Origin of the sequence: Qipengyuania xiamenensis (genome assembly GCF_019711495.1) — a bacterium.
GTDB lineage: Bacteria > Pseudomonadota > Alphaproteobacteria > Sphingomonadales > Sphingomonadaceae > Qipengyuania > Qipengyuania xiamenensis.
In genome coordinates this window covers 1-57671 of the sequence record NZ_JAIGNM010000003.1, presented here as the reverse complement: position 1 = coordinate 57671, position 57671 = coordinate 1, and the positions used below count along the sequence as shown (strand labels likewise).

Below are 57671 nucleotides of genomic sequence, written 5' to 3'. Positions count from 1 at the left end.
CGTTACACCCTTCGTCGACGTCATGCTGGTGCTGCTGATCATCTTCATGGTCACCGCGCCGCTGCTGACCGCCGGCGTCCCGATCCAGCTGCCCGACAGCCGCGCCAATGCGCTGCCGCAGGACGCGCAGCAGGTCTCGATCAGCATCGATAGCGAAGGCTATGTCTATATCGACGATGCGCAGGTGCCCGTCGGCGGCCTGCCGCAAGCGCTCGAAGCGATCCCGCGCGCAGGCGAGGGCCCCGATGTGACGCTTCGCGCCGACCGTGCGCTCGACTACGGGCGCGTCATGGCAGTCATGGGCGAGTTGAACCGCGCCGGTCTCAACCGGATTTCGCTCGTTACCAACGGCGGTCAATCGAGCCCGCCGGTCAACGCGGGTTCACCTTCCGGGGAATAGCCAGACGTCATGGAGAGGACAGGCATCAGGACAGAGGAGCGCACCGGACTTATCGTCGCGGTGACCCTGCACCTGTTGCTGCTCGCCGCGATAGTAATCCAGGGCTTCTTCCCGGCTCCGCAGGTCGACCGGACCGAGCGCATGACGGTCAGCCTCGTCGATGAAATCGGCCTCGAGGCCACCGCGCCCGATCCGGTTCCGGAAAGCCGCGCCGCGATCGCTTCGGAGCTTTCCGATACCCCGAGAACGCCGGTCGCCGATGCGCCGCCGCAGCCGACCGAGAACCGCGCAGCGGTGCGAGACAGCACGCCGCGTCCGCGACCCGAACAACCGCGCCAGCAACCGCAGCCGCGTCCGACCGAGAAGGCCGGCGGTTCGCGTATCGGTGACAACTTCCTCGAGGGACGCGGTTCGAGCGCGAATACCAACGAGACCCGCGCTCCGGCTGCTACGTTCGGTCGCTCGGAGCGGGCGGCCTTGTCTTCGGCGATTACCCGCGCGCTGCGCCCGCACTGGAGCGTGCCTTCCGGCGTCGATAGCGAACTGCTGGTGAGCGTTGTCGCATGGCGCCTCAATCCCGACGGGACGCTCAATGGCCGTCCGCGGCTGGTCAGCCAGAGCGGCATCAATGATTCCAACCGTGCGCAGGCTGCCCTACACGCCGAACGCGCAATCCGGGCGATCCAGCTCGCCCAACCTTTCAAGCTTGACGAGAGGTTCTACGATCAGTGGGACGAACTCGAATGGCAATTCGACAGAAGGCTCTGAACGATGAAATTTCTTATAGCCCTGACCCCGTTGATCGCGCTCGTCGCTGCGCCGGTGGCCGCCCAGAACCAGGATCTCGGCGAACCGATGGGCGAGGGCCAGGAAGTCGAAGCGGTAGCTGTCGAGGGCGATGACGGCGACGGGCCGCTGCGCGGCACGGTGTCGGATGACAGCTCGCTCGATGACCTCGGCATCGCAATCCCCGCCTTCGCGACCGACCGCAATGTCTCGACGCCCGCCAACGCCAACGGCACTGCCGCGCTGGGCGAGGAGCTTGCCCGCGTCATCACCGCAAACCTTCGCAACAACGGCCTGTTCAAGCCGACCGGTCCGGATTCACTGCCCAAGCCGGAATTCGCCAACATTACCTCGCCCGTATGGTCGACCTGGGGTGTGCGCGGCGCGGAAATGCTGGTGCACGGCTATGTCCGTGCGCGCAGCGACGACCGTCTGACCGTCGGCTGTTATCTCTACGACATGGCGCTCCAGCAGCGCCTCGTGGCCGAGGGCTGGGTGGTCTCGCCCGCCGACTGGCGCCGTGCGGCGCACAAGTGTTCGGACCTCATCTATGCGCGCCTGACCGGCGAAAGCCCGTTCTTCGACAGCCGCATCGCCTATATCGCCGAAACCGGCCCGAAGGATAAACGCACCAAGCGCCTTGCGATCATGGATAGCGACGGGGCGAACCACCGCTTCATCACCACGGGCCGTTCGACCGCGCTTACGCCGCGCTACTCGCCCGACTACAAGCAGCTCGTCTACCTGAGCTATGTCGACGGCAATCCGCGTATCTATGTTTATGACATCGGTACCGGTCGCCAGACGCTGGTCACGCAGAGCGACAACCCGACCTTCGCCCCGCGCTGGAGCCCGGATGGTCGCTGGATCCTCTATTCGATGGCAGTCGGCGGCAATACCGATATCTACCGCGTCTCGGCTCAGGGTGGCCGCAGCGAGCGACTCACCGACACACCGGGCATCGACATCGGTGGGTCCTATTCGCCCGACGGCAGCCGGATCGTGTTCGAGAGCGACCGTTCGGGCAGCCAGCAGATCTACATCATGGATGCCGACGGTTCGAACCAGCGCCGCCTGACCTTCTTCGGCGGGCGTTCGGCAACGCCCGAGTGGAGCCCGCGCGGCGACCAGATCGCCTTCACGCACATCGCCGGCGACTTCAACATCGCCGTCATGAACCCGAACGGGCGCGGATTGCGCAAGCTGACGAATGGCTGGCAGGACGAGGCACCCACGTGGGCGCCCAACGGCCGGATCATCCAGTTCTTCCGCACGGCACGCAACACCGGCGCGACCTCGCTGTGGCAGGTCGACCTGACGGGCGAGAACGAGCGCCGACTGCCTACGCCGGTCGATGCATCGGACCCGGCCTGGGGACCGATCCTGCCCTAAGATCATTGAAGAATTCGTGGGGACGAAGTTTGGTGCCGCCCGCATACCGGATGGGGGCGGGGCCAGAAATCGGGGGCAAACCGATTTTCACCGCTGTTTAAAAGGGGACAGCAAAATGAATACCCGTATTGCAACTGCTGTAATGCTCACCTCGGCCCTCGCACTGGCAGCCTGCCAGAAGAAGGCACCCGAAGAGCTTCCGCCCGCGCCCGAAGCCACTGCGGCTCCGGCGCCCACGCCCACGCCTACCGGCCCCGCCGTCGGCAGCATGGAGCATTTCATCGAGGCCGTCGGCCGCGCCAACACGGTCGTCTACTTCGACACCGACCGTTACAATATCGATGCCGAAGACAGCGCCAAGCTGCAGACGCAGGCGCAGTACTTCAGCCAGTACTCGAACGTCACCTTCACCATCGAAGGCCACACCGACGAGCGTGGCACGCGTGAATACAACCTCGCCCTGGGCGAGCGTCGTGCGAACGCGGCGAAGAACTACCTCGTCTCGCTCGGTATCCCGGCGAGCCGGATCCGCACTGTCAGCTACGGCAAGGAACGCCCCGTGGCGCTCGGCTCGAACGAGGCTGCATGGGCACAGAACCGCCGCGCAGCGACGGTCACGATCAACTGATTTTCGAAACGGGCAGGGGCGCTCCGGCGCGCCTGCCCTGAACGCCGCTTAGCCGGCGGCGTTTTCTACGACCTGAGGGGCCGAGGCGGCGTGCACGCCGTGCTCGGCCTTTTCATTGCCACCGATGCTGGTCGAAAGCGCGAAAGCTGCCATGCTCAGCACGGCGACGGTGGCGGAAAGGGTAAGCTGCTTGCTCATGTCGTGGCCTGTAGATCAAAATTCGTTAAACAATGTTCGCAATGCAACATTTCGAATTGAAACTGGTTCCACCATCCTTGCGCAAACCGCCAGCGTCCCTAGATTGACCGCCATGCCAGCTCGACCAACAACTTGTGATGCCTAAGGCGCGCCGGTCCAACGACTGGGGCTTTCCCCGCTGGCGTGGCTATGACGAAAGCCGCGAGGCGGCGACCGTGCGCCTGTGCGATCGCCATGGCTGCGAGGAAAAGGGCGATTGCCCGGCTCCCAAGGCGCCCAACAGCCCCGATCGCTGGTACTTCTGCCAGAAGCATGCGGCCGAATACAATTCTGGCTGGGACTATTTCGAAGGTCTCGACAAGGCGGAGAAAGAGGCAAGGGCCAAGTCCGAGAGGGCCGAGAATGCCGGCTATGCAGAGGCGCAGCACTATGGCTGGAGCGGTTCTGGTGACGGTTCGCGCAGCGCCGACGAAATGCGTGCACTCGAGGTGCTCGAGCTCGAGGCCGATGCCGACTTTGCCGCAGTCAAGAAAGCCTGGCGGGTAAAGGCCAAGGCGGTCCATCCCGATGTGAAGCCGGGCGACAAGGAAGCTGCCGACGCCTTCCAGAAGTACCAGCTCGCCTACGAAGTTCTCAAGGCGGCGGAAGAGCGCCGCGAATGGAAGGGCTGAGGGCCCCGGACTAGCGCCGCTTGTATGGAAGCGACAACGCCGCGTTAACCACTTCTTGCCGATTTCCGGGTAACGTTCCCAGGCGACTTGGAGTTTTCATGCAGACACGTACGACCAATCGACAGGGGACGAATATCGTCCTGAATTGCCGTGTGCCGGTGCAGCGCGCGCAAGCCCTGTTGTGCGATATTTCGCTGACAGGTTGCCGGATCGAACTGTTCGATTCCTACGTCAACAAGGGCTCGACCGTATTCTTCGAAATCGACGAGAAGAACGAGTTTGCCGGCCAGATCGTCTGGGTCCGCGGCAACGAGGCGGGCGTGCGCTTCATGCACCGCCTCAGCCCGGCGGCAATGCAGGTGCTCGAACTCGCCTGACGATCAGATCCCGATCTTCGGATCGGGATTGTCGTTCCACCACGCCACATCGCTGAACGGCCTGACGTCGAGTTCGTGCGTCCAGCAGTTCTTCGGCTGGTGCGCGAGGTGCCAATAGGTCTCTGCCAGCGCGGCGGGGTCGATCACCCCGTCCTCGCCCTTCGATGCCTTGTAGGCCTCGAACCTGTCGCCGAGGAGCTTGCCCAGCGTATCGGGCGCATCGACAGACCCGTCGACCACCACATGCGCGACATGCACGCCCTGCGGTCCGAATTCGGCGTTCAATGTCTGGCATAGCATTCGCCGCCCGCCCATGGCGGCTGCATGGCTGTGCTGCCCCGCATTGCCCCTGACCGCAGCAGTGGCCGATGTGACGAGGATCGTCCCGCTCCCGCGCTCGACCATCCGCGGAGTGACCGTATGGGCCAGACGGAAGAGGCCGTAGCACCCGAGCCTCCAGCCCAGTTCGAAGGTGCGATGCGGCGTGTTGGCCAAGTCGCGGTTCCCGATCTGCGCGCCAAGGTTGTAAAGCACCGTATCGATTGGCCCGATGTCGCTTTCGGTCCGCTCGACCAATTCCTCGATCGTGCCGTCTGCTGCTGCATCGAGCAACGTCCCCGAAGCCTTGCCGCCCGCATCCTCGATCTGGGCGACCAGCCTCGCCAGCCCCTCTTCGTCGGAGCGCCGGGCAAGGACCGCATGATAGCCACCTTGCGCAAAGCGGGCCGCGGCATGACCGCCGATCCCTGCGCCCGCGCCGATCACCAGGAATACCTTCTCCGCCATTTCCGTCTCCTCACAGTCGGGCGAGGATAGCCTTTGCCAGCCGTGCACCCAGGCCGGGGCCCTGTTCCGGATAGAGATAGGGCTCGATCGCCTCTGCTTCCATTACGGCGAGTTTGCCCGAAGGCAGCCGCGCCATGTCGATGCGGCAGTAGAGCAGATCGTCGAAGGGCAGGGCAGCCACGATTGCCTCTGCACCGGCAAGGTCCGCTTGCGAGGGCGTGAAATCGGTTTCGTATCCGCCGTAGAGCGACTGGATGCGGTACTCGCCTTGCGCGGCGCGTTTGAGGACGCCGTGGCTGAATTCCCCGTCGATGAAGAGGAAGGTGTATTCGCCTTCCTCGACCACGCTGGGGAGGAAGGGCTGCACCATGCAGGGGCGGCCCATGCGCCAGTCCTGCGCAGGCATATCGTCTCGTGAGAAGCTGTGCTGTCCGAGGCCGCCTGCGCCGACCTGACGCTTCACCACCACCCTGTCGGTACCGAATTGCTCCATGGCCGCCGCCACGTCACCATGGCCGGCATCGTCGAGCCAAAGCGTCGGCACGATGGCGGCGCCGCGCCGTTCCAGCTCGCGCAGGTATCGCTTTTCTGCATTCCACCGCACGACCGTCGGCGGGTTGCAGGCCAAGATTCCGCGCTCCTCCAGCGCCTCGAGCTTGCTCACGAACTCGCGCGGATGGTCTTGGTAATCCCAAGCGGTGCCGAGCAGAACCAGCGACAGCCCCTCGAAGTCTTCGATCGGCGCGCGCCAGTCGATCTCGACCAGCTCGAGACCGGCCTCTTCGAAGGCCGGACGCAGCGCGCCAACCTCGATATCATGCTCGAACGCATCGCCCCGCCGGGGACCGTCCCCCGGCAGGGTGTCTGCGCAGGCAAGGAAGCCTATCTTGCTCAGACTGCCTCCAGCGCCTGTTCGAAGTCGGCGATGAGGTCGTCCGGGTCCTCGATGCCGATCGAGATGCGCACGAGGTTGTCCGAAATGCCCAGTTCCGCGCGGCGGCCTTCGGCGACCGAAAGGTGGGTCATCGATGCCGGGTGGCTCGCCAGCGTTTCGGTTCCGCCGAGGCTGACGGCAAGTTTGGCGATCTTGAGCGCGTCGAGGAAGCGGAAGCATTCGGCCTCGCCTCCCTTGAGCAGCAGCGAGAAGGTGCTGCCTGCACCCTTGCAGTGACGGTCATAGATGTCCTGCTGGCGCGCGTCCTTGATCATGCCGAGATAGCCGAGGCCTTCGACCTTGGGATGCTGGGCGAGGTATTCGCAGACCTTCTCCGCGTTCTCGCCCGCGCGCTGCATGCGCAGTTCGACGGTTTCGAGGCTGCGGCAGAGCATCCATGCGGTGTTCGGATCGCAGATGCCGCCCATGGTGTTGCGCAGCATGCGGATGGCGTCGATGAAGCGCTTCTTGCCGGAGACGCTGCCCGCCACGAGGTCGGAGTGGCCGCCGACATATTTGGTCAGCGAGTAGACGACGAGGTCCGCGCCATGGTCGAGCGGGCGCTGCCAGAGGGGGCCGAGGAAGGTATTGTCGATCGCGATCGAGCACTTGTCGGGGTCGAAATGCGCGTCGCGGGCCGCCTTGACCGCCTCGATATCGACCAGCGCATTGGTCGGGTTGCCCGGGCTTTCGAGGTAGATCATCGGCACTTCGCCGCCCTTTTCCTCGGCCAGCGCCTTGGCCTTCACCATCACTTCGTCGAGCTGTTCGCGCGTGGCGCCGGCGGGGAAGTCGATGAAGCTGACGCCGTATTTCGCCATGGTCTTGGCGATGAAGCCTTCGGAAGCCGCATAGAGCGGGCCCGAGTGGACGATGACGTCGCCCGCCTTGCAGGCCGCCAGCAGCAGCACGGCAATCGCGGTCATGCCGCTGGAGAAGGAGAGCGCCTCTTCCGCGCCGTCCCACACGGCAAGGCGATCTTCGAGGATCTCCTGGTTCGGCGCATTGAAGCGCGAATAGACGAGGCCGTCCGCACCGCCCGGACGCTTGCCGGTGATGCCTTCGAAGTGGCGCTTGCCGTCGGCGGCGCTGGGGAAGGCGAAGGTGGAGGTGAGGAAGATCGGAGCCTTCAGGCTGCCTTCCGAAAGCACGGGATCGAAGCCGTGACCCATCATCAGCGTGCTGGGCTTGAGTTCGCGTCCCTTGATCTTCGGGATCTCGCGCTTGGGAGCCATGCGGGGGCTGGTGGGGTCGATTTCCTTGTCGCTCATCGTGAAGAGCATCCTTCCTGCTTATCGCCCCGAGGAAGGCCGGGGCCGTTGTTGCCTGTCCGCTGGCACCCGTTCCTAACCTCCGCAGGAACGCCTCTCCACCGGCTGGATGTGGCACGTCTGTTATGTTGGAAGCGAGTTGGATTCAACCGCGCGTTCAGACCAGCGCCGCCATTCCCCACACGACTGCGACGATCATGAAAATACCGACGAGGTCGAGCAGGATGCCGGCCTTCACCATGCGCTCGATCCGGATGCGGCCGGTCGACCACGCAATGGCGTTGGGACCGGTGCCTGCAGGCAGCATGAAGCCCCAGCTCGCGGCGAGCGCGGCCGGCATGGCGAGCAACACCGGATCGACGCCCAAGGCGACCACCAGTGCAGCAACCACCGGGATGATCGCGCTGGCAGTGGCGACGTTGCTGGCGAATTCGGTGATGAGCACCACCATCGCTACCACCGCGATCGCCACGAAGAAGAGCGGCCATGCCTCCAGCGGCAAAAGTGCATTGCCGAGCCATTCGGCAAGCCCGCTCGCGCCCATTCCGGCAGCCAGCGCAAGGCCGCCGCCGAACATCATGATGACGCCCCACGGAGCGCGGTCGGCCTCTTTCCAGACCAGCAGCGAGCGGCCCGTCCCGTCGGGGATCAGGAACAGCGCGAGGCTGGCGATGATCGCGATGGTCCCGTCGGTCCACGAGCCTTCGGGAAGATAGGGTGCGACCAGCAGGCGCGTCATCCATGCAAGGAAGGTGATCGCCACGACCACCATCAACCGGCGTTCAGGCGCACCCATCGGCGTGTCGTCGACGATCGCCTCGCGCGCGGCCTCGACATCGAAGGGATGGGCGGAAACATGCTGGACCTTCGAAATGAGGAAGGCGGCGAGCGGCACGCCGAGGAAGACGATGGGCAGGCCGTATAGCGTCCACTGAGCAAAGCTGATCTGCGCGCCGATCATTGTGTCGAGCAGGCCGACCGCGATGGCATTGGTCGGCGATCCCACCAACGTCCCGAGGCCGCCGATACTGGCGGCAAAGGCGATGCCCATCGGCAGAGCGCCCGCTAGGCCCTCGCGCTCCTCGGCGGCAAGGCCTGCACCTGCCAGCACGGCCATGGCCATCGGCATCATGATCAGCGCAGTCGAAGTGTTCGAAATCAGCATCGAGAGGATCGCGGCGGCGATCATGAAGGCAAGCAGCAATCCGGTCTGCCCGCCGCGTCCGTGCAGGGCATTGAGGATCGCCAGCGCGAGCCGCTTGTGAAGCCCCGTGCGCTCGATGGCGAGCGCAATGAAGGCGCCCCCCAGCAGCAGGAAAAGGATCGGCGAATAATAGGCTGCTGCCGTGTCGCGCGCATTCATCACGCCGGCAAAGGGCAGCACGAGGAACGGCATCAGCGCGGTGGCAGTAAGCGGCAGCGCTTCGGTCATCCACCAGGCCGCCATCAAGACGACCAGACCCGCAACGATCAGCGCCTCGCGGCTCATCCCGGCGGGAAGCGGCGCGAAGATGGCGAGGGCCAGCGCGACGACGCCTGCCAGAAACCCGATACGTTTTGCTGTCACCGAAAACCCCTCCCGCTCTCGCCGCCAAGCGCTAGCAAGTCGCGGGCCTCAGGCCAATCGTGCCGGCAGCACTAATCGGGGAAGCGTCAGTCGACCTCGCGGCCCAGTTCGGTCGCTTCGGGATTGCTCGGATCGATAACGATGACCCTGCCGCGCAATTCGCCGTTCTGGCGCATGCGCTCCATCTTCTCGATCTTCTCCTCGACCACGCGCGCGATGTGCGAAGCGACGCCAATCGGCTTCAGCGGCGCATCCATCGTGTCGGTGCCGTAATTGTACGGGTCGAGAATCAGGCCCCTCGGGTGGTATTCGGGCGAGCGTTCACCGCGGGCGAGGTCGGAAACGTCATATTCGTAGAGCGACGTGCGGATACGCTGCGTCCTCGCGATGTCCTCACGCAGGTCGTCGCGAGCGAACTTCTTCAGATGCGCGCGCAATGCTTCCTCTTCGCCGAAGAAGAACGGCATCGCTTCCTCGTAGAGGCGCGAGATATGGAGCGTGTTGCCCCGCTTCTCCACGCCGCGCATGGAATTGACGAAATCCGTCGCCGAGCTTTGCAGCAGCAGGTTCACATTCTCGGCGTTGAAGGCGTTGCGCTGGATGGTCGGGCCGCCGATCTCGCCGCGGAAGAAACCGTAGATGACGCGCGGATCGCGCCAATTGGGATAGACGATCTGCGTCCTGATATCCTTCAGGCTCAGCGCCACACCGTCGACATTGAGGAACTTGGCCTCGTCGAGCGGAAGCTGATCCGCTCCAATGCGTAGCTCGGACGGCCGGCTCACCGGATAGGCGAGTGCAATCTGTTCGATCACCGCGACATTGTGGAGGTTGAGCCAGTAAGCGAGCTGTTCGTTGCGCGGCAGGCTGGCGATGTCGAGCTGGCTGCCGAGTGCCTCCAGCTCTTCGCGATAGGCGGTCAGAGCCTCGCGCTGCGCATCTTCGAGAAATGAGAAGCCTACCCTGTTGCCTTCGAGACGGAGACCGGAATCGTGGCCGAAGACCATGCGGGTCCCCGTTTCCGGCGCGACCTTGGGCATGATCCGGCGTTCGGACGGGCCCATGTAAAACACGAAATAGGCGAGCGCCTCGTCCCAGGCCTTGTAGTCGATCCGGGTCTGCAACGTATCGCCGCGCGGCGCGAAGCGGGAGGATATGGCGCCCTCGCTTTTCGATGAAGCTGCCGGAACGGGGTCTCCGACCGGTACCGCCATGGAAGTCTCCGCTGCCGCCGGGATGGATACACCGGCAAGCAACACCGCAACCAGTCCGATACGCATGGTCTCTCTCCTCGCTATTGACGAGGAGACATTATCACCGTTCGACTAAGCCTCAAAGCTCAGGCGCTTTTTCGCGCTTATTCGACCTCGGGGGCGGGGGGAGGCGTTTCGGGAACGCTGCCCGGCGGAAGTATGATAACGCGGCCCTGGAGCAGGCCTTCCTTACGCAGCTTCTCCATCTTGTCGGCACGCTCGCGCAGCATGCGGGCGATCGACGGGGTAATCCGCGCCGACTGCATCATGCCGTCGCTTTCGACGTTGAAGAAGTTCATCTCGCGCTCGCCCCCGGCAAGGTCGGCCACGGTGTCGATGTACTGGTTGACCTTCACTTCGGGCTTTTCGGCGATGAGGCCGCTCACGACATCTTCCGCATGGGTCGACAGGTGTGCCTTGAGATCGGCGCCCATCTGCGGGAAGTAGAAGGGTGCAGCTTCTTCGTAGATGGCGGACACGAGCAGGTTCTTGCCATAGCCTTCGACGCCGCGCAGCGAATTGACGAATTCACGCGCGGACACGTCGAGCAGTTCGTCGACATTCGTGCCGGTGAAGGCGCGACGCTGGATCGACGGGCCGCCGATTTCGCCGCGGAAGAAACCGTAGATCACGTCCGGATCGTTCCAGTTCGGGAAGACGATCCGCGTGCGGATATCGCGCGGGCTCATCGCGACGCCGCCCACGTTGATGAAACGCGTGGTGTCGAGCGAGGTCTTGTCAGGGCCAAGCTTCATGCGCGAGGGAGAAGCCGAGGGATAGTTACGGCCGATCTGCTCGATCACGGCCACGTTGTGCAGGTTCATCCAGAACGCAAGCTGCTCGTTGCGCGGCAGGGTGGCGATATCGATTTCGGCTGCGATCCGCTCGAGATCCTGGCGGTATTCGAACAGCGGGGCGAGGGCTTCGTCTTCGAGGAAGGAAAAGACCACGCGGTTGCCTTCGAGGCGGTAGCGGCTGTCGTGGCCGAACACGCGGCGGGTGCCGAGGTTCGGGTCGGGACGGCCCATGCCGTCGCGCGTCGACTGGCCCATGCGCAGGACCATGAATTCGAGCGCTTCGTCATAGAAGGAGTAGTCGAGCTGGGTGGAGGCACCCGACGGGCGTGGGGTGAAGCGCTCGAAATCGGCATCGGCTGCGATGCCCGCTGCAATGGAGGCTTGTTCGACCTGTGCGATCGCTGGTGCTGCGGTGGCCATCAAGACGGCCATGGCGGTCATTGCAGACGGTCGAAGTTTCATTGGTCAGCCCTTGGTAGAAGCGAAGCCTTCGGGCGTCGCAAATAGTCGAAGAATATGTGCAGCTTATACTACGGGTCTATTACCCCGCCAATGTGGCCTGCCGATTAACGCCTGTAATTCGTCGAAGTGCCGGACGAACTCACGTCGTTCGTCGAGCAAATACGTCAATCAACGAGAAACGGGGGCGCACATGTGAAGCGGCCCCCGTCCAAAATGCCTTGTGCGGCAGTATCTTACTTCGGTGCCAGCACCATCAGCATCTGGCGCCCTTCGAGGCGCGGGAAGCTTTCCACCTTGGCGATCTCTTCCACGTCGTCGCGCACGCGGTTGAGCAGGTCCATACCCAGCTGCTGGTGCGCCATTTCGCGGCCGCGGAAGCGCAGCGTGCACTTCACCTTGTCGCCGTTTTCGATGAACTTCACGACATTGCGCATCTTCACTTCATAGTCGTGCGTGTCGATGTTCGGGCGCATCTTGACCTCTTTGATGTCCTGGGTCTTCTGCGTCTTTCGTGCGAGGTTCGCCTTCTTCTGCGCCTCGTAGCGATATTTGCCCACATCGAGGAACTTGCACACCGGCGGGTCCGCATTGGGGCTCACTTCGACGAGGTTGAGGCCCAGTTCATTGGCCTGCTCGGTCGCTTCGCGGGTGTACATCACCCCCAGGTTCTCACCTTCGTGATCGATCACGCGGACCTTGGGGACATTGATCATGTTATCGTAGCGCGGGCCGCTTTTCACGGGCATTTGCATGCTGCGCCGGGGTGGACGGGCTATGGGGCAATCTCCTGATTCTGCCGTTTTGTGTGGTGGCTATGTAGGGTGAAACACCGCAAACCGCTAGTGGCTATAACTAGGCGGCCTTCCAGAGGGGAAAGCGGGCGAGTTTGCCCTTTGCCGGAACCACCGCATCGATGCGGTCGGCAGGCTGCAACGCCTTGAGGATCGCCGGGTCTGCCGCGTTCATCCCGCCGGTATAGGCTCCAAAAGCGGGCAGGATCATCCGGCCCGAAGGCTTGCCATCGGCCCACTCGTTCGCGCTCACAACGGCGCAGGGCCGGCGGATCATGCGCTGGCGGACCTTTACCTGCAGGCGCGGGTGGTAGTGGCCCGAGAGTTCCGGACGTGTCTCGCCCTTCTTCGCGCGGTGGCGCAGGATCGTGCCGCCGATCTCGAGCTCTTCGGCGAGCGTGCCGCCGCAGCGCGCTTCCATGTCGGGATCGTGGTTGCCGGTTATCCAGACCCAGTCGACCGCCTTGGTCAGCGCCTCAAGCATGCCGCATGCGTGCGGTTCGAGCCGCGCGGACCCTTCCGAATCGTGGAAGTTGTCGCCCAGCGTGATCACGCGCCGCGCGCCCGTCTCGCGGATGGCCAGCGCCACACGTTCGAGCGTCTCTCGGCTGTCATAGGGCGGGATCATCTGTCCGTGGCCGGCGAAAAAGCTACCCTTTTCAAGATGCAGGTCGGCAACCAGCAGCGCGCGCTCGCGGGGCCAGTAAAGCGCACGGCCTTCTGTGAGGAGCCATTCCTCGCCAGCGAACGAAAGGGGAACCATGGCTCGCTATTGCCGCCTGCGCGCAGCAATGGCAAGGGCCTATGCATGACCGACTGGACTAGCCAAACCGACACTGCCCGTACCTGGTTCGAAACGCTGCGCGACCGTATCTGCGCGGAGTTCGAGAGCATCGAGCGCGAGGCGGGCAGCGACGCCGCGTTCCAGTACGACAGCTGGCAGCGCGAGGAAGAAGGCAACCACGACCCTGGCGGCGGCACGCGCGGATTGATGAAGGGCAAGGTGTTCGAGAAGGTCGGCGTGAACGTCTCGACCGTGCGCGGCAATTTCGCGCCCGAGTTTGCGGCCTCGATCAACGGCGCTTCTCCGGAAAACCCCGGTTTCACCGCGACCGGCATCAGCCTCGTCGCGCATATGGCGAACCCGCATGTGCCCGCGGTTCACATGAACACGCGCTTCCTCACCACGCAGGCCGCGTGGTTCGGGGGCGGGGCGGACCTGAACCCTCCGCTTCCCTACGAGGAAGACACCGAGGACTTCCACGCTCGCTTCCGCGCCGCCTGCGCCGCGCACAACCCGACCTATTACGAACGCTTCAAGAAGTGGGCGGACGATTATTTCTACATTCCCCACCGCGGCGTGCATCGCGGGGTGGGCGGCATCTTCTACGACCATTTGGAGTGTGAAGACGAAGCCGGTTTCGAGCGTAATCTCGCCTTCACCAAGGACGTGGGCGAGGCCTTTCTCGACATCTTCCCCAAGCTGGTCCGCCGCCGGATGGAAAGCGAGTTCACGCCCGAAGACAAGGCGCAGCAGCTCGAATGGCGCGGCCGCTATGCCGAATTCAACCTCGTCTACGATCGCGGCACGCTGTTCGGCCTCAAGACCGGCGGGAATATCGATGCGATCCTGATGAGCCTGCCGCCCGAGGCGACGTGGAGCTGAGCGCAGCAGACCGCGCGGCCTTCGATGGCCGCCCGCGCGAGATCGATTACGATCGGCGCGAGAAGCTCCACTACCTCGGCGAGTATCGCCGCAAACTGCCCAACAGTCTCACCCGCATGATGGAGAATGCCTACGATTGGGAGCATCTCCCCTTCGTGCATCCCACGAGCTTCGCGGATATCGAGTTGGTCGAGCAGGGCAGCTGGGGCTGGCGCTGCAAGGCCGCGCTGCCGAACAATGCCGGGACGCAAGCGGTCGAACTTCTCGTGGACAAGCCGCGCCACTATTGGGCGACCACGGTGGTCGAAGGGTTCGGGCAGGGCGTCGAAATCCACACGCAGGCGAGCGAGAATGGCGATGAGGGTATCGTTGTCTCGGTCAATTTCTACCTGCCGCAGCCCCCTGAAAGCGAAGCGCAGGGGCAGATGCTTCTAGCAGCGCTGACCCACCAGTATGCGACGCTCTATGACGAGGACGAGGCGCTGATGACCGGGAGGCAGGAGGCGCTCGACTCTTTCCGCAGTCGCGCTCCCTCCGACTTGTCGGCAGGCACCGGTCTTGCCGAGATCGCCGATCTGGATCGCGAGCAGCCGAATACCGTCGACTATGAGGGAACGCCCCTCGTGGTCCGCATGCACGAAGGCGAGTGGGTCGCCCATTCCGCGCTCTGCCCGCATATGCTCGGTCCGCTGGACAGTGCACCTGTCGAAAACGGCGCGGTGCTCTGCCCCTGGCACGGATACCGCTTCGCGCTGCTCGACGGTGAGGAGGAGCGACGGCGCTGTGGCAGGTTGCCTGTGCTTGTCAGGCTCGAAGAGCAAGACGGACGGCTGGTGGTGGCGGCCTGAATAACGGGAGCTAGATTCTTCAGCCCCGATCCGGTCCTCTCAGGCGATCCAGAGCCTGAGTAGCCACGCGACCACCCCCAGCACGGCAACGCTGGCAGCCCAGATTCCGGCCATCCACGCCAACCGTTTCCAGAGCGGGGCGGTGGGCTCTTCCATCAGTGATAGCCCTCGTCGCCGACCTTGCCGCGGAACACCCAGTATGCCCACGCAGTGTAGGCGAGGATCAGCGGCATGGTGATCGCGACCCCGATGAGCATGAAGACCTGGCTGCGCTCGGGCGCGGCGGCGTCCCAGATCGTCATATCGGGCGGGACGACATAGGGCCACATCGTCACGCCGAGGCCCGCCATTCCGAAGAAAAACAGCGCGATCGACAGCCAGAAAGGCTTGGAATTGCGATCGCGCGTTATGGCGCGCACCAGCGAGACGGCGATCAGCGCGGTCAGGATCGGGACCGGCGCGGCGAAGTAGATTTCCGGCGACGTCAGCCAGCGTTCGGCATATTCGGCGTTGAGGAAGACATTGTAGAGGCTCACCGCGCCCATCAGTACGACGGTTGCGAGCGCCGAGCGAAGCGCCAGCTTGCGCGCATGCGCCTGACCTTCTCCGTCGAGCTTCCAGATGAGCCACGTGCTGCCGAGCAGCGCGTATCCGGCGACCACGCCGAAACCGCAGAGCAGCGTGTAGGGCGTCAGCCAGTCGAACCAGCTACCTGCGTAGGCGCGGTCGACCACTTCGACGCCCTGCAGCAATGCGCCCAGCGTCATGCCCTGCGCCATTGCCGCGACCAGCGAGCCGCCCGTGAAAGCGAAGTCCCAGAAGCGGCGATGGTTCGGATCGCGCCAGCGGTATTCGAAGGCGACCCCGCGGAAGACGAGGCCGAGCAGCATGGCGATGACGAGCGGATAGGTCGCGGGCAGCACGACCGCATAGGCGAGCGGGAAGGCCGCAAACAATCCGCCTCCGCCCAGCACCAGCCAGGTCTCGTTGCCGTCCCAGACCGGTGCGATCGAGTTCATCGCCCGGTCGCGCTCGCGCCCGGGGTCGAAGGTCGGGAAGAGAATGCCGATGCCGAGGTCGAAACCGTCCATCACCACATAGGCAAAGACGGCAAAGGCGATGATGAAGGCCCAGATGGTGGTGAGGTCCATCACACGTCCTCCTCGCTATCGGGCAGGGTCCCTTCGTGACCCGGATTCTGGGTCGGGCCCGGAGTGATGCCGGCGGTACGGATCGGTCCGGTATCGCCGCGCTTCACGCCCAGCTCGCCGACATGCGGCGTGTGGCTCATCAGGCGCAGGATGTACCAGACGCCGATCCCGAATACGGTGAAATAGACCACGATGAAGGCGAGTAGCGAAGCGGCGACAGCCGGCGCGTCGAGCGGGCTGGCGGCATCTGCAGTGCGCAACAGGCCGTAGATCACGTAGGGCTGGCGGCCGACCTCGGTCGTGATCCATCCGGCCAGTACCGCGATGAAGCCCGAAGGCGCCATGACCAGCGCCGCGCGATGCAGCCAGTTCCATTCGTAGAGCTTGCCCCGCCAGCGTGCGAACAGGCTCCACAGGCCCACGCCCAGCATGGCGAAACCGATGCCGACCATGATGCGGAAGGACCAGAAGACGATGCCGACGGGCGGTTCCTCGTCATCGGGAATGGTGTCGAGACCCGCGAGAGGCGCGTCGGGGTCATGCTTGAGGATGAGCGAGGAGGCCTTGGGGATCTCGATCGCATAGCGCACCGTCTTGGCCTCGCTGTCGGGAATACCGAACAGGATCAGCGGCGCGCCGTCCGGATGGCTCTGGAAATGGCCCTCCATCGCCATGACCTTCTGCGGCTGGTGCTCGAGCGTGTTGAGGCCATGCAGGTCGCCTGCGAAAATCTGCAGCGGTGTGACGATCGCGGCCATCCACATCGCCATCGAGAACATCTTGCGCGCATGCAGGTTCGCGCGGTCCTTGAGCAAATGCCATGCACCCACTCCGCCGACCACGAAGGCGGTGGTCAGGTATGCCGCCATCACCGTGTGGACGAGGCGGTAGGGGAAGCTCGGATTGAAGACGATGTCCCACCAGCTTTCACCGGGCAGGTACTGGCCGTTCGCGCCCATCTCGAAGCCGGTCGGCGTCTGCATCCAGCTGTTCACCGACAGGATCCAGAAGGCCGATACGAAAGTGCCCAGCGCGACCATGCAGGTTGCGGTGAAGTGCAGCTTCTTGCCTACGCGGTTCATGCCGAACAGCATCACGCCGAGGAAACCGGCTTCGAGGAAGAAGGCGGTCAGCACTTCGTAAGCCATCAGCGGCCCGATCACCGGCCCCGCCACATCGGAGAAAACCGACCAGTTGGTGCCGAACTGGTAGCTCATCACGATCCCCGAGACGACGCCCATGGCAAAGGCGATCGCGAAGATCTTGAGCCAGTATTTGAACAGGTCGAGATAGAGCTGTTTCCCGGTCTTCAGCCACAGCCCCTCGAGCACCATCAGGTAACTCGCGAGCCCGATCGAAAAGGCCGGGAAAAAGAAGTGGAAGCTCACCGTGAAGGCGAACTGGATGCGAGCGAGCGTCAGTGCGTCGAAAGCCTCGAACATGAGGACTTCCTAATCTAAGAATGCCGGCTGTGCCAATCGACAGCGCGCACCAAGTGTTGCGCGCGGTGCAAGTTTACTTCGGCGCGTAGACCCGAACCCAGTCGACTAGCATCTCGACTTCGCCTGCCTTGACCGCATCGACCGTTGCCTGCGAGATGCCGTTATAGGGCTCCTCGATACCGTTCGTCTTGAACGGATAGGCACCGCCCATGGCGAAGTTGAGGATCAGGTACTTGTCGTTGTCGAAGCGCCATTCGCCGTAGTTTTCGACCATCGGCTTGGTCACGCGGTAAAGCACGTGGTCGTCGACCATGAAGTCGATCTGCTGGTCGGTCCATTCCACGGCATAGACGTGCCAGTCGGTCACGTCCTCGCCTTCGGGGAAGAAGTACTTGTTCACGAGCGGGGTCTCGCCCGAATAGCCCGGACCGTGGAGTGCGACGCCGATCCAGTCCTTCTCGCCGACATATTCCATGATGTCGATTTCGCCCGTGCCCGGCCACTGGTCGTTGCCGAGCAGCCAGAAGGCAGGCCAGACGCCGACATTGTCGGGTAGCTTGATACGCGCTTCGGCGCGGCCGTGGGTGAAGTCGAACTTGCCCTGGCTCTCGATGCGGCCCGACACGAAGGGGGCATTGCGCTCTGCCTTGGGGTCTTCGCCCGGCTTGAACACGGGGCGCAGAATCAGCGCCCCGCCGTCCGCGCCCTCGGCTTCGTCGGTGAAGGCGATGACGGCAGGGTCATCGATATAGGCCTGCTGTTCGTTATTGACCCAGAAATCGGTGCCGATGACGATCCACTTGTCGCGGTCGAGCGTGTCGGCATCGAACTCGTCTGCGAAAAGGAGCTCACGCTCGGTCGCGGTATCGCCAGCCTCGCCCGCGTCTGTATCGGCACCCGCCGTGCAGCCTGCAGTCATCGCTGTGGCGCCCAGCGCGCAGGTCAGTGCGAAAGTCGAAAAGCGGTTCATCAGGGCCTCCCAATAATCTTGTGAACGTTATCAATACGCATTCTAGCGCGTTTGGCGAGTCCGTGGGTACGTTTTCAGTGCGCGGGGTGGAAAGGCGCGGCGAGATCGTCGATAGGACGCGGCACACTTGCTCATGCCGCCCTTGTGCCGGCGATGACCTACCCGGAGAGAAAAACATGCGTCGCACCGCGTTCAACCTTGCCTCGAGCCTTGCCATCGTCATCGCCACAGCCGCCTGCACCGGCTCGGCGGTCCAGCCCGAACTGTCGACCGCAATGCCGGAGCCGATGGTCTCGCCGATCCTGACCGGCCCCGAGGCACTCGACACCCTCACCTATGCGCAGCCGCAGGTCGCGCGGGTGACGCATGTCGCGCTCGATCTCGATCTCGATTTCGATGCCAAGCGCGTCAACGGCACGGCCACGCTCGACATTGCTGCCCGCGAAGGTGCGGACGAACTCGTCCTCGACAGCAACGGCTTGCAGATCACCTCGGTAACCGATGCCGACGGACAGCCGCTTTACTTCCACACCGGCGACGGCACCGGTGAAGACGGCAAGGGTCTGCCCGTATCGATCGCGATCGGCGAAGAGGCCGGAAACCCGCGCCGGATCACGCTGACCTATGAAGCCGCACCCGAAGCGGCTGCGCTCCAGTGGCTCACGCCCGAGCAGACCGCGGGCGGCGAGCATCCCTTCCTCTTCAGCCAGGGGCAGGCGATCCTCAACCGGACGTGGATCCCGACGCAGGACAGCCCGGGCATCCGCCAGACATGGGTAGCGCGCATTACCGCACCCAAGCCGCTCGACGTCGTCATGAGCGGTGTCGTGCAGAGTGAACCGGAAGACCTCGGCGACGGTCGCCGCGCCTTCACCTTCGTGATGGACAAGCCGGTGCCGCCGTACCTGATCGCGCTCGCTGCGGGCGATATCGACTTCAAGGCAATCGGCCCGCGCACCGGCGTCTGGGCAGAGCCCTCCGTCCTCGACCGGGCACATCGGGAAGTCGCCGACACCGAGGAAATGGTCGTCGCGGCAGAGGGCCTCTACGGCGAATATCGCTGGGGCCGCTACGACATGATCATCCTGCCGCCGGCCTTCCCCTATGGCGGGATGGAAAACCCGGTGATGACTTTCCTGACGCCGACCTTCATCGCGGGCAACCGTTCGAACAACGGCCTCGTCGCGCACGAGCTGGCACACAGCTGGTCGGGCAACCTCGTCACCAATGCGGTCTGGGGCGATAGCTGGCTCAACGAAGGTGTCACGACCTATTTCGAGAACCGCATCGTCGAGGAAGTCTACGGCAAGCAGCGCGCCGAACAGGAAGCGGCGCTCATGTACGCCAATATCCTCGAAACCTTGGCCGAGGTGGGAGAGGATGCTCCCGGCACCGCGCTGAGCACCGATGGCGGTTACCAGCTTGGAAGTGCGATCGCCTATGACAAGGGCGCGTTCTTCCTGCGCACGGTCGAACGCACGGTCGGCCGCGAGCGCTTCGATGCTTGGCTACGCCAGTGGTTCGACAGTCACGCCTTCCAGCCCGCGACCAGCGAAATGTTCTACGAGGATATGATGGAAAACCTCGTGAGCGGTGTGGCCGAGGAAGAAGCGCTCATGCTGCGGTCGTGGATTTTCGAGCCGGGCCTGCCGTCCAATGTGGCCAAGCCCGATCCGGCCGCCTTCGCCGAGGTGGACGGTGCCGTTTCGGCATACGCCGCCAACGGCACCATCCCCGCCGCCTATGCGGGCTGGACCGCTGCTGAACAGATGCGTTTCCTCGACAACCTTCCGGCAGATCTCTCGCACGGCCAGCTGGCTGCGCTCGACACAGCACTCGGCCTTTCGGCGACAGGCAATAACGAGATCCTGTTCCTGTGGCTCGAGATGGCGCTGGAAAACCGCTACGAGCCTGCGGTCGCGAAGGTCGAGGCGTTCCTTTCCGAAGTCGGCCGCGCCAAGTTCGTCCGACCGCTCTTCGCCGTACTCTGGAATGAAGGCGAATGGGGCAGGCCGATCGCAACGCGCATCTATGCCAAGACCCGCGAGAGCTACCATGCGGTCACCCGCGCCGGTGTCGACCGGGTGATGGCGGAAGATTGATTGCGCGGCCTGCACTTGCCGGTGCAGGCCTTGAGATTGATCGGGAAAGGAAGGCGCGATAGCTCTCCCTGAAGACAGGGAGATGTCGAATGCAGCTTCGCGTAGTCTCGCTTGCCGGTCCGGTCCTTCTCTTGCTCGCTCCGCTGCTCGCCATAACGGCGGGACGTTTCGCGACCCATAGCGAGCTGGCGGCAGGCAATCCGCGAACCGCAGCGCTGCTTTTCCTGTGGCTGTGCGCCGATGCGCTGGCGCTGGCCCTGATCGCCAAGGCTCCGGCGAACAGGCCGGGCATGCGCGCATTGCTGGGGGCGATTGCGGCCGGGTGCATCGTCGCCACGCTCGCCGCGGCGACGCCGGTACGCGAGGCCCTTCTCGGCATGAATGCGGTTGTCGCGGCGATGGTGCTGACGCTTGCCGCCTATCTCGGGTGGAGCCTGCTGCTCGCGCTACGCCGCTGGCGCGCCACGCGTTCGGTGGAGAAGGCGCTCGGCGAAATCCTGCCTGCACGCCTCGTCACCTTCGCCGCCCATGAAAGCGCGATGCTGCGGCTGGCGCTGTTCAGCTGGGGCGCGGCGCCCGATGTGCCGCACGGTGCGAAAGCCTTCGAATATCACCGCGTCGTCAATCCGATGATCGCGGCTTTCCTCGTGCTGCAGGTCAGCGAGATCCTCGTGGTCGACCTGCTCGTCAGCCACTGGAGCGAACGTGCTGCGCTGGTCCTGCTTGCGCTTGGTATCTGGGGTGCGCTGTTCCTCATCGCGCTGATGAAGGCTTTCCGCCTGAAGCCCATCCTGATCGATCAGTCCGGTGTAAGGGTGCGGTCCGGCACAATCGTCGATTTCCATGTCCCCTTCGATGCGATCGAGGGGATCGGAGGCGCCATCAGTGATGCGGAGACGAAACGTGGCGACGTTTTGAACGCTGCGATCCTGTCGCATCCGAACATTGTCCTGACGCTTTCCCGCCCGCTCGAACACGCCGGTTTTCTCGCCCGGAAGCGCCTGATCCGGCGTGTCGCATTCCGTCTCGACCAGCCAGCGCCGTTTTTCGAGGCACTCGAACACAGAATCTGAGATTTTCCCGTTGCAATGCAGCAAGGTTTGCTCACATCGTGGCCGGACCATGCTGCGCCAGTACGAACTCGTAGAGCGGGTCCTCGAATATGACCCCGACGCCGACGAGGCGATGCTGAACCGCGCCTATGTCTATACGGTGCAGAAGCACGGCACGCAGACGCGCGCATCGGGCGATCCCTATTTCAGCCACCCGGTCGAAGTCGCCGGCCTGATGACCGACCTCAAGCTCGACCAGGAGACCATCGCCACCGCGCTGCTCCACGACACGGTCGAGGATACGCTCGCCACGATCGACGATATCGAGGCGAATTTCGGCAAGGATGTCGCGCGGCTGGTCGACGGGGTGACCAAGCTCTCCAAGATCGAGCAGATGCCCGAGAACGAGCGTGCGGCCGAAAACCTGCGCAAGTTCCTGCTCGCCATGAGCGAGGATATCCGCGTGCTGTTGGTGAAGCTGGGCGACCGGCTGCACAACATGCGCACGCTCCACTTCATCAAGAAGCCGGAGAAGCGCCAGCGCATCGCGCGCGAGACGATGGATATCTACGCCCCGCTGGCAGAGCGTGTGGGCATGTATGAATACATGCGCGAAATGCAGCTGCTCGCTTTCGAGCAGCTCGAGCCCGAAGCCTACGCTACGATCACCAAGCGGCTGCAGCAAATCCGCGAACAGGACGGCGGGCAGGTCGATGCTATCGCGCTCGACATGAAGCATGCGCTTGCCGAAACAGGCCTGCACGTCGAAGTCTCGGGCCGCGAGAAGCATCCCTATTCGATCTGGCGCAAGATGGCCGAGCGCCACGTGTCCTTCGAGCAGGTCACCGACATCATGGCCTTCCGCGTCATCTGCGACGATGTGGCCGATTGCTACCGCGCGATGGGCGTGCTCCACACGACGTGGCAGTTCCTCCCGGGCAAGTTCAAGGACTACATCTCGACGCCCAAGACCAACGGGTATCGCAGTCTCCACACCTCGCTGATCTATGGCAAATCGATGCGTGTCGAAGTGCAGATCCGCACGCGCGACATGCACCGTACGAACGAGTTCGGCCTCGCTGCCCACTGGGCCTACAAGCAGGCGGAACGGCCTGACGGACAGGTCGGCTGGCTGCGCGACCTGATCGAGATCGTCGATGCGAGCCACGATGCCGAGGAACTGCTCGAGCATACGCGTATGGCGATTTACCAGGATCGTATCTTTGCCTTCACCCCCAAGGGCGCGCTGCACCAGCTGCCCAAGGGTTCGACCGCGGTCGACTTCGCCTTTGCCGTCCACACCGATCTCGGCGCGCAGACGGTCGGGGCGAAGATCAACGGGCGCCACATGCCGCTGCGTACTCAGCTCAACAACGGCGACGTGGTGGAGATCATCAAGGGCAAGAATGCCGAGCCACAGATGAGCTGGCTGGGCTTCGTCGTCACGGGCAAGGCGCGCGCCGCGATCCGCCGCGCAGTACGCCTGAAGGAACGCGGCGAGATCGCCGACCTCGGCCAGAAACTCTATGACGAGATCGTCACCCGCGTGCCTGCCAAGATCGGCAAGAAGGCGTTGCGCGAGGCACTGAAGCGCCTCGACATGGAAGAGCCGGAAGACCTGTTCTACGCGATCGGCGCGGCCAAGATCACCGACCGTGCCGTTATGGAGGCGCTGGTTCCGGGCTGCACAGAAGGCATGGCCGACGAGGATGACGAATGGCTGCGCAGTGGCAAGTCGCTCTCGATCCGTGGTCTCACCCCGGGTGTGGGATACAATCTTGCCGAATGCTGCCACCCCGTCCCCGGCGACCGCATCGTCGGCCTACGCCAGCAGGACAAGGCGGTCGAGGTTCACGCCATCGATTGCCACGAGCTTGCAACGGGCATCGACAACGACTGGCTCGACCTTTCATGGGGTCGCCGTTCGCGCGGTGCCGTCGGCCGGTTGCGTGTGACGCTTTACGACCGCCCCGGCACGCTGGCCGAGATGGCGGGCATATTCGCGCAAAACGCGGTCAATGTGAAAAGCCTCGAGCAGACGCAGCTCGACCATCCCTTCACAACCTACGAGGTCGATCTCGAAGTCGCCGACCTCGCGCACCTTACGCGCATCCTCAGCGCCCTGCGCGCCAGCGATGCCGTTGCACAGGCGGAGCGCGCATGAGCCTGATTACCGGCATCGACCACGTGCAACTCGCCATGCCCCACGGCGGCGAACCGCATGCGCGCGAATTCTGGACCGGCGTCATGGGGCTGGAAGAAGTCGCCAAGCCCGCGCACCTCGCGCTCAACGGTGGCTGCTGGTTCGAGGGCGAAGGCATCTCGATCCATTGCGGTGTAGAGGACGGGTTCCTGCCCGCGCGCCGCGCACATCCGGCCCTGCTGGTCGAAAACCTCGGCGCGCTGGTGGCGAAGCTCGAAGCATCCGGCGTCGATTTCAAGCCGGGCAAGAAACTGGAAGGCTATCGCCGCGGGGACATCAAGGACCCCTTCGGCAACCGCATCGAGCTGATGGAAAAGCTTTAGAGCAATTCGAGCTCGAGCGGGACGCTGTCACCTTCGGCAAGGCCTTCGGCGGGCATCACCTTCTTCGATATCAATAAGACCCATTCGGTCTTGCCGTTCTGCGGGAACACCGAGGTCTTCCAACGCGAGGTGCCTATCTCGGCCATGACCTTGACCGAACCGAAGCCACGCTGCGTGCCGAATTCGAGCCTGTGCATCAGTGCGTGTGCCGCAATGGCCTCGGCGATTTCAACGCTAATCGTGACGAGGTGATAGGTCCCGCGATCCCCCTGCCAGCGCGTCAAGGGAAGGGTGCAGGCAAGGCTCTCGCTCACTCCGCCACGCGGCGGATGGGCACGGTCACGCTGCAGACATCGGCTGCGCCAGCAGGCACGTTGAAGAACGGATCACGGCGGTTGGCGCGCGCTTCTGCATACCGAGCGAAAGTCTTGCTCCCGCTGTCGAGATACTCGAATAGCGGCTGTTCGGCCGCGGGCAGGTCGCTTGCCACACGAACCGTCAGGATCGGGGTGCGACGGCTCTCATCCTCGTAAAAACCAAGCACACCCTTGCCGCGCGGAAGGCTGGAAAGGTGCTCGATGCCTTCGACGATCCGTCCCACCAGCGCGATATTGCGGTCGAGGTGGCGCGGCGCATGGCCGATGACTGTGTAAAGTTCCGATCCGGTTCCCGCATTGGGGGAATAGTTACGCCCCATGCCTACCATGCCGTAGCAATGGATCGGCCAGGCCTCCTTGAGGTCGGTCGCGTAGGGCCTGCCTTCATGGAAGGCTCAGGCGCGCGCATAGGCAACGTCGCTGAACTTTGGCCGGTCGTCATGTGACGAACGATGGACGTCATTGATCGAAAGCCCGTTCGCCTCACGAAAATTTTCCCAGAAGATACGGAATTGGCGCCTATCGACGAGTTGCTGATCCGCGTCCTCGAAAGATACCGCGTAGTTGTTATCGTCCGTCTTTCCGAGACCGGCTGGAAGTTTCTTCGGTTCCCCTTCGGCTTCCGGATTTTCGTAGTTAGCATCGCCCCACTGTACTACGTAACTGTCCTGTACGCGGTTGACGGTGATGTCATCGTACCATCCTGTGCGTGCGGAGATCCGTAAGTTTTCGGTCCATACCTCGCTAAAGGGCGCGGGCAGCAGCTGGATCACGAACTCGCGCTCGTTGCCCTCGGCGTCTGGCGTGAGCTTCATGACGAGCAGGTGCTCCGGCACTATCGGTATCCATTCAACATCATCGGCCTGCTCGACGATCTGGTTTGGGCCGGCCGCAACTTCGCCTTCATTCTGGGCGGCGAGAGGGGCGGCAAGAGCCATCACAGTGGCTAGCGGATGTAGATTTTTGGTTATGGGCGGAGACACTGCCAGCGCTTTACCCGAAGCCCCCCTCCCGCGCGTTTTGAAGGGCGGGAAGGGGCTCTGTAGCTGTGTTCGCAGGGAATGCCATTCCGCGCAGCACCGCGACTTCTGCAGGCTTAACATAGTTACGCCGACCTTGCGTAGCCGGTTCCCTCGGTTCGTCGCAAACGCCCTTTGGGGATCACCGATGGCGGCGCGCTCTCCGGGCGTAACGGCCACTATCAGATTGTTAACCATATCCTGCCATGTGAGTGAGGATATGAAGACGGGTGCACTTATTCAGCGACTTTTCCCGGGCGGCTATGCCGTTTCCCGAAGCGTTGCTGCTGCCGTTTTTACGGGTGCGATCTATGGGCTCTCGGCCTTCGCCCTATCCCATTTCCTGCAGGGCAGCGAATGGATGACGGCGTTCTGGATCGCGCAGGCCGTAGTCGTCGGCTCACTGATCTTCTGGCTGTCCGAGCAAACACGCCGTGCGGCGCTGGAGATTGCTGCGGAACGTGCGCACGCCGATGCCGCAGTCGAGACGAATGCATCGTTCCTCGCCGACATGAGCCACGAAATCCGCACACTGATGAACGGGGTGATCGGCTTTACCGAGGTGCTGCTTGCAGGCAATCTCGACGGGCAGGAACGCGGCAGTCTGGAAATGCTGGCCGATTCCGGTCGCGCCATGCTCGCGCTGCTGAACGAGCTGATCGACTTTGCGCGGATCGAGGCGGGGCAAATCCACGTAGTGTCCGAAAGCTTCGACCTGCGCCAAAAGCTCGGCGCTGCACTCACGATGATGATGCCGGTCGCGGCGCGCAAGGGGCTGACCCTCGAACTGGCAGTCGACGACAGGGTACCAAAGAGGATCGAAAGCGACCCCACGCGCCTGCGTCAGATCATGCTAAACCTCGTCGGCAATGCCGTGAAGTTCACGCATAGCGGCAGGATCGACGTCACCGCACGTGTGGCGGACGGGGGCAGGGCCGTCTGCATTGCGGTAACTGATACCGGCATCGGGATCGCCGCCGACAAGCTCGACCGGATTTTCGAGAAATTCACGCAGGCAGAGAACGACACCGATCGCCACTACGGTGGCAGCGGTCTCGGTCTGACCATCAGCGCCCAGCTTGCCGAATTGCTCGGAGGGGCCATTTCGGTTGAGAGCGAGCCGGGCGTCGGCTCGACCTTCACCATCACGCTACCTCTGACAGCTTCCGATGCGCCCGAAAGCGAGGACCACGAAGCCGCACAGGTCGATTTCGCCCCCGCGAGGATGCAAGCCGCACGCATTCTCGTCGCCGAGGACGATCCGGTTAGCCAGCAGGTCACGCGCGGCCTGCTCCACCACATGGGTCATCAGGCCGAGATCGTCGCAGACGGCCAGCAGGCAATCGAGCAGGTCCGTCACGCCGAGAAGGCAGGCGAGCCATTCGATCTCGTATTGATGGACCGCCGGCTTCCTATGATCGATGGCTTGACGGCCGCAAAAGCCATTCGCGAGGCAGGGATCGGGGCCGAGAAGCTGCCGATCCTAGCGCTTTCCGCAGATGTCGGTACAGAATACGCAGGGGAGAGCCGTGATGCCGGAATGCAGGCCTCGCTTGCCAAACCGCTCGAGCTCCAGACACTGGCCGCCGCTCTTGACACATGGCTTAAGGCCTCGCCAGCAGCGGCGACCGCTAATCCGGCCGCGCAGCCGAGCGCCGGCCTTTCGCGCCGTTTTGCCGAGCGGAAGGCGCTTGCGCTGATAGCCATCGACAAGGCCGTGGCGTCCGGAGAGTTCGACGGCTGTTCGCTCGAAGACCTGATCCGCCAGCTGCACCAGATTGCCGGTGTCGCCTCCTTATTTGGTGAGGCCGATCTCGGGACGCGCTGTAGCGAGCTGGACGACCACTTGAGGACATCGCCCGAGAGCGTGGATGTCGATCAATTGGACAATCTGCGCGTGTTGCTGAGCGCCTGAAGCGCGCCGCGCCAAACCTTCCGGAGTATCCCACCTTGAACGCCGCCCGCATCATAGTCCTTCCGGTCATCGCAGCGAATCTGCTCGCCAGCGAGCCAGCAATTGCCGACAGCGAATTCACAGGGTCGGTCTCGACGCGCGGCGTGGCCGCCAAGCGCGACATCCTGCAGAATGACGAGTTCGACAGCTCAGGTTTCGGGGCGGATGTGTCGCTGCGCGGCGAAAAGGATTTCAGCATCCTGCGGTTCTGGGTCAAGGGTTCGGCGGGCGTCTTCCAGTATCTGGACGAGGAGCGCGAAAACCGCCAAGTTCTGCAGGGCGAGATGGGCATCGCGCGCGATTTCGGCGAGTTTTTCGAGATCTCGCTGCGCGGTGTCTATTCGCAGAATCTCGTCTTCGTCGAAGCCCTGTCTGCCGACCAACAGCGCGCCCGAGCGCAGGTGAAATGGGAAGCCGACGACAACCGCTTCCTAGCCTATGGCGAATATCGCAAGCGGCAATACGATCAGCTTGTCCCGACCGATGGGACGGGCACGCGCTTCGGGGGGCATTACAATCGCCGTCTCGGCTCCTACCACTGGTTGCGCGTAGGTGGCTTTGCCGACAAGATCGACAGCACCGACGATGAGCGCGACTACAACCGCATCTCGGGTTCGATCGAATACAGCCGCCCCGTCAGCCGCATGTTCCGCGGCCGCGCCAGCGTCGACATTCGTACATGGAAGTTCCCCGGCCGTATCGCTCGCGGCGACGCCACGGGTGCGACGCGGCAGGACAATGCGATCACGCCGCAAATCGGCGTCGATTACGGGCGTGCGACCGGGATCTTCGGGCGCGCTCGTGCGGGATACGAAATGCGCACGAGCAACGACGAGCGCTTCGATGGCAGTACGCCGCGCCTCTCGCTCGAGGTCGGCTACCGCTTCTAGGGCCGGGACCTAGCCCTTGCGGGTAAATCGTGCCGGCAGGTCGCGCAGGCGATTGCTCGTTTCGGTCAGCCAACCGCTCAGCCAGCCACCTTTCTGTCTTATCGTCAGGCGCTTGAGCTCGAGCGCGGCGCGCGCACTGCTGATCTGCTCGGCCATGACCGCGCGATATACTCGCTCAGCCGCCTTGCGCCTGCGGATGGCGTCGCTCGCATCGAGGAAGCCCTCGCTGAAATCGGTGAGCCACGAAGCGATCGAGCGAGCCTTCTTGGTCTCCTCTTGGTCGGGGCGGTTTTCGAAATCGGCCTTCCGGCGGCTGAGCTGCTCGTCCATCCGCTCGACAATCGCGGCAAGCGAGCGCGCGGCGCTCGCATCGGTTATGGTCCCGCGTGTCTCGACCTCGGCGACGGTCGCGCGGACTTTCGCTTCGGCAAGCGCATTGAATTCATGGAAGCCGGAAAGCGTCTGGAGACCTGCCTCGACGGCTCCCGGGTCGTCTCCCACCAGAGCCTCGCAGGCTGCATGGACCGCGTCCCAGGCCTGCCATGTGTAGACGAAGTCAAGCCCGGTGCCCTTGATGTTCTGCAGGCCCATGATCCGATTGTGGAGCCCCGGCGGCGTCTCGCGCGCGATCTGGCGCACGAGCGTATCGCCTTTGGTGTAATAGTCGCGCACCGGCACCAGGCTGGTGAGGAAACGTTCACGCAGTACCTCGCCAAGCCTCGCGTGCAGCACATCGAGGTCCCCGTCGAGCATGCCGCGGAGCGCAAGGCAGGTCTCGAGCCGCTGGTCGAGCAAAGCGATATGCGCGGACATCCGCGCAGCGATGTCGGGCGCGAGGTTTTCTGTGAGCGCAGTGTCCAGTTCGCCCTTCCGCCATGCTGCGATATAGGCTGCGGTGTAGTGTTCGCCCTGCTCGATGAGCATGGCGGTGAGGAGCCACTCGATTTCCTTGCGCGAACGCGGGATGCGATGCCGCTTCATTAGCGCATCGAATGCCTCTTCTGTTCCACCCTCGGCAGCGGCGAGGTCGATCGAGGCGGCGTAGTCGTCCCATTCTTGGTGGATGAAATCGAGCAGGCCTTCGATGTTCGATCCGATGAGGAAATGCCGGTCGGCGCTAATGTCGTTGACAATCATGCTCGCGAATACGCGTGAACGCGGCACGCGGTCGGCGCGGTTGTTGACAACCGTGGTCACGAACACGCCCGGATCGCTCGAGAGATCGTGGTCGGCAAAGCCCATCCGCGTCCAATTGCCCATCGCGCCGAAGCGCTCGTTCGCAGACATGCCCATTACGAATTCGAGCGTCGCGCCGTCGACTTCGGCCTTCGGATAGACCTTGAGAACGCCGAGGTCAGCCACCACGCGGTCGGCCATTTCCTTAATGCAGTAATCCCGGTCGAGGCCGAGCTCGCGGCCCATGGAATTGACCAGCGCGATGTTGTTGGGATGTTCGGAATAGGGGAAGCGATCGAGCAGGCGCTTGTGCAGCAGGCCCGCATCGCGCCAGCCCACGATTCTGACCAGCGTGCCGAAGCTCTGCGCGCGCGCCTCCAGCAGTGGAAGCATCTCTTCCTCGGAGGTCACGATGATCGAATCTTCCGGCACGAACTCGCATATGACCTCGGCCACGTTGCGGCCCGCCGGACCCTGTACGTCCTCGTGATCGGGGAATGTATTGGTGATGGTGGCGATATCGTCCTTCATCCAGTCGCGCTGGAGGATTTTCACGAAGCTGGGATTGAGCGCCATGCATTCCCACAGGAAGGTCCGCGCACCCACGCCCTCGGCGATCGCAAGCAGGTCGGCCTGCTCCCAGATGGTCGCCTTGTCATAGGGGCGGAACAGGAACAGCTCGGTGAGATCGCCATAGGGCTCGCCCAGCAGGAACATCGCCTCGCAGCCGGTTGTCTTGGAGACTAGCGGTGCGCCGAGCGAGTTCATAAGCGCCGCTTTCAATCGTTCGGTGCCGGATTTGCCGCGAGTGCCCCAGCCACCGAGCGAGAGTGCAATGCTGCGCCGGTACTGCCGGACGCGGTAGGCCTTCCAAACGTGCCGCCCGAAGAAATAGAGCGCGAGGATCAGCAGGAAAATTGCGAGCTCGACAAGCGAGTTCTCGTAGACAGTCGCGACATACGTAGCGACCTCGTCCCACAGGAGCGGGATGACCATGATCACGCCTGCGACATCGAACAGCCGAGTGACGCCCGGGTCCTGCGCCGGTCCGACCCTATCGCCCTTCTTTTCGGGGTAAGGCTGGTGCTCGATGGCGAGGCCAAGCTTGGTCAGCCGTTCGACATATGCACGCGGGTCGGTGTTCCTGAGTTCCGCCAGCTCGGCGAAATTGCGCGTGATCTGCCACCAGATCTTGAAGCGCTCTTTCAACGCCTTGGGCGGGGACAGCGTGGTGATGCCCTCGCTGGTGTAAATGCGTGCCCCTTCGCCCTGGTCGACGACCGAAAGAGTAAGGTCGGGCAGGGGGATGTAATTGCGCCAACCACCGTCCGACGCGATGTGCAGCGGTTCGCCCGGAACGGCGGTCGGCGCGAGTTCGGCAAGAAGCGCGGACGGAGCGATGACCGTGCCCCGGAAGACGCGTCCGATGGTGTGGTAGAACGCCTGCCGCTTGTCGGTCGCACCCTGTTTCAGCTCGTAAAGGGTGCGCCAGACACGCCGCTCGAATACTTCCCCGCGGGTCAGGCGCGGGACCTTTCCGTTGCTCAGCGAAAGGCCGAAATCTTGCTGCGCGAGCACTGCCATGACGCGCCCGACCAGCGCTTCGTTCTCGCTGAGGAATGTCGCGATCTCGGGAAGGCGGGTTGACTTGCCCTCGCTTGTCCGGTGCGCCGCGTCGAGCAGGATGGTGGCGACTTCGCGGCTTTCCTCGCTGCAGGCGAGCCAAATCCTCTCGCTAGCCTCGCCCGCCCAGCGGCGTACACGCGGCTTGGCCTCGGACTGGCGGATATTTCCGAGCTGACGTCGAAGCGACTTCGCCCAGTCGCGCGTCTCGGGCTCGCCGCCGGCAATGGCCCAGTCGATGAACTCGCCGCTCGCCGCGATTGCGCAGCGGGTGACGAATTCGTCGTCATCATCGTCGAGCAGCTCGAGGATGAGATCGAGCGTTTCCTGTCCGCCGAGCGTGGGGGCAAGCAGCCCGACGCGCGCCAACAAGGTTGCCCTGACCTGCGCGTCGAGGTCCTTGACCAGCAGGCTTGCGCTGCTGCGTGCAATCTCGCGCGGCATTAGCGGAAGGCTCTCGGCTACGGCCTGCCTGACAGCGCCATCCTCGTCCCCCGAGATTCGGGCGTGATGCGCTTCCAGCTGTCGGTTTTCGGCAAGGTGGGTCGCCAGCAGGAAGGCGATCCTGCGGCGGACGAATATGCGGTTGTTGTCGACCAACGTGGTGCCGTTAGTACTCGGGGCCGCTAGACGGCGCTCGAGGATCCCGTCGACCGATTTGGGGTCGAGCCTGAAGAGCGCCTCTAGCGCTTCGCACTGGACCCAGCAATCTTCGGTATTGTCCAGCGAGGCACGCCGAACATCGCGGAGCGAGGCGTCGATCCAGAAATTATCGCGTGCATGCTCGGCCGCCTGACCGAGGCGAGCAAGGCAGCGATAGGCCGCAGCGCGTACGCGCGGATCGCCGTCATAGGCACGCAACCGCTCGAGTGCAGGCGCGGCATGGGTGGAGAGGGCTAGGTGCCAGTCGGCCATCTCCATATGCGACTGAACGCTGGTGGCCATCGCCGCCAGCCGTTCAGCGGCGAAACTGAGCGCTCGCTCACACTGGCCGCGCCGCCTGCGGAAACGCTCGAGAACTGCGTCGATATCGAAGGGCTCGCCGACAAAGCGCGCATCGGAGCGGGCCTGCGACCCGGTGGCCCCCATCACTTCGGCGAACTGCAATATCGCAGCGTTTCTTTCGCGATCGTCGAGCGCCTTGTCGTAGCGCACGGCAAAGGCCTGCCGCGCCTGCTGCAATTGCGCGAGACGGTCGAGCTGTTCGGAGGCAAAGCCAGCCGGGATCGCGATGAGCTCACCCGGGCTCTCGGCTTCCGATCCGTGGCGGTTTCCGTACGCCTCCAGCGCCTCCATTAGGTCCGCATCAAGGCGGGCGCGCATGGGGTTGGTGCTCGCAACGAGTCCCTGCCGGTAGAGGCGCTCGATCTCTCTCACCCGATGATACCGATCGATAGGCACCCGAGAAACGCTCGCCGCGTTTCGGGATCACCGACGAGTTCGCGCCGCAGGGAGAGCGAGAGTTCGACGTGCACGAAACTGCCGAAACCGTCTTCGCGCAGTGCCTGTCCTTGTGCGTTGGTTAGGGCGCCCAGCTCGCGGACGTCGTTGGGATAGACGAGCACGTTGCGGCGGGCGAAGGTTGCGCTCATGCAATCGGCAATGTCGAGCAGGATCTCGCTAGCATTTTCCGTGCCGTTGCTCAGGATTACGTCGGCCTCGGCGCCTGCCTGCGACTGGCGCACGCTTCGGTCGAACCCGTGAAGCTGAACGATGCGACCGGCAGGATAGCTGTCCGAAAAGGCGAGCGAGAAAGCAGTGAAATGGTTGAGCGGGCTTCGCGCAAGATCTGCTGCATTTCGGCAATCCTCGCGTGCCTTTCGCGGCGCTGAATTCCAAGCCCCTGCGGCGAGCCCCCCTTCGCCGACGAGCTGCAGCGCGAGCGTGCCTGTGTGCCGGTCAAAGCCGCGATGTGGGGCGGAGATCAGGAGCGGGCGCACGCCTTCGTCATGCGAGAGCAGGTAGGACCCGCGCCCCACGCAATCATCGTCGATTTCCTCGATGCGGGTGGCGGGGATCGGGTCGTCGATAATCGATGGCTCAAGGCCCTGTTTGCGCACCGCTTCGTGCCAGTCTTCCGAGCGTGGTGCCTCGATGGCGCGGGCGAACTCGATGCGCGCCTCGTGCGTGGCATCGGCATCGGGATTGGCGATGGCGATCGCCCGCGAGAGCGGCTCGAAATAGAGGGCGGCAAGGGCTGCGGAAATGATCATGATGCTTGCGAGCACGGCACGAGGGCGCGATATCACCGTCATGGCGTGACCGGCGCCTCCGCTTCGACTTCTTCCTGTGGCTCGTCATATTCGGGGTCGACCTCGTAGACCACCACGAGATCGTAGGCTTCTCCGGCAATGCCGCCCGGACCGATCGGGCGCCAGCTCTTGCGGGCAATTGTCCGCGTTTCGTTTTCGTTGAGCGTGTCGGGTGGAAAAGCTGATCCGCTCACAAGCTGTCGCTGCTCTCCGGGACTGCGCCGCAGGAAGGCGACCATCGCGCCCGCATCGGTGAGCGGCTGGCGTTCGTAGACACGGATGTCGATGCCAGTCACACCTTCATCCGCATCGAGCGCCACGATCGATACTCGCGCCGTTCCTGCTGGAGCCTCGACGAAGGTTTCGTCAAGGGTGCTGATCCTCTCGTCCGAGGTGCGCAGGAACCGCAATGGGCTATCTTCCTCCATCATCTCGGGGAGCATCGCCTGTGAATAGATGTCGTATTCGCCGAGAATGTTTCCGGTGCCGGAGAGGAAGGAGATGCGGAAGCCGTAGATCCATCCTTGGGTATCGGTGGGCGCATCCGCCGCGATCCCGACCGAGGAGAGGAGCCTGATCTGCTGGCGTTCTCCGCTGAAGGTGAAGACGGTTCCGCGTTCGGGATCGAGCCGGTAGACCATCGTGCGGCGCGCATCGTCGACACGGTTGACCCCGACGACGCCAAGTAGGCTCGCCGCGCCTGCGCTCAGCCGGTCGTTCGACGCAACGAAGAGGCCCGCTGCAGGAAGCAGCAGGATGGCGATAACGATCCGTCCAATCTGGGTGAGGCTGAGCGTCACCGTAACGCCTCCTTTGACGGGTCCGGTGTCCAGAAGATGGCGTATCGACCGCCTTCGACGAGGTCGAGCGCGCGAAGGCTGCGATTGCGCCCGGCCTCGAAGGCGGACAGGCGGCGCGAGCGGTCCGAAACGGCAGGCGTAAGGCCGGCAGCACGGGCAAGGGCTACGAAGGGTTCGGCCGACGAGCCATCGCCGGAGAAAACATCCGGCGCGATCACAATCGACGCGCCGTCCGGCATCATGGCATCCTTGCCACGTGCTTCGCGCAATTGGGCCAGCCTGGCTCCGGTTTCGCTATCAGAAGCGCGCAGCAGCACCTCGGTAGCGACTCCGAAGCTGCTGCGCTGGCTGTCCGACGTGCTGCCGACACCGGGCGCAACGAGAAGTGCTGCAGCGCCGGACCTTGCCAGCAGCGACCTGCCGATCGCGACTGTCGTCGACTGGCCTGCATTGGCCTGAAGGACGAAATCGTTACCCGCATCCTCCGCGATGAAGAAGGTCCCGCTGCTCCCGTCGGCGGCGGCGAGCTTCCATACGGGCGTGTCGTCCATCGCGCAGCGTTCGAGCTTGAAATCGAGCAGGTCGGCATTGGCGATTGCGAGGTCGGGGCGCTCCCCCCGGTCGAGCGCGGCGAGCAGCGGCTCGAAAACCTCGAAACGCAAATAGGCGAGCTCGACGAGGAGGATGTCCTCTTCAGTCGTAACAGGTTCGACAATACATGCTTCCGGCGCGCCGATCTGCGGCTGGTCGGAGGCGAGCAGGGCATTCACGCCCGCCGGGCGCAGGGCCAGTGTGACCGCGTCGCTCGCGACAAGCTCCGCATAGCTCGCTGGCGGCGCACCGAAATCCACATCGATGCCGGGCAGGGCCATGCGGAGGGCTATCAGGTCGAGCGCGGCGGCGGCCCGACCGGCGAGGGTCAGCTGTCCCGGGCCCTCGTCATTCTCGCCCGCGATCAGCACCACCGGCCTCGTCGAGCTGGCATTGGCGAAAGCCGACACGAGGCTGCGTTCGGCGCGACCGGTCGGACCGAGCGGCGATCCGATAACGACCCAGCGCGCATCCTGCTGCTCGCGCAGTGCGAGCGCTGTCATGGCTAGGCCCGGCGCGGCGGCCGGATCGGGCACGATCACGGAAATGTCGTTCTCGGCCATGCTGTAGAAAACTAGAGAATCGCGCCCGAAACCGTCTGCTCGCTGGATCAGAAGGCGGTCATCGCTCAGCGCACGCATGGTCCAGCCCGCTGCGTCGTATGTTTCGCGCAGGAACGAGGATCCAGCATTGGCCTCTGCCAGCGCGATCAGCCGGCCGAGTTCGCCAGCATCGCCGGCGGCAAGCTCCGCGCCGGTTCCGCGGATATCGCGCAAATGCGCATCGCCTGTCGCCGCGGCCAGCGCGAGGGCAGCGTAGCGGCCGCGCTTTTCTGCCGTGGGGCTCGTCAGCTCGCTGAAGCCGCGTGCCGCGCCGGGCACGGCAGCCGAAAGCACGAAACCCGCGATATTGCCCAGCGCCGCGCCAACCAGAGAGACCTGCAAGGTCGAACGCAGGAGGCGCGGGAAGATATTCTTGTCGTGCGCCTTGATCGCGATGAGCGTGGACAGAAGGTAGCCGAAACCGAACAGGTCGGTCATCTTGATGTCGATCGAGAAGGCCACGACCGCATAGCCCAGCAGCAGCTTGTAGATGAAGGCAATGTTGAAGAAGAGCAGGATCTTGCGCGCGCCCTCGATCGTCGTGTTGGCGAAGATCGGCGTGCGCAGCACCAGGCTGGCTATCGAATAGATCACGCCCGCCTCGATGAACGAGGTGAGGATCTTGCTCGGCTGGTACCACTGGAGGGCGATCAGGGCAGGGATGAGCACGCCCGAGAAATCCCACCCGTACCTGAGGTTCATCCGGCTCGCGAGCATCGCGGTAATGGTCAGGATAATATAGGCCTTGGGGCTGGCGAGGATCGAGCTGGCGAGCCCTTCGTAGAGGTAGGAAATCCCGCTGATCCGGAAGTTCGTGAATTCCATCAGGCCGAAGCGTACGATAATATAGGTTATCCCGGTGGTCACCAGCGCCGCAAAAAGCCCGCGCATTAGGCCAGGCTTCCAGAACTGGTTCGCCAGCAGTGAGACGATCACGAGGCCCAGGCTCTGCAGGTTATTGCGCCAGTCAAATTGCCCGACGCGGTCGCCGAGCCAATCTGCAAAGAGCGGCAGCAGCCATCCGTCCATCGTGAGGCGCACCGCGATACTAGCGATGACCAGCGCAACGAAGCGGTCGCGCCCGAAGACGCTGTGCCATCGCCCCCGGCCCAGCTTTTCCGAGAAGGCGTAGACGATCAGATAGGTGATCACGGCCTCGAGAATGATAACGCCCGCTGCGAGCGGCTTAAGGATCACGAGCGGCACGAGGTAGCCGGGCACGACGAGGCCGGAGAGGACCCAGCCGAAGCGAAGGTTGAAGAAGCAGACGACGAACACGCCCACCCAGACGGTGGTGATCACCGAGCTGGCAAGCCCACCTTCGGGGAATATGGGGATCGTCATCGTTCGTGCGCCTGTCCGGTCAGTCGCTCGAAACTGCGCCTTGCGAAAGCGCCGTCTCGATGGTTTCGATCAAGGTTGCCGGGTCGACCGGTTTGCGGACAGTCCCGGCGACGTTCATTTCCTCCAGCGTCTTGCCGCCCACCGAATCCATCGATCCGGAAATCACGAGCACGGGAGGCGGGTTCTCGATCCGCTGCGGTAGGACCTGCAAGAAGCGGATACCGTCCATGCGCGGCATGATGATGTCGAGCAGAACGATATCGGTTGCCTCGCGCTCCAGCTCGTCGAGCCCGTCGACACCGTCATTTGCGATCCGCACGGCGTAGCCTTCGTCCCGCAGCAGTTCCGCCAGCAGTTCGCAGCGCAGTTCATCGTCGTCGACTATCAGGATGGCCTTGGTCGTCATGCAATCCGCCTCAAGCTAAGCTGGAAGGTATACCCCTTGCCGGTTTCACTATCGTAAGCGAATTCGCCGCCCCAGCTGGACAGGGTGCGCGCGCTTTCGCTCACGATCAGGAACTCGGGAATGTCGTGGCGCGGCGGGTTCGCGATCGCTTGGCGGAGCCGCGCGCGGTCCATGCCGAAGCCGCCGCTGATCTCGATAGCCGAGCGTAACTCGTCTTCGGCCAGCGAGAAAGTCACCGCGCTGTGTTGCGGGCTGTCGGTAATGACGAGCCTCAGCAGCGCCTCGAACATGCGCGCCAGGATCAACGGGTCGCCGACCGAATAGCCGGAGACTGCCGGCAGTTCGAAATCCAGTTGCACATCGTAGCGACCCGCGAAATCGGCGAGCCTTTCTCCGACGTTTTCGGCAATCGACCTCAACTGGATGGGGTGGGGCATGTCATCGCGTGAGACCGGCTGGTTGCGCGCAAGGTCGTTCATCGCGTTGAGCCGGTCGGTCGCGGCCTGCGATGCCGCCACGATCCGCTCGATCATGCGTTTGCCGCGCTTCTTGTCGCCGACGGCTTTCTTGGCCAGCGCAGCGGCAAGCGCGATCGTCTCGAGATCGTTGCGCATCTGGACGTCGATGAAATCCGTGATCGCACCGCGCAGGTCGTAAAGCCGTGCGAGGTCAGAGGTGTCGAAGGCTTCGAGCACGACGATGCTTTCGTGTGACGCCCGCGCCGGGTCGGGACACGATACTCTCAGCGTGGCGCTGACGCCTGCGATCTGCCGCATCGGGGCCGAAGCCTCGCCGCCTTCGCGCAGAATATCGCGCAGCAGCGCCTCGACTTGTCCCTTGGTCAATTCGGTGAGGTTCTCGATGATTTCGGAAAGCAGCGCGGTGTGCGGGTTCATGCCCGAAGCTTCCAGCAAATCGACCATCTGCGGGCTCGCATGCAGAGGGAAGCCGACCACATCGAATGCCATGACCGAGGAATTGAGCTGGTCGATCGCCTTGCGCAGCTGGCGGCTGTTGCGCGAGATCAGCCCAATCGCGCTGACGACGCGGAAATCGACCGGGTCCACCGCACGGCGGCCGCGTTGCTGGGCGGACAGGCTCGCGTGCAACTTCTGCATCGTCACAAAGCTTTGGGCGAGATTTGCGGCGATGTATTCGCCAAGTTCGGCATCGGGACTGTCACCGAAAGTGTAGAGCCAATAGAGCGGCTTGTCCTCGTATCCGATCGCACGCAGACGGACTTGCCCGGGCCAGTCGGAGAGCAGGCCACGCACCGGTAGCGACCTTCCTTCAGCCAGGCGCGAGGCCAGCCTTGCGAGCTCGCCCTGAACGTCGCCAGCGAAGTCGGAGATTTCGGCGTTGAAGGTGGCCGGCGGATTAGGCGAGAGGGGATCGGCAGTGCGCACCAGCAGCATGCGCTCGATGCCCACCATCTCCGCCGTTGCGACGAGAAGCGCGGGAAGGTTGTCCCGGTTCGAAAAGGCCGTGTGTGAGATGGTCTGCTCGATCGCGCCTACCACGGAGCTTTCCAGCTTGCTGTCCTTGCGACGCTCTAGGAACATGATCGTCCCGAGCCATGCCAGCGCCACAGCAGTCCAGATTGCGCCGAAGGGCAGGATGACACCCGCCGCCTCGAGCATGATCCAGCCTGCAATACCTGCGAAAACACAAAGCGAGAGCGCAATTGCGGCCGAGATATGCCGTTTCCTCAGCAGAATCGCGGCAAGTGCGCTCAGCATCGCGGCAAACAGGATAAGCAGGACTGCGGCAAGATTGCCGGGTTTGGTCGCCTCGCGGCCTGCCGCCAGTGCCTGGACGGCGTAGGCGGCAAACTGTGCCCGAGATACTGCTGCAAGGTTGGGGCTGATGGGGGTCGTCAGCAGGTTGCCGGAGAGTTCTTCCGGACGCGCGACAATGACAGTCATGCCTTCAAGATCGCCTTCAACGAAATCGGCGCTGACCAGCTGGTCGGACGAAAGCTGAGCGAAGGAGAGCGAGCGCGGCATGGGGATGTAGTATGTGCGCCTGCTCGGCTCACGGCCTGCGGCCACCGGCTCGAGCAGTGCGACCTCGCCCTCCTCGCTTTCGATCCAGGCATTTTGCGAGCGGTGGATACCGTATTCGGCGACCGGGCGGGCGATGGGTGTGCGTACGAGTTCGCCTTTTTGGCGCCGTGCCGCTGCAAGCAGTTCGGATGGCAGGCGGCCGGACAGGCGCGGTGCCGGAAAGCCGATCACCGTGCGCTCGCGTTCGCCAGGAGCGAGGCGGTCGAGGTCGGAGCCGGGATCGGACAGGAAAACGACACGCTCGGCGCCGAGCGCGAGACTTGCCCGCACCAGTGCGTTTGCGCTCACTTCATCGTTGAGCCTGATCAGCGTGACTGCAGGCTCCTCGGCCGTGCCGCGGACTGATAGTCTGTCGAAGACGCCGCCATCGGTCGATTGGAAGAGGCCCGAGAGATGTAGGATTGCAGCTGCCAGCGCAGCCAGCATGCCGGGCATGAGGTAGAACCGGTCCAACCCCAGGTGTCTCTGCAGCCGCCTCAGTGCATTGAGGCCTGAAATGTCAGCAAGACCAAGAATTCGCAGCCCCTATTTCCAGACGAAAGGCTTGGCACTGTCTCGGTCAGTGTCAACGGGCAAAAGGGTGATCTGCACCACGACATTGAGCCCGAAAGCAAAAGTGCTTCTAAAATCGGTGAAGCGAGTGCATCCGTGAGGGAGAGGGAGTCCGCCTTCCGCTAGTCCAGTACGGATAACCTGCCAATAGCTAACCCTCTAATTTATAAGCAAAACTGCTGCGTACTCCAATATGGTCCAGCAGCTTCCAGTGCCCATTGTGGGGAAAGGTGTGGGAGAAGATGGCCCGACGCAATCTTACCGAAAGTGAAGTCAGCAGGCTCAAACACGAGGGCCGTCATACACTTGGCGGCAACCTCTTGCTCCAGATCAGCGGGAAAGGCGCGAGGTCTTGGCTTGCTAGGATAACAGATCCCTTCGGCAACCGCATCGAGCTGATGGAAAAGCTCTAGAGCAAATCGAGCTCGAGCGGGACGCTGTCACCTTCGGCAAGGCCTTCGGCGGACATCACCTTCTTCGATATCAATAAGACCCATTCGGTCTTGCCGTTCTGCGGGAAGACCGAGGTCTTCCAACGCGAGGTGCCTATCTCGGCCATGACCTTGACCGAACCGAAGCCACGCTGCGTGCCGAATTCGAGCCTGTGCATCAGTGCGTGTGCCGCAATGGCCTCGGCGATTTCAACGCTAATCGTGACGAGGTGATAGGTCCCGCGATCCCCCTGCCAGCGCGTCAAGGGAAGGGTGCAGGCAAGGCTCTCGCTCACTCCGCCACGCGGCGGATGGGCACTGGGATGTTACAGATGTCCGCGCCGCCAGTCGGATAGATGAAAAAAGGATCGCTACGGTTCGCACGGGCGTTGGCATAGCGAGCGAAAGATTCGGTTTCGGTGGACAGGTATTCGAAGCGGGGCTTCTGAGCGTCCGCCAGGTCGCTTGCCACACGAACCGTCAGGATCGGGGGGCGACGGCTCTCATCCTCGTAAAAACCAAGCACACCCTTGCCGCGCGGAAGGCTGGAAAGGTGCTCGATGCCTTCGACGATCCGTCCCACCAGTGCGATATTGCGGTCGAGGTGGCGCGGTGCATGGCCGATCACCGTATAGAGTTCGGCTCCGGTGCCAGCGTCGGGAGAATAGTTCCGGCCGACGCCGACCATTCCGTAGCAGTGGACTGGCCAGAACGGCGGATTCTCCCCTTCAAACTCGGCACCTATAGGCCAGCCATCCCAAAACTGGACCCAAGGTGCGTAAGGGTCCTTTTCGTGTATTCCTGGATCCTCATTGAAATCCGAACCAGCGGGTGCTCCCAGTCCGGTTTTGGTCTGACTAGACCCATCTTGCCCCGGACTATTATCTTCCAATGCATCGAGGGTCTTGAAGCCGATCGTGTACTGATCCTCGCTCGTTTGAAGAAGGCCCGTCGGTAACCCCTTCGGTTCCCCTTCGGCTTCCGGATTGTCGTAATTCGCATCGCCCCACTGGACGACGTAATTGTCCTGCACGCGGTTGACGGTGATGTCGTCATACCAGCCGCTGCGCGCAAAGGTGCGGATGTTGGCGGTCCAGGCCTCGCTGAAGGGCGCGGGCATCAGCTGGATCACGACCTTGCGCTCGTTGCCCTCGGCATCGGGTGCCAGCGTCATCACCAGCAGGTCTTCCGGCGCGATTGCCACCCATTCGTCTGCCTGCGCTTGGGCGACGATTTCGTTCGGGCTGGGCGGGGTCTCGGTATCCCCCTGCGCAATGGAGGGAGTGGCGAGCGCGAGCGCTGCGGCGAGCGAAATCAGGTGCTTGGTCATGGGGGCGCAACTTGCCACCGCCCACGCAAAAGAAAAGCCCCTTCACGCGCGTTTTGATGGGCGGGAAGGGGCTCTGATGCAGTGTTCGCAGGGAATGCCATTCCGCGCAGCACCGCAACTTGGGGGGTGTAGCACAGATACGCCGGAAACTGGGAACGGGTTCCAACGGCTCGTCGCAATTCCTCGCAATTTCGCGCTCTGGCCGGATTGATCTGGATTGGCCGCGTGGCCGATGCCGTTGCAGGGCCTCGTTCCGGTTTCTCGAATTTACGCTCGGTACCGATAAGTGGCGACCCCGGAAAACGGCAGTGTCCAGCTGAAGGCCGGCAGGTCCGTTCGCACCGACGAGACCCGCTTGAAAGCGCGCGGTTTTCTTGTCTTGTGGACTCTGCAGCCACTGCGGCGTAGACGTGGTTAATTGTCTATTGCGATAAGGGGGGAGCCTTGTCCGATATCTTCCTCTCGTACAATCGTGAGGATCAAGCGATTGCCCGGCATTTCGCCGATGGTTTCGAAAACGCCGGACTGAAAGTCTGGTGGGATACCACCCTGCGTACTGGCGAGGCATATGACGAGGTAACCGAAGCGGCCTTGCGCGGTGCAAAGGCCGTGGTCGTATTATGGTCGCCCCGCTCGGTAGTATCGCGCTGGGTTCGCGCGGAAGCGACCCTGGCCGAACGCGCAAAGACATTTTTGCCCGTCACGATCGAGCCGTGCGAGCGGCCGATCATGTTCGAATTGACGCAAACGGCCGATCTCACGCACTGGAAAGGCGATCCTTCCGATCCCGACTGGCAGGCATTTGTCGAAGAGGTCCGCCGGTTCATCGCCCATCGCAAAGGCGAGGTCCCCCCGCCGCGGGCTGCCGAACCTGCGAAACCCGCCCCCGCGGCGGAGCCTGCCGAACCCGTGCTTGCGGTCCTTGCATTCGATAACCTGTCGAACGATCCGGAGTTGACCTATTTCTCGGACGGGGTCAGCGAGGAAATCCTGTACACCGTTGCGCGCACCAAGGACCTCAAGGTCCTGGGCAAAGCGTCCAGCTTCCAGTTTCGCGGGGCCGAGAAGTCGGCGCACAAGATCTCGTCTATACTCGGCGCAACCCACCTGCTGGACGGTTCTGTGCGCCGTAGCGGAGACAATATCCGCATATCGGTCGAACTGGTCGACACGAAGTCACTCGAGAGCCTGTGGATCGAACGGTACGATCGCTCGCTGACCGACATCTTTGCGCTGCAGGACGAGATTGCCGGGGCCATTGCCGAGACGCTCGAACGGCACTTCGCACCGGCTGTGACGTCGGCGCCGGTCAATCCGGCAGCCTACGACCTCTACCTGCAGGCCAGGGCGATCTACACCGGAGACATGTCCTGGGAAGACCGCGAACGGATTATCACCTTGCTGGAATCCGCCGTCGCCCTCGATCCCGATTTTGCGCAGGCATGGGGCCTCCTGGCCGCCTTTCGCATGGACAAGGGGGCCAAGGATGCAGCCGACCGCGCCATCGCGCTCAATCCCGAATGTGCCCATTCCTACGCGGCCATGTCGCTGCAGCACAGATCGTTCAAGGAGCATTGCGAACGCCTCGAGCTTTCCGCCCGCTCGTACGAGATCGAACCGCAGAGCAAGTTCATTGCCATGTCCCATGGCTCGACCCTGTGCTCGCTGGGCCTTATCAGCGAGGCGCTTGAGGTCATGGAGGATGCGCGGGATCGCGACCCTTTGAGCCCGATCATCGGCGGCTTCCACGCACTGTTGCATTGCTACCTCGAACATTACGAGGAAGCCATCGCGCTTGCCGATGAACTGGTCGCGAAGATCCCGCATTCGGACTATCCCAAGTGGATCCGCGGGGCCGTGTCGATCTACACCGGGGATCTCGACGGTGCGGATCGTATCGCCGATACGATGTCCTCCAAGAACAAGATCATGTCGCTGCGCCCCCCGGTGCAATTCATGCGCATGATGATGGCGCTCGATGCCGATGCGCGCGCCACTGCCGTACAGCAGTTCCTCCTGCGGAACGCACCGACCACCTATCTGCTCGACGTCGGCCTGGCATCGATAGTGGGCGAAACCGAAGCCGCGATCACTCACCTTCTCGGGGCGCTGGATGCCGGGAATCCCATTCTCTTTACGGGCGATAATGACGGCCGTGATCCCATCGGCGCGAGCGTGACGTTCGGCCTGTTCATGCCCGCATTCAAGCCCATCCGCATGGACCCCCGCTTTGCAGAGATTTGCGTGCGGCTGGGCGTTTACGAGTGTTGGAAAAAGACTGGGAAATGGCCTGACTGCGTCGAAGAAGTCGCGGCAGTCTATGACCTCAAGGCAGCCTGCGCCGCTGCTGCAAACAAGGCCGACGCCACTCTTGGAGTTTCGGGAGAACTGCTCAACCAGAATTGATGCGGGTCGCTACGTATCACAATTGGAGGATTACGAAGCGATGCCACAGCCGACCCCTATCGCCCAACGCATGGCCACCAGCCGCGTTGCGGCTCCCGCAGACCTTGCAGAACATCTCAAGGAAGTCGGCACCAACGCTTCCACGCAGGCTCCTTTCAGCGATGGCACTCCCAATCCGCCGCAGGCACCGCCATTTCTCCGAGGGCTACCGCCGAAAGGCGAACCCTATGCCCCGCAGGAAGCGGTCACTGTCGAACTCGCCGCCCTCATCGACCTGCACAACATGGGCCAGGCATTCGAAGATGCCTTTGCAAAGATCTGCAAGGAAGAGGTCCCGGAACTCGACCGGATCGAAACCCTCGACCAGTTCTATTTCTATGTCGACGCGCTCGTGCGGTGGATTCCCGAAATCCGCGTATGGGAACAGGACGGGCTGAAGCTGCATGAACGCACACCCTATTTGCGCATCACCCAGTTCTATTACTTCTTCAACCAGCCTTCGCTGCTGCCACTGCAAAGTCCGATTGCACCGGGTGCCGACCGGGACCTGACCCCGCTCTCGCTCTGGCTTCGCGAATTCGCTGTGGCCTGGGGCGCGTTTCTCGACACGCCTGCCTCTGCAGAGTTCCTGGCAAGCTTCAAATGGGCGCCGGAATACGGGTGGCAGGATTATGAGAAAGCTCCGGAAGACTATACCACCTTCAACGAGTTCTTCGGCCGGACCTTTGCCGATATCGACGATTTGCGCCCCGTCGCCTCGCGCGATGACGACAGGGTAGTTGTCTTCCCGGCAGAATCCACCTTCGTCGGGCAATGGGCCATCAGCACCGAGGCCGGCCCCCCTCTTCCGGCACCGCCTTCGATCGTGGTGAAGCACATCGAATGGCCGATCGACGAGTTGCTGCAGGATTCCACGCATGCCTCGGACTTCGCGGGCGGAGTCTTCTGTCACAGCTTCCTCAACACCTTCGATTACCACCGCCAGCACGCGCCCGTCGGTGGCAAGATCATCGAGGCGCGCTTCATTGCCGCGCAGGTCTATCTCAAGGTCACGCTGGACGAGCTCGATCCGGCTGAACGAGAAGCGATGGACCCGTCGATCGCCCGGGCCGTGTTCCCGCATCGCTATCTCGATGCGGCAGACGAAACCGGATACCAGTTCGTCCAGTGTCGCGGGTTGTTCGTGATCGAAAGCCCGATCGGCAAGGTCGCGGTCCTGCCGATGGGCATGGCTCACGTCTCATCGGTGGTATTCTGCAAGCCGCAATCCGAAGGCAGCGCGCCCATCGTTCTGTCTCCGGAAGAGAAGCGCGATCTGAGTTACGCCGAGCAGGTCGAGGCGATCAATCGCAAGCTGGAAAAGGAACTGGTCGGCAAGGAGATTGCGAAAGGGGACATGCTTTCCCTGTTCCAGTTCGGTGGCTCGGACATCGTCACGGTCTTCGAACGCAAAGCCAATGTGAACGTCACCGCGCAGGTCGGGGTGCACTACCCGGTGCGAAGCCAGATGGCCTTCGCGAACATCAACCGCTGACAGGGTAGCTAAGCGAAAGGAACGAGATGACAGATTCCAACACCCAGCCGATCCCTCCTCAGAACCGCAACCCCATCATCCATGACACCGGGCCGTCTTCCTATCCCGGTGACTGGCAGGTGACCGACAAGGCCCTGGCGGCCTACAAAATCTCGCGCGAGCTGTTCGGCACGACCGAGGTCGTCAATTACGACGGTAGCACGTTTCGTGTGAAGGATTATCAATACCGGCTTGCGGACGGATCGGTCGGCATGCGGCTGATACCGGTCAACGACTGGGGGCCGTTCCCGGGTCTCGACGGCAAGGAGCTATATGGCTCGCAACTGGTCGACGAGATGCTGACGAAGGAAATGGGTCTTGCCGCCGGCGACCAGATTTACGCCATCATCTATTTCATCCACCCAGAGCTGAACAAGGGCGACCTTCTCCAGTTCTCGCGCGATGACAAGGTGGAGCTCGGCATCACACACATGGGCGCTTATGTCGGGGCTGGACGGACGACGAATTCCCCGCCGCTTTACCACAACCGCATGTGGGACGTTATCGGCGAACCGGGTAGCCCGTTCGGCTATCCTGCCAATATCGCAGTCGTGCGCATGCAGGACACCGACCAGCCGACGCTCAACAAGAATCTCTATCTCGTCGATGCCATCTTGAACAACGGGGTTCGCTTCCCGACCGACTACAAGAACTCGCATTTCCGTGCCGCGGCTCTCAACACGGCCTTCATGTTCTACAAGGACTGGGTCCTGGAGGCACAATACCTGCGGACGGACAGCGACTGGTTCACATATTGCGCTGCGCACAAGACCCTGGTCCTCAATGTCGGGCTGAACCTTCCGCACAATGTCGACAGGTTCAAGGAAGTGTATGGCGCAACCGAGGGCGCCGAGTTCTTCAAGCGCTTCAGCGAATTTCATTTCGACGTTTTCGGCACCGAGTTTACCGAAGCGCTCCAAACGGAATTCGAACCGCTTTACCAAAAGCAGGGCATCGCGCCGAAAGATGCGCGCGCTATCAAGAAATACGAATTCGACTTGTGGAACACGGCGCGGATGAACGGCAAGCTGGCAGGCTTTGACGGTTTCAGCCCTCTGCCGCTCGACAAGGGTACCGTCTGGGCGGCACCCAGCACGGCGGATCTCGTCGAGTTCTTTATCCAGATGTATTGCGACCTGCTGGATGCCGGAGCCATAGGGTTTACGCAGGCCGCCTACGGCTTTGCAGATGCGGTCACGGAACGGATGCGGTCGAGCAAGATCGAATACATGGCGTCCGTCATACCCGTGGTCGAAGCTGCCTTCGTGGCCGACGCGCAGATGAAAGCGGCCGGAATGGGCACGGCACCCAAATGGGCCGACAGCCCCTATTACAAGGAAACCTTCGCTGCCTTGTACCGTGCTCTGGGCGGAACTGCCTCGGATCCCATGGCCGCAGCAGACGCGGCGCAGCAGACCCTCGCGCAGAACGGATTGATGGGTCTGGTGGGCGACAAGCTATTGCCGGAACTCCTGACTTGGACATCGCTCGCCGGAGTTCGTCTGGCATGGGAGGAAATCGTCGCTGGCGGCGCTGTTCCGGTGGCCAAGGCCTATGACGACTTCATCGCCGCGATCACCCCGCTCTTCGATGCAGACCGCGATGCGGTCGTGACCAACCCGCTGGGCATCCAGTACAATGCGCCGCCCTCTGTAGGCCACATGGTCACCACGGGCATGTATGAAAGCAATCCGTTCGTGACTTTCACCACGGTCGGCACGGCCATGCACTACGCGGAAATGGAGCCCAAGCCTTCAGCCTAGTCGAATTGCACCCAGAAGGTTTCGGGGAACGGCCCGTTGACCTGCATCTTGCCCGCCTTGCGCGGTGCACGTCGCAGGTTCGGCTGCGATAGCAGGGGGCGGAGCAGTCCGGGCAGCAATTGCGCGTTGAGATGACGGGCAAAGCATTCGTGGGCACCGAAGCCGTAATGCAGATAGGTATTGTAAGGCCGCTTGGGATCGAACCGATCGGGCTCGGCAACGCGGCGCGGATCGAACATGGCGGCGGCAACGCCTGCTATGACGGTGCTGCCTTCGGCAACCGCATGCTCGTGCCAGGTACCCCTCGCAACGACGGCTCCGCGTGCAGCCACCCGCAATAGTGCCGGTGCGAGCGGCTGGAACCGCATCGCTTCCAGCATGTAGCCGTAAAGCTCTTCGGTTGTGCCCTGTCTCGCAGCGGCCTGCGCGCCTTCCAGCGCTTGCGGGCGGGAGAGAAGGACATCCATCGCCTGCGCCAGGACGATCACAGGTTGCGGAGGCCCGCCAATGTACATTCCCCCAATCATCGAGCGGATGAAATCGTCGGTGAAGCGCTTGTCGCCATCCTGCTGCGCCGCCCGGCAGCGTGCCAGGACGCTCCCTTCGGGAGGGGCTGCCATGGCCGCCTCGGTCGCCGTCCCGATCTGCTTTGCAAAGTCCGGAGCCGCAGCCTTGAGCTGTTCATCGGCGTCGTAGAAGACGAACTCGAACATGCGCGTCGCTGCCCTGCGTAGTTCCGCATTGCCGGCAATTCCCAGATAGTCTTCGAACAGTCCGAAGGTTGCTTCCCTGAAATAGGCATCGACGAGCTCGATCCTGCCGCCGGCCTTTTCGAGGAGGGCCGCACCGCGCCCCGCTGCGTCGGCACCAAGACCGGGGACGTCTTCGGGGCGCATCACGCTGCGCAGGGCCTCGATATCGCCTGCCAGTCGATCTGGATCATTCTCGCCCAGGAGGAAGAGCGGCTCGCCGGTCGCGATCTTCAGCTGGTCGGCGTAGCGGACATTGAAGCGCACATCGTCCCCGAGCACCGCTCGAACGTCGTCATACCGCGTGACGAAGACCGTCTTGCCGAGCTTCACGACAGGCCATGATTTTAGCAGGCGCTTGAGGATCGCGGTGAGTATCTTGAACTTGCGCGCGGCAATCCAGCCCTTGAACCCCTTCTGGCGCGGACGCATCGACGGAGCGGGTGGGAAGGTCTCGCTCATTGCTTTGCGATCCACTCGAACGCCGGCAGGCTTGGCACGAAGAAATATTCGCCGCCCACGAGCCGGACGTAGGTGTGGACGTCGACGATACGGCGCAGCGGCCGGTCGCGCATCGACATCGGTCCTCCGGGACCAAGGAGCGGATCGACCTCGTCATACAGCGTCGAAAAGTCGGGATTCATGATCCATGTCTGGATGACGAATTCGAACTGGCGCTGGATATCGGTGTTGAGCGCCATGAAGAACAGGCCGCGATCCTCACCATCGTCGGGGGCTCCCCGCGGCAAGCCGCGTCCGAACTTGCGGGCGCGCCGCAATATGCGGTGGCGGTTCGCAGCTTCGAGCAAGGTTTTCTTCTGTTCGGGCTTGGTCGCCAGCCCATCGCGCGGATTGCCACGGCGGACATGGCTCCCCAAGGGGCAACCGATGCCGTTAGGATCGCGGTCGAAATACATGAAATCGTTATCGTCCTGACCGAGCGGTCCATCGGGGCCGAGCATCGCTCCGTCGACCGTGCGTCCGATCACGCGTTCCGCCAGGTTTTCGGCCGTCGCATCGGCGTCCGGATCTGCGGCAAGAATTCCGGCGGCACCTGCTTCCATAGATTTCCAGAACGCGGCGACGTCCTGCTTGTATTCGCGCACGGCCATATAGGTCCCGTTGAGCGCCAGCGAGGTGTCCCCATTCAGGGCGGGGCCGGGCGCATATTCGTGGTGGCCGTTCCAGTGTCCGAAGAGGATTTCGCCCAGGGGAACGCCATGTGCCGGGTCTTCGGGGAAGGCCTCACCATCGTCGCCGATAACGGTCGAGGAGGTGCGGTCCGGGGTCGCATCGTAGGGGATCGGCTGGGAAATGCCGTCGGCAAATCCGAAATGTTCGCGGAAGATGCCTTTCTCGTCAGGCCGCAGTTCCATCGGCAACGTCTTGACGATGCTGACCCCGCAAGGGGCCAGCGCAGCCTCGACTTCGCCGGTCCAGGCATCGGCGTCCGGTTCCGTTTCGGCATAAAGCACCAGCAGGGCATGCACGGTATGCGGGGTCTGTTCCGCACCTCCGGGATTGCCGCTCCAGTGCGGCCCTTCTGGCACCACGGCCCCGTTCCATTCGCCATCGCGGCGATCGTTCAGCCTTCTGGAGCGATTGGTCTCGAACATGCCTTCGACGAAGGGATCGGGTGCGGCGGGCGGACCGGCGGCGGTAATGCCCATCGCCTGGAGGCCCGAATGGGTGAACGCGATAGCGCTGCCGCGCTTCAGCCGCTTGCCATCGGCGGGCGTAGGCGGAGCGATCTCCGCAATCTTGCGAACCCAGCCGTTTCCTTCCCCTTCGTGATGCAGCAGCAAGGCCCGCCCATAGGGAAGGTGACCGAAGCCGGACACCACGAGACCCTGGGTCTGCGCCGCATGTTCGGGCGACAGCCGCCAGTTTACAGATCGTTCAGCCACGTTGCTGCCTCCGCATTCCTGAGTTGCGGCTTGTGCAGCCCCGAGGCGATACGCCAGTTCCGCTCGATCTGGTCGACTGTGAGTTCGGGATAGGCGCAATACCAGAAGCTGGTGTAGCCCATCGACTGACGTGCCCAGGCCTTGAACAGGCGACCGTGGGAAGCGCCGTCACCCAGCAGCATGCGCGTGGGCGGAAAGCCCAGTCCATTGCTCCAGGCCAGGGTCAGCCCCTCGTGCGCCTTCTCGATGAAATCGTCGAGATAGGCCTCCCAGCTCAGATCGTAATTGCTGTGAAACATGAGCCGCGCGCCATTGTCGACGAAGGCCCAGTGAGCGAAATGAATAGTCCGCATCCCGCCCAGATATCCGTCGACAATCTTCATCCTGAGGTAAAGCTTGAGGAGGAAATGGCCTGCGCGAACCGCCCAGCTGCGCAGCGCGCCCGGCTTCAGCGGAACGATGGAGATCATGTGGTTCTGATTGAGCCAATCTTCACGCCGGGCCATCTCGGCCAGCATCGTGGGATCGACGTTCGGCCGGTTTTGTGTTGAATCGTCAAGCTCCAGCCTGCGCAACCACAGGACCAGGCCGGGGATCACGACGGTAAGCGAGAACAACAGGGATTGCAGCAATGGCCTGATTGCGGCGTGCCATGCTTGTGCGAGCGGCATTTCGGAAAACACGGCGAGCGACAAGGTGCCCGTCACAGCCACGGTCACGAGGTAGATCGCGACGCCCGTGACCAGCAGTTTCCAACTGCCGAGCAACGAACGGATCAGGCCTGCCCCGTCTCCGGTCCCCGTGCCCTCTACAGGACCGCGCAGGCGATAGAGGCCGAGCCAGATCAGCCCTGCGGCCAGCACGGTCAGGATCAGGAACCATTCGAGGGTCATCAATTGCGCTGCGACGAAGCCGGGCAGGGCGAGGATCAGCAGCGCGGCGACAATGGCGACGCCGAAGCGCAGGTAATCGCCCAGGCGCTCGCCGCGAGTGAACCGCGGTGCGGCCGGCTTCGCCAACCAGGGGAAGTCCGGCATCAGCGCGGATCTGAGTTCCCTGTGCAGATCGCTGGGTGACAGCTTTCGCCACTCCGCCTCGTTTTGCGCGATGGTCTTTCGGGTGGCATCGAACAGTTCGCGCTCGGCCACGATGCGCGCGCGAACCAGACCCCTGTTGCCGTGGTGGTAAACGCTGGGCACTGCCGCGCGTCGCTCCAGATAGGGGGCGACAGACAGGCGCGTGCCTTCCTCCACTGTTGCATCGTATAACGCCGCATCGCTGCCCCGAGGCCGCTTGCAGCAACGCAGCATGTCCCGGATCTGGGGCCCGAGAGCGGCATCCAGCTCAAGCCAGAAGCGGCCTTCGGGCAAGTCGTAATTGACCTCTATCACGAACATGGGATCGAGCAGGTGGGAATGCGTGATCGATAAGGACATGTAGTGGACCGAGGGCGCATCACGCATGAAGGCTGTGTATCCCTCAGGCTCGGCCTGCGCGGCCAGCCGGACCGCATGCATGAGCTCGGCGAGCCGTTCCGCTTTGTGCGGCTCGACTTCAAGCGATACCGATGAGGTCCCCAACAGTGGCATTCGCGCACTCCCTCTCCATGGGAAGGAGTATGATCGAGCAGGGCGCGAGTCAAATAACGTTCACAATCGCGATCCGGCGCTTCGCGGAAAAGCAAGCCAGAGGTTCAATCTCGTAACCGAATGTGCCACAGGTCCTGTCGAAGATTTTCCGCAATCTCTGCCGGGAGCCTCGATGACCAAATCCGATCCCGTGGTTCTCCCGCCACAACTGCCTGCAATCGGGTTCAGTATTGGCGTGACCGGCCATCGTCTCACGCATGCGCAATACGTCCGGAACGAGCAGCGTATTCGATCGGTAATCGATACGATATTCACGCAGGTGACGCGGTCGCTGACCGACATTGCACAGCAATTGGACGGCCTGGATCAAGCCACTACGCGCCTCAACACCCTCATGGTGGACGGCGCCGACCAGTTGGCGGCCCAGCTTGCGCTCGACAGGAACTGGCAGCTCGTCTGCCCACTGCCTTTCGGCGAGAAACTCAATCTCGCCATCAATGCATTGCCGCAGAATGCCGCCGACGCGCGGGCATTGCTCGCAGGCACGCCACCTGCCGATGCGGAAACGAAAATTCGCGCCGACCGGATCAACGAATTCAACGGCAAGTCGCAAATTTTCGCGCTGGCCGATCAGGACGAACGTCTGACCGAGCTTTATCTTGCGATGCTCGACGCGCCGGGCGATGCCGGGAAGAGCGATCGCTTCGTGGCCGAGAGTTCGCTTCGTGCCGCGCTGGCCGGCCGCATCATTGCCGAACAGTCGGACCTGATCATCGGCGTATGGGATGGCGTATCGACTGCCAGCGCGGGAGGGACCGGCCACACGATTGCCCAAGCGCTCGAACTTGGCTGCACAGTCATCTGGATAGATCCTGCGAGCCCCGAAGACTGGCGCTTCCTCCATAGCCCGGAATCGCTCGCGATACTCGATCGGGCGCCATCCGGACCGGATCGGGAGGTCGCACTGGACGAGCTGGTGCGCGGCGCGCTCGTACCCGATGCAGCGATCGATCATGAGGGCCCGGCGAAAGAAGGGTTGGCGGCTCTAGTCGGGGCCGAGTGGGAAGCGAAAAGCTGGCGGTTGGCGCATGCATACAGGCGTGTGGAAACGATGTTCGGCGGCACGGGCAACCCGTTCCGTTCGATCGTGCAGGTTTACGAAAGGCCGGATGAAATTGGCGAGGGAAGCGCGAAGGGTGTCCTGGGTTCGGCCAGGAAATTGCCTGGTGCCGATGATCGCTATGTCGACAAACTGGAGCGTGTGGCCCTACGCAAATTCGCATGGGCCGACGGGATATCGGCTCGACTTTCGGATCATTATCGCGGCGGGATGACCGTGAACTTCCTCCTGTCTGCCATCGCGATCGTCGGCGGCGTCCTGTACCTGCCGCTCGTCGATCCGGAACAGAAATGGGGCTTTGCCCTCTTCGAGTTCTGCGTACTTCTCGCCATTGTCGTGCTGACATGGCGGGGAATTACCTATCGCTGGCACGGTCGCTGGTTCGAGACCCGCCGCGTGGCGGAATATTTCCGCCATAGCCCCTTCCTGCTGCTGCTGGGTGTGGCGCGCCCGTCCGGGCGCTGGCCGACCGGCACCGATACGAGCTGGCCGGAGTGGGTGGCGCGCCACAGCCTCAGGCAAATCGGACTGCCGCCGATCACGATCACATCCGCCTATTTGCGCGGCTATCTGAACCTGCTTCTTTCAGAGCACGTCAAACCGCAGCGCGACTATCATGCGGGCAAGGCCGAACGACTGCGGACCGTCCATCACAATCTGGATAAGGTGTCCGAATTCCTCTTCAAGCTCGCCATCCTCTCGGTCGCGGCCTATCTGCTGCTCAAGGTCGGTACAGCTTTCGACTTCGTCGATCCTGCTTTCGTCGCGAAAACGTCGAAAACCTTCACGGTCCTCGGCGTCGCCTTCCCGACCTTCGGTGCGGCGATCGCGGGCATCCGTTTCTTCGGCGACTTCGAACGCTTCGCAGCGATCTCCGAGGTTACCAGCCAGCGCCTCGCTGCCATCGCCGCCCGCATAGAGCTCTTGTCGAGCGCCGAGGACCGTGAGCTGGACTATGGCCGTGTAACCGAGCTCGTCCATGCCGCAGATGACGTCGTCGTGTCCGAAATCGAAAACTGGCAGGCCGTTTTCAGCGGCAAACACATAACGGTGCCAGTCTAGGCCGGGCAGCATCCGACGCGAGATTGGCGCGGCGCATGTTCTGGCCGAGACTGCCGGGCGGGCAGAGCTCGGAAAAAGACACCGGCGAAAATGCGCAAGAAACGATGTCGCCAGCCGTTGATTGCGTGCGCAAAGCCGCGCGGCAAATGCCCTGTATTCAGTGAGAAGTGCCGGGCTGACTGGCGGAGAGGGAGTCCGCCTAACATTCTTCCGTTGCAGACCGCTGAATGGCGTAATAGTTCAATTAGAATAGAGGTATATACGGATATTCGCCGGCTACCCTTCCGTAGGAGTCCGCTCGTGGTCATTGCGGTTGCCCCAAAACCGCGATAGTTTTAGTGCATCTTTTGGGGCAACGGAGCCAATCGAATGCCGCGCAAGGTTCACAACAAGCTTACCCCGGTCTCAGTCAGGAATGCCAAGTGCGGGATCAATGCAGAGGGTAAGCCATACGCTCTACGGCACGCGGACGGGGGAGGCCTCTACCTCTTGGTCAAGCCAAGCGGCGCTCGTAGTTGGACATTTCGAGCCACGGCGGCTGGCAAGGTTCGGTATATCGGTTTGGGTAGCGCGGCTGGCCCCAATGCAGTCTCCCTGGCTGACGCCCGCGAAGCCGCAAGAGAAAAGGCGAAAGAGGTAGCCGCTGGGATTGTGCCCGTTTCGGATCGGCGTAAGCAGAAGCGCGAAGCGAAGGTTGCGGAGCAGAGCTCCCGCATCTCGAACACCACCTTTCGGGATTCTGCAGAATCGTACCTCTCAATGAACGAGAGCGGGTGGAAGAACGATAAGCATCGCAAGCAATGGCGCTCCACCTTGGAGACCTATGCCTTCCCGCATTTCGGAGACTTGCCCGTTGGCGAGGTTGCTACCGAGCACGTGATGGCGGCGCTCAAGCCGATCTGGAACGAGAAGCCTGAAACCGCCAATCGGGTTCGCGGTCGCATTGAACGCATTCTGGACGCGGCAAAAGTCGAAGGATTGCGAGAAGGAGAGAATCCGGCCCGTTGGCGCGGGCATTTGGATAATGTGCTTCCGAAGCCGACTAAAGCTAAGAGGCGGCGCAATGAGCAATTAGGTCGAACCGGCCATCATGCTGCGATGCCCTATGCTGCCGTGCCAGAATTTATGGCTTCGCTGGCAGAGCGTGAAAGCATCGCGGCTTTGGCGCTTGAGTTCACCATTCTGACCGCTGCTCGGACGGGTGAAACCATCGGAGCAACGTGGCGTGAGATAGATCTGGAGGGAGCAGTTTGGACAATCCCTGCCAGCCGCATGAAAGCAGAGGCCGAACACACAGTCCCGCTCTCCTCACGTGCACTCGAATTGCTACGCCAGGTGCAGCCGCTAGCAGTCGCGAAAGGGGACATAGCTGATCGTCCCTTGTTCCCTTCGTCTCATGGCGGGGGCCTTTCGAACATGGCGATGCTTATGCAGCTTCGGCGAATGGTTGAGGGCTTTACGGTCCATGGCTTCCGTTCCAGCTTCCGAGATTGGGCAGCGGAATGCACAGGCTTCACCCACGAGGTTTGCGAGATGGCCTTGGCTCACACGATCGGAAACAAGGCGGAAGCCGCGTATCGCCGAGGTGCGCTAATGCCAAAGCGACGGAAGCTGATGGAGGCATGGGCCGAGTATTGTGCGGGGAAAGGCGCGGCAGGCGAGATTGAGGACAATGTTACTCCCATTCGCGCTTAAACCCGCCGAATGCAGGCCTTTGATTGAATAAGCGATAAAGCCGTCATCGAAGCGAGGCCTCGCCCAGTGGTTTAACTTGTTCTGACCGTTATCCACATGCAGCTGAAGCAATTCGGCACCCCCGTTCGCTTGTCGCGTGCGCATAGGTGGCCCTATTTGTTCCAAGCGCTCAAGAACGCTCGTGTGGTCACGAGCGAGACCCAGCGATGGGTGCCCCTGGAGGGGTAGCGCAAGGAAAGGGCCATAACATGGTTACAACACCAAAATTGCTTTGTAGCGTCACTGATGCGGCGCATAGCTTGGGCATCGGAAAGACCAAAACTTATCAGCTTATCTCGGACGGCTCGCTTGAGACCGTTTCAATCGGCACCCGGCGGCTGGTCAAAGTCGCAAGCATTCACAAGCTGGTTGAAGCGTTCAACATTGGTGCAGCAGCATGACTGCGGGTTCGACCTATGGGCCTAAGGCCTCGCACGAAAATGGCCCTGCCTCGATTGCAGTCGAGAACAGGGCCGGGATTGTCAAAGCTCCTCAGCTGACGATCCTTCCTACCGATACCGCCGAAGCAGGGCAAACGATTCCTGCCGCCACCCTCAACACGTCTGGCATATCGTGGAAGGGAGGTGCCGCATGAGCGGGCGTTCCTTGCGTGCGGCGATCGACGCCCACTGCCGCGATTGCGGCGCATGTGATGCCGGAGCTAACTGGCGAGAACATGTTTCGTGCTGTCCAGCCGTGAATTGCTCTTTGTGGACGGTGCGGCCCATGTCCCGTTCAGTTCCGGAGTGGTTGGCCAGCCGCGATGGGGACACCTTGCCGAACGGCTGGTGCAGTCTCCCGATTGAAAACGCTCTGGCGGAACTTCGTAGCGCTGCTTCTGGCAGCTCACGTGACACCGAGAGGCTGTCATGTGAGGCGAAACCCCACCAGAGCGGGTCAATGGGGCCGCCAAGTGCCTTGGTGCGCATAGGCGACCCTGCTCCCGTCCCAGGAGGGTGCGCGCGATGATTGTCTTTGAGCAAGAGCACGGGCGGCACGTCTGGAAGATCGAAGCGACGGAATGGAATGGCCAGCCGCGCCTGCAATTCTGGCCGTGGTATCGAAACAAGGAAACCGGCGAATTGCATCCCAATGCCCAGCGCTTTGGCGGCGGGTTCGCGGTGCCGCTCGCACGGCTTCCGGAACTGATTGCCTCTCTGCAATCCATCGAAAGCGATCAAGCCTGATTTAACAGGCAGGAAACAGGCGGGGGCGGTGCAACAGACGCCCTCGCCAACCATTCCGCCACGGTTCACTTGAAAAACAAGACAGGCCTTTAGCCATGCCGGACGCCCGAAGCGCGGCAAGTCGCGCAAATACGCGTATTTTACGGGAAGAGAGCGTCGGCCATGCTTGGCAGAATGCTGAGTTTCCTGAAGCCATAAAGAAACCTCAGAAAACGGCGGATTGCGGAGCTGACTCCCCGGCTGGCACGGGCCTTGCAATTTTACCTCTACAGATAGGGTGCGCGCCGTCTCCCGCCTCTAGGACCATCTTCCCGCACGGTGGAGCACGCAACAGCGCCAGCCGCACAAGCGATTACTTGACTCCTAAAAAGGGTCAAAAGCTGATCAAAGCGGCCCATCGCGCAATGCAAATCGGGCGTCCACTTAATCGGCACATTACGATCCACTGGGAAACGGCTGGCCTTAGCGACCGGGAGGCGATGAAAGCGACAACTGCCTTCCTGAAGTATCTGCGCGAATGGCTCAGAGGAGAAACGGCCTACATCTGGGTGCGGGAAAACGGTGAGGGGAAAGGCTCGCACGTTCACATCCTGGCACACGTTCCAAGGGGCAAGGCGATGAGCGGCGCACTATCTCAGCGCTGGATAAGGCGGTGCACGGGAAAGCCATACCAGCGGGATGTGATCCACACGCGCAAGGTCAAAGGCTCCGATCATCCGGGCTCGCTTTTCTATGCCGAGAACTTCGGCACGGTCTTTTCCTACGATCTGAAGGGAGCGGAACCGTCCGTGACAATGGCTTTAGGACGAGAGCACAAGTCCGGCGGCACGATTATTGGCAAGCGTTGCGGGACCAGCCGAAACATCGGCGGCAAGTGAGTTTTTTTGAAGCGTCCACGCGCGTGCGCGTATCTATGCAGAAACTTCCGCCGAATGAGTTTGTGGAGCGATACGCGCGGGCGCGCGAGCCTATACCTAGCTTGACCCGTCCGCTTTGGCGTGTTCTCGAATAAATGCGGACTTTCCGCTAACGACCCGATTGCGGTCATCCGAGGGCCGGGGGTGACTGCGGGCTACCTGCCTGTTAGGTGAGACCGCT

At 62.7% G+C, this 57671-nt stretch carries 49 protein-coding genes (1 of these 49 running past the window's edge); 22 read left to right on the top strand and 27 right to left on the bottom strand.

What is annotated here, in order from left to right; all coding sequences use genetic code 11:
- The 4 genes from K3165_RS11730 to pal form a co-directional block, all read left to right on the top strand.
- Positions 1-400 carry the 3' portion of an ExbD/TolR family protein gene (locus tag K3165_RS11730; protein ID WP_221549085.1) on the top strand. It extends 80 nt beyond the left edge of the window, so the window shows 400 of its 480 coding nt (coding positions 81-480); its start codon lies off the left edge, out of view; the stop codon is at positions 398-400.
- Positions 401-409: 9 nt separating this feature from the next.
- Positions 410-1168, top strand: a complete 759-nt coding sequence (locus K3165_RS11725) for an energy transducer TonB (protein ID WP_221549084.1) — start codon at positions 410-412, stop codon at positions 1166-1168.
- A 3-nt stretch (positions 1169-1171) separates the two neighbouring features.
- A complete protein-coding gene (tolB, locus tag K3165_RS11720) occupies positions 1172-2578 on the top strand; it encodes a Tol-Pal system beta propeller repeat protein TolB (protein ID WP_221549083.1) in 1407 nt (468 codons plus the stop codon).
- A gap of 115 nt (positions 2579-2693) precedes the next feature.
- Positions 2694-3206: a peptidoglycan-associated lipoprotein Pal gene (pal, locus tag K3165_RS11715; RefSeq protein WP_221549082.1), complete on the top strand. Its 513-nt coding sequence runs from the start codon at positions 2694-2696 to the stop codon at positions 3204-3206.
- 48 nt (positions 3207-3254) lie between these two features.
- Here the strand turns inward: pal and K3165_RS11710 are convergent, their stop codons facing one another.
- Complete coding sequence (locus tag K3165_RS11710; protein WP_221430299.1) at positions 3255-3404, bottom strand: hypothetical protein; 150 nt, start codon at positions 3402-3404, stop codon at positions 3255-3257.
- Between the two features lie 137 nt (positions 3405-3541).
- Between K3165_RS11710 and K3165_RS11705 the strand changes: the two genes are divergently transcribed.
- Both K3165_RS11705 and K3165_RS11700 read left to right on the top strand, forming a co-directional pair.
- Positions 3542-4075 (top strand): J domain-containing protein, encoded by a 534-nt coding sequence (locus K3165_RS11705; protein WP_221549081.1) that lies wholly within the window; start codon positions 3542-3544, stop codon positions 4073-4075.
- A gap of 98 nt (positions 4076-4173) precedes the next feature.
- On the top strand, positions 4174-4452 hold the full coding sequence (locus K3165_RS11700) for a PilZ domain-containing protein (protein ID WP_221549080.1): 279 nt from the start codon (positions 4174-4176) through the stop codon (positions 4450-4452).
- Positions 4453-4455: 3 nt separating this feature from the next.
- Here the strand turns inward: K3165_RS11700 and K3165_RS11695 are convergent, their stop codons facing one another.
- The 8 genes from K3165_RS11695 to pdeM all read right to left on the bottom strand — a co-directional run bounded on the left by K3165_RS11695 (position 4456) and on the right by pdeM (position 13076).
- On the bottom strand, positions 4456-5238 hold the full coding sequence (locus tag K3165_RS11695) for an SDR family NAD(P)-dependent oxidoreductase (protein ID WP_221549079.1): 783 nt from the start codon (positions 5236-5238) through the stop codon (positions 4456-4458).
- Between the two features lie 10 nt (positions 5239-5248).
- Entirely contained in the window at positions 5249-5902 is a 654-nt protein-coding gene (locus K3165_RS11690) for an ATP-grasp domain-containing protein (protein WP_345721053.1), read from the bottom strand.
- Positions 5903-6129: 227 nt separating this feature from the next.
- Positions 6130-7443: a cystathionine gamma-synthase family protein gene (locus tag K3165_RS11685; protein ID WP_221549078.1), complete on the bottom strand. Its 1314-nt coding sequence runs from the start codon at positions 7441-7443 to the stop codon at positions 6130-6132.
- A gap of 157 nt (positions 7444-7600) precedes the next feature.
- Positions 7601-9010, bottom strand: a complete 1410-nt coding sequence (locus K3165_RS11680; RefSeq protein ID WP_221549077.1) for an SLC13 family permease — start codon at positions 9008-9010, stop codon at positions 7601-7603.
- Between the two features lie 86 nt (positions 9011-9096).
- Complete coding sequence (locus K3165_RS11675) at positions 9097-10290, bottom strand: DUF547 domain-containing protein (RefSeq protein ID WP_221549076.1); 1194 nt, start codon at positions 10288-10290, stop codon at positions 9097-9099.
- A 77-nt stretch (positions 10291-10367) separates the two neighbouring features.
- On the bottom strand, positions 10368-11522 hold the full coding sequence (locus K3165_RS11670) for a DUF547 domain-containing protein (RefSeq protein ID WP_221549075.1): 1155 nt from the start codon (positions 11520-11522) through the stop codon (positions 10368-10370).
- 233 nt (positions 11523-11755) lie between these two features.
- Positions 11756-12274, bottom strand: a complete 519-nt coding sequence (gene infC / locus K3165_RS11665) for a translation initiation factor IF-3 (RefSeq protein ID WP_221430306.1) — start codon at positions 12272-12274, stop codon at positions 11756-11758.
- A 100-nt stretch (positions 12275-12374) separates the two neighbouring features.
- Complete coding sequence (gene pdeM, locus K3165_RS11660; protein ID WP_221549074.1) at positions 12375-13076, bottom strand: ligase-associated DNA damage response endonuclease PdeM; 702 nt, start codon at positions 13074-13076, stop codon at positions 12375-12377.
- A gap of 45 nt (positions 13077-13121) precedes the next feature.
- On the opposite strand from pdeM, the gene hemF reads away from it, so the two are divergent.
- Both hemF and K3165_RS11650 read left to right on the top strand, forming a co-directional pair.
- Positions 13122-13979, top strand: a complete 858-nt coding sequence (gene hemF, locus K3165_RS11655) for an oxygen-dependent coproporphyrinogen oxidase (protein ID WP_221549073.1) — start codon at positions 13122-13124, stop codon at positions 13977-13979.
- Entirely contained in the window at positions 13970-14827 is an 858-nt protein-coding gene (locus K3165_RS11650; RefSeq protein WP_221549072.1) for a Rieske (2Fe-2S) protein, read from the top strand. Before hemF ends, K3165_RS11650 begins: the two co-directional genes overlap by 10 nt.
- A 39-nt stretch (positions 14828-14866) precedes the next feature.
- Here K3165_RS11650 and K3165_RS11645 read toward each other — a convergent pair whose 3' ends face one another.
- From K3165_RS11645 to K3165_RS11630, 4 genes are all read right to left on the bottom strand, one after another.
- Positions 14867-14983 carry a DUF2474 domain-containing protein gene (locus tag K3165_RS11645; protein WP_221430310.1) on the bottom strand — a complete coding sequence of 39 codons (117 nt, stop codon included), beginning with the start codon at positions 14981-14983 and terminating at the stop codon, positions 14867-14869.
- Positions 14983-15978 carry a cytochrome d ubiquinol oxidase subunit II gene (cydB, locus tag K3165_RS11640; protein WP_221549071.1) on the bottom strand — a complete coding sequence of 332 codons (996 nt, stop codon included), beginning with the start codon at positions 15976-15978 and terminating at the stop codon, positions 14983-14985. The genes K3165_RS11645 and cydB overlap by 1 nt, the downstream gene beginning before the upstream one ends.
- Positions 15978-17420 (bottom strand): cytochrome ubiquinol oxidase subunit I, encoded by a 1443-nt coding sequence (locus K3165_RS11635; protein WP_221549070.1) that lies wholly within the window; start codon positions 17418-17420, stop codon positions 15978-15980. The genes cydB and K3165_RS11635 overlap by 1 nt, the downstream gene beginning before the upstream one ends.
- A gap of 73 nt (positions 17421-17493) precedes the next feature.
- Positions 17494-18390, bottom strand: a complete 897-nt coding sequence (locus K3165_RS11630; protein WP_221549069.1) for a glycoside hydrolase family 16 protein — start codon at positions 18388-18390, stop codon at positions 17494-17496.
- A 176-nt stretch (positions 18391-18566) separates the two neighbouring features.
- Here K3165_RS11630 and K3165_RS11625 point away from each other — a divergent pair, with 176 nt between their 5' ends.
- The 4 genes from K3165_RS11625 (at position 18567) to K3165_RS11610 (ending at position 24070) form a co-directional block, all read left to right on the top strand.
- On the top strand, positions 18567-20492 hold the full coding sequence (locus K3165_RS11625) for a M1 family metallopeptidase (RefSeq protein ID WP_221549068.1): 1926 nt from the start codon (positions 18567-18569) through the stop codon (positions 20490-20492).
- An 89-nt stretch (positions 20493-20581) separates the two neighbouring features.
- Positions 20582-21565, top strand: a complete 984-nt coding sequence (locus K3165_RS11620; RefSeq protein WP_221549067.1) for a hypothetical protein — start codon at positions 20582-20584, stop codon at positions 21563-21565.
- A gap of 49 nt (positions 21566-21614) precedes the next feature.
- Complete coding sequence (locus tag K3165_RS11615; protein WP_221549066.1) at positions 21615-23708, top strand: RelA/SpoT family protein; 2094 nt, start codon at positions 21615-21617, stop codon at positions 23706-23708.
- Positions 23705-24070, top strand: coding sequence for a VOC family protein (locus K3165_RS11610; RefSeq protein WP_221549065.1), 366 nt, complete (start codon positions 23705-23707; stop codon positions 24068-24070). The genes K3165_RS11615 and K3165_RS11610 overlap by 4 nt, the downstream gene beginning before the upstream one ends.
- Here the strand turns inward: K3165_RS11610 and K3165_RS11605 are convergent.
- Genes K3165_RS11605 through K3165_RS11595 form a run of 3 tightly spaced genes read right to left on the bottom strand, consistent with a single transcriptional unit; the run spans position 24067 to position 25385 of the window.
- Complete coding sequence (locus tag K3165_RS11605) at positions 24067-24384, bottom strand: DUF1905 domain-containing protein (RefSeq protein WP_221549064.1); 318 nt, start codon at positions 24382-24384, stop codon at positions 24067-24069. The two genes, K3165_RS11610 and K3165_RS11605, sit on opposite strands and share 4 nt — an antisense overlap.
- Positions 24381-24791: a peptidylprolyl isomerase gene (locus tag K3165_RS11600; protein ID WP_345721223.1), complete on the bottom strand. Its 411-nt coding sequence runs from the start codon at positions 24789-24791 to the stop codon at positions 24381-24383. Before K3165_RS11600 ends, K3165_RS11605 begins: the two co-directional genes overlap by 4 nt.
- A 51-nt stretch (positions 24792-24842) precedes the next feature.
- The gene (locus K3165_RS11595) at positions 24843-25385 is read right to left on the bottom strand and encodes a peptidylprolyl isomerase (protein ID WP_221549062.1); all 543 of its coding nucleotides are present in this window, start codon (positions 25383-25385) and stop codon (positions 24843-24845) included.
- A gap of 301 nt (positions 25386-25686) precedes the next feature.
- On the opposite strand from K3165_RS11595, the gene K3165_RS11590 reads away from it, so the two are divergent.
- Together K3165_RS11590 and K3165_RS11585 are read left to right on the top strand one after the other, a co-directional pair.
- Entirely contained in the window at positions 25687-27381 is a 1695-nt protein-coding gene (locus K3165_RS11590) for an ATP-binding protein (protein WP_221549061.1), read from the top strand.
- 35 nt (positions 27382-27416) lie between these two features.
- Entirely contained in the window at positions 27417-28310 is an 894-nt protein-coding gene (locus K3165_RS11585; protein ID WP_221549060.1) for a hypothetical protein, read from the top strand.
- A gap of 9 nt (positions 28311-28319) precedes the next feature.
- On the opposite strand, the gene K3165_RS11580 is transcribed toward K3165_RS11585, so the two are convergent.
- The 8 genes from K3165_RS11580 to K3165_RS11545 all read right to left on the bottom strand — a co-directional run bounded on the left by K3165_RS11580 (position 28320) and on the right by K3165_RS11545 (position 41483).
- The gene (locus K3165_RS11580) at positions 28320-32432 is read right to left on the bottom strand and encodes a hypothetical protein (RefSeq protein WP_221549059.1); all 4113 of its coding nucleotides are present in this window, start codon (positions 32430-32432) and stop codon (positions 28320-28322) included.
- Between the two features lie 50 nt (positions 32433-32482).
- Entirely contained in the window at positions 32483-33322 is an 840-nt protein-coding gene (locus tag K3165_RS11575) for a hypothetical protein (RefSeq protein WP_221549058.1), read from the bottom strand.
- A 38-nt stretch (positions 33323-33360) separates the two neighbouring features.
- The gene (locus K3165_RS11570) at positions 33361-34161 is read right to left on the bottom strand and encodes a hypothetical protein (protein ID WP_221549057.1); all 801 of its coding nucleotides are present in this window, start codon (positions 34159-34161) and stop codon (positions 33361-33363) included.
- Positions 34158-36698: a poly-gamma-glutamate biosynthesis protein PgsC/CapC gene (locus K3165_RS11565; protein ID WP_221549056.1), complete on the bottom strand. Its 2541-nt coding sequence runs from the start codon at positions 36696-36698 to the stop codon at positions 34158-34160. Before K3165_RS11565 ends, K3165_RS11570 begins: the two co-directional genes overlap by 4 nt.
- Positions 36699-36717: 19 nt before the next feature.
- The gene (locus K3165_RS11560) at positions 36718-37104 is read right to left on the bottom strand and encodes a response regulator (protein ID WP_221549055.1); all 387 of its coding nucleotides are present in this window, start codon (positions 37102-37104) and stop codon (positions 36718-36720) included.
- Positions 37101-39623, bottom strand: a complete 2523-nt coding sequence (locus K3165_RS11555; RefSeq protein WP_221549054.1) for an ATP-binding protein — start codon at positions 39621-39623, stop codon at positions 37101-37103. Before K3165_RS11555 ends, K3165_RS11560 begins: the two co-directional genes overlap by 4 nt.
- Before the next feature lie 508 nt (positions 39624-40131).
- Positions 40132-40449: a DUF1905 domain-containing protein gene (locus K3165_RS11550; protein WP_221549053.1), complete on the bottom strand. Its 318-nt coding sequence runs from the start codon at positions 40447-40449 to the stop codon at positions 40132-40134.
- The gene (locus K3165_RS11545; protein ID WP_221549052.1) at positions 40446-41483 is read right to left on the bottom strand and encodes a peptidylprolyl isomerase; all 1038 of its coding nucleotides are present in this window, start codon (positions 41481-41483) and stop codon (positions 40446-40448) included. The genes K3165_RS11550 and K3165_RS11545 overlap by 4 nt, the downstream gene beginning before the upstream one ends.
- A gap of 444 nt (positions 41484-41927) precedes the next feature.
- Here K3165_RS11545 and K3165_RS11540 point away from each other — a divergent pair, with 444 nt between their 5' ends.
- From K3165_RS11540 to K3165_RS11530, 3 genes are read left to right on the top strand one after another with little or no spacing between them, the layout of a single operon-like run.
- Complete coding sequence (locus tag K3165_RS11540; RefSeq protein ID WP_221549051.1) at positions 41928-43889, top strand: TIR domain-containing protein; 1962 nt, start codon at positions 41928-41930, stop codon at positions 43887-43889.
- A 40-nt stretch (positions 43890-43929) separates the two neighbouring features.
- The gene (locus tag K3165_RS11535) at positions 43930-45423 is read left to right on the top strand and encodes a phosphatidylserine decarboxylase (protein WP_221549050.1); all 1494 of its coding nucleotides are present in this window, start codon (positions 43930-43932) and stop codon (positions 45421-45423) included.
- Between the two features lie 26 nt (positions 45424-45449).
- A complete protein-coding gene (locus K3165_RS11530; RefSeq protein ID WP_221549049.1) occupies positions 45450-47225 on the top strand; it encodes a hypothetical protein in 1776 nt (591 codons plus the stop codon).
- Here K3165_RS11530 and K3165_RS11525 read toward each other — a convergent pair.
- Genes K3165_RS11525 through K3165_RS11515 form a run of 3 tightly spaced genes read right to left on the bottom strand, consistent with a single transcriptional unit; the run spans position 47222 to position 51470 of the window.
- The gene (locus tag K3165_RS11525; RefSeq protein WP_221549048.1) at positions 47222-48436 is read right to left on the bottom strand and encodes a cytochrome P450 family protein; all 1215 of its coding nucleotides are present in this window, start codon (positions 48434-48436) and stop codon (positions 47222-47224) included. The two genes, K3165_RS11530 and K3165_RS11525, sit on opposite strands and share 4 nt — an antisense overlap.
- Positions 48433-49881, bottom strand: coding sequence for a Dyp-type peroxidase (locus K3165_RS11520; RefSeq protein WP_221549047.1), 1449 nt, complete (start codon positions 49879-49881; stop codon positions 48433-48435). The genes K3165_RS11525 and K3165_RS11520 overlap by 4 nt, the downstream gene beginning before the upstream one ends.
- Positions 49863-51470, bottom strand: a complete 1608-nt coding sequence (locus K3165_RS11515) for a hypothetical protein (protein ID WP_221549046.1) — start codon at positions 51468-51470, stop codon at positions 49863-49865. Before K3165_RS11515 ends, K3165_RS11520 begins: the two co-directional genes overlap by 19 nt.
- Positions 51471-51642: 172 nt before the next feature.
- Between K3165_RS11515 and K3165_RS11510 the strand changes: the two genes are divergently transcribed.
- The 5 genes from K3165_RS11510 to K3165_RS11490 all read left to right on the top strand — a co-directional run bounded on the left by K3165_RS11510 (position 51643) and on the right by K3165_RS11490 (position 57451).
- Entirely contained in the window at positions 51643-53652 is a 2010-nt protein-coding gene (locus K3165_RS11510; protein WP_221549045.1) for a hypothetical protein, read from the top strand.
- Positions 53653-54021: 369 nt separating this feature from the next.
- Complete coding sequence (locus K3165_RS11505; RefSeq protein ID WP_221549044.1) at positions 54022-55347, top strand: tyrosine-type recombinase/integrase; 1326 nt, start codon at positions 54022-54024, stop codon at positions 55345-55347.
- A gap of 248 nt (positions 55348-55595) precedes the next feature.
- On the top strand, positions 55596-55787 hold the full coding sequence (locus tag K3165_RS11500) for an excisionase family DNA-binding protein (protein ID WP_221549043.1): 192 nt from the start codon (positions 55596-55598) through the stop codon (positions 55785-55787).
- A 555-nt stretch (positions 55788-56342) separates the two neighbouring features.
- On the top strand, positions 56343-56573 hold the full coding sequence (locus K3165_RS11495) for a hypothetical protein (protein WP_221549042.1): 231 nt from the start codon (positions 56343-56345) through the stop codon (positions 56571-56573).
- A gap of 95 nt (positions 56574-56668) precedes the next feature.
- Positions 56669-57451: a hypothetical protein gene (locus K3165_RS11490; protein WP_221549041.1), complete on the top strand. Its 783-nt coding sequence runs from the start codon at positions 56669-56671 to the stop codon at positions 57449-57451.
- The last annotated feature ends 220 nt before the right edge of the window (positions 57452-57671 follow it).

Excerpts from the sequence above, each read along its gene's own strand:
- K3165_RS11725 (WP_221549084.1), top strand. The coding sequence starts at position 410 with ATGGAGAGGACAGGCATCAGGACAGAGGAGCGCACCGGACTTATCGTC.
- tolB (WP_221549083.1), top strand. The coding sequence starts at position 1,172 with ATGAAATTTCTTATAGCCCTGACCCCGTTGATCGCGCTCGTCGCTGCG.
- pal (WP_221549082.1), top strand. The coding sequence starts at position 2,694 with ATGAATACCCGTATTGCAACTGCTGTAATGCTCACCTCGGCCCTCGCA.
- K3165_RS11710 (WP_221430299.1), bottom strand. The coding sequence starts at position 3,404 with ATGAGCAAGCAGCTTACCCTTTCCGCCACCGTCGCCGTGCTGAGCATG.
- K3165_RS11705 (WP_221549081.1), top strand. The coding sequence starts at position 3,542 with ATGCCTAAGGCGCGCCGGTCCAACGACTGGGGCTTTCCCCGCTGGCGT.
- K3165_RS11700 (WP_221549080.1), top strand. The coding sequence starts at position 4,174 with ATGCAGACACGTACGACCAATCGACAGGGGACGAATATCGTCCTGAAT.
- K3165_RS11695 (WP_221549079.1), bottom strand. The coding sequence starts at position 5,238 with ATGGCGGAGAAGGTATTCCTGGTGATCGGCGCGGGCGCAGGGATCGGC.
- K3165_RS11685 (WP_221549078.1), bottom strand. The coding sequence starts at position 7,443 with ATGAGCGACAAGGAAATCGACCCCACCAGCCCCCGCATGGCTCCCAAG.
- K3165_RS11675 (WP_221549076.1), bottom strand. The coding sequence starts at position 10,290 with ATGCGTATCGGACTGGTTGCGGTGTTGCTTGCCGGTGTATCCATCCCG.
- K3165_RS11670 (WP_221549075.1), bottom strand. The coding sequence starts at position 11,522 with ATGAAACTTCGACCGTCTGCAATGACCGCCATGGCCGTCTTGATGGCC.
- infC (WP_221430306.1), bottom strand. The coding sequence starts at position 12,274 with ATGCAAATGCCCGTGAAAAGCGGCCCGCGCTACGATAACATGATCAAT.
- pdeM (WP_221549074.1), bottom strand. The coding sequence starts at position 13,076 with ATGGTTCCCCTTTCGTTCGCTGGCGAGGAATGGCTCCTCACAGAAGGC.
- hemF (WP_221549073.1), top strand. The coding sequence starts at position 13,122 with ATGACCGACTGGACTAGCCAAACCGACACTGCCCGTACCTGGTTCGAA.
- K3165_RS11645 (WP_221430310.1), bottom strand. The coding sequence starts at position 14,983 with ATGGAAGAGCCCACCGCCCCGCTCTGGAAACGGTTGGCGTGGATGGCC.
- cydB (WP_221549071.1), bottom strand. The coding sequence starts at position 15,978 with ATGGACCTCACCACCATCTGGGCCTTCATCATCGCCTTTGCCGTCTTT.
- K3165_RS11635 (WP_221549070.1), bottom strand. The coding sequence starts at position 17,420 with ATGTTCGAGGCTTTCGACGCACTGACGCTCGCTCGCATCCAGTTCGCC.
- K3165_RS11630 (WP_221549069.1), bottom strand. The coding sequence starts at position 18,390 with ATGAACCGCTTTTCGACTTTCGCACTGACCTGCGCGCTGGGCGCCACA.
- K3165_RS11625 (WP_221549068.1), top strand. The coding sequence starts at position 18,567 with ATGCGTCGCACCGCGTTCAACCTTGCCTCGAGCCTTGCCATCGTCATC.
- K3165_RS11620 (WP_221549067.1), top strand. The coding sequence starts at position 20,582 with ATGCAGCTTCGCGTAGTCTCGCTTGCCGGTCCGGTCCTTCTCTTGCTC.
- K3165_RS11615 (WP_221549066.1), top strand. The coding sequence starts at position 21,615 with ATGCTGCGCCAGTACGAACTCGTAGAGCGGGTCCTCGAATATGACCCC.
- K3165_RS11610 (WP_221549065.1), top strand. The coding sequence starts at position 23,705 with ATGAGCCTGATTACCGGCATCGACCACGTGCAACTCGCCATGCCCCAC.
- K3165_RS11595 (WP_221549062.1), bottom strand. The coding sequence starts at position 25,385 with ATGGCTCTTGCCGCCCCTCTCGCCGCCCAGAATGAAGGCGAAGTTGCG.
- K3165_RS11590 (WP_221549061.1), top strand. The coding sequence starts at position 25,687 with ATGAAGACGGGTGCACTTATTCAGCGACTTTTCCCGGGCGGCTATGCC.
- K3165_RS11580 (WP_221549059.1), bottom strand. The coding sequence starts at position 32,432 with ATGCGCGCCCGCCTTGATGCGGACCTAATGGAGGCGCTGGAGGCGTAC.
- K3165_RS11575 (WP_221549058.1), bottom strand. The coding sequence starts at position 33,322 with ATGATCATTTCCGCAGCCCTTGCCGCCCTCTATTTCGAGCCGCTCTCG.
- K3165_RS11565 (WP_221549056.1), bottom strand. The coding sequence starts at position 36,698 with ATGACGATCCCCATATTCCCCGAAGGTGGGCTTGCCAGCTCGGTGATC.
- K3165_RS11560 (WP_221549055.1), bottom strand. The coding sequence starts at position 37,104 with ATGACGACCAAGGCCATCCTGATAGTCGACGACGATGAACTGCGCTGC.
- K3165_RS11545 (WP_221549052.1), bottom strand. The coding sequence starts at position 41,483 with ATGACCAAGCACCTGATTTCGCTCGCCGCAGCGCTCGCGCTCGCCACT.
- K3165_RS11535 (WP_221549050.1), top strand. The coding sequence starts at position 43,930 with ATGCCACAGCCGACCCCTATCGCCCAACGCATGGCCACCAGCCGCGTT.
- K3165_RS11530 (WP_221549049.1), top strand. The coding sequence starts at position 45,450 with ATGACAGATTCCAACACCCAGCCGATCCCTCCTCAGAACCGCAACCCC.
- K3165_RS11525 (WP_221549048.1), bottom strand. The coding sequence starts at position 48,436 with ATGAGCGAGACCTTCCCACCCGCTCCGTCGATGCGTCCGCGCCAGAAG.
- K3165_RS11515 (WP_221549046.1), bottom strand. The coding sequence starts at position 51,470 with ATGCCACTGTTGGGGACCTCATCGGTATCGCTTGAAGTCGAGCCGCAC.
- K3165_RS11510 (WP_221549045.1), top strand. The coding sequence starts at position 51,643 with ATGACCAAATCCGATCCCGTGGTTCTCCCGCCACAACTGCCTGCAATC.
- K3165_RS11505 (WP_221549044.1), top strand. The coding sequence starts at position 54,022 with ATGCCGCGCAAGGTTCACAACAAGCTTACCCCGGTCTCAGTCAGGAAT.
- K3165_RS11500 (WP_221549043.1), top strand. The coding sequence starts at position 55,596 with ATGGTTACAACACCAAAATTGCTTTGTAGCGTCACTGATGCGGCGCAT.
- K3165_RS11490 (WP_221549041.1), top strand. The coding sequence starts at position 56,669 with ATGCCGGACGCCCGAAGCGCGGCAAGTCGCGCAAATACGCGTATTTTA.